This is a genomic window from Cupriavidus malaysiensis, from assembly GCF_001854325.1.
GTDB lineage: Bacteria > Pseudomonadota > Gammaproteobacteria > Burkholderiales > Burkholderiaceae > Cupriavidus > Cupriavidus malaysiensis.
This window is the reverse complement of the sequence record NZ_CP017754.1, coordinates 114,213-171,883: the sequence shown is the minus strand read 5'-3', so window position 1 is coordinate 171,883 and position 57,671 is coordinate 114,213. Positions and strand designations below refer to the sequence as shown.

General features: G+C 68.1%; 48 protein-coding genes (2 of these 48 cut by a window edge). 41 read left to right on the top strand and 7 right to left on the bottom strand.

Annotation, left to right across the window (positions count from 1 at the left end):
• The 3 genes from pbpC to BKK80_RS00780 all read left to right on the top strand — a co-directional run.
• On the top strand, positions 1-863 hold the 3' portion of the coding sequence (gene pbpC / locus BKK80_RS00790; RefSeq protein ID WP_071068422.1) for a penicillin-binding protein 1C. 1,474 nt of this gene lie to the left of the window's left edge; 863 of the gene's 2,337 nt are visible here — the last part of the coding sequence; its start codon lies beyond the left edge, outside the window; it ends in the stop codon at positions 861-863.
• A 151-nt stretch (positions 864-1,014) separates the two neighbouring features.
• Entirely contained in the window at positions 1,015-1,995 is a 981-nt protein-coding gene (locus BKK80_RS00785; protein WP_071037735.1) for a delta(1)-pyrroline-2-carboxylate reductase family protein, read from the top strand.
• Positions 1,996-2,207: 212 nt separating this feature from the next.
• Positions 2,208-2,930: an OmpW/AlkL family protein gene (locus BKK80_RS00780; RefSeq protein ID WP_071068421.1), complete on the top strand. Its 723-nt coding sequence runs from the start codon at positions 2,208-2,210 to the stop codon at positions 2,928-2,930.
• Positions 2,931-3,013: 83 nt separating this feature from the next.
• Here the strand turns inward: BKK80_RS00780 and BKK80_RS00775 are convergent, their stop codons facing one another.
• On the bottom strand, positions 3,014-3,214 hold the full coding sequence (locus BKK80_RS00775) for a heavy-metal-associated domain-containing protein (RefSeq protein ID WP_071010434.1): 201 nt from the start codon (positions 3,212-3,214) through the stop codon (positions 3,014-3,016).
• 187 nt (positions 3,215-3,401) lie between these two features.
• Between BKK80_RS00775 and BKK80_RS00770 the strand changes: the two genes are divergently transcribed.
• From BKK80_RS00770 to BKK80_RS00760, 3 genes are all read left to right on the top strand, one after another.
• Entirely contained in the window at positions 3,402-5,873 is a 2,472-nt protein-coding gene (locus BKK80_RS00770; RefSeq protein ID WP_071068420.1) for a heavy metal translocating P-type ATPase, read from the top strand.
• Positions 5,870-6,298: a Cu(I)-responsive transcriptional regulator gene (gene cueR, locus BKK80_RS00765; RefSeq protein ID WP_071010432.1), complete on the top strand. Its 429-nt coding sequence runs from the start codon at positions 5,870-5,872 to the stop codon at positions 6,296-6,298. The genes BKK80_RS00770 and cueR overlap by 4 nt, the downstream gene beginning before the upstream one ends.
• A gap of 112 nt (positions 6,299-6,410) precedes the next feature.
• Positions 6,411-7,340, top strand: coding sequence for an alpha/beta hydrolase (locus BKK80_RS00760; protein WP_071068419.1), 930 nt, complete (start codon positions 6,411-6,413; stop codon positions 7,338-7,340).
• 94 nt (positions 7,341-7,434) lie between these two features.
• Here the strand turns inward: BKK80_RS00760 and BKK80_RS00755 are convergent, their stop codons facing one another.
• Positions 7,435-8,313 carry a LysR family transcriptional regulator gene (locus BKK80_RS00755; protein ID WP_071010430.1) on the bottom strand — a complete coding sequence of 293 codons (879 nt, stop codon included), beginning with the start codon at positions 8,311-8,313 and terminating at the stop codon, positions 7,435-7,437.
• A gap of 234 nt (positions 8,314-8,547) precedes the next feature.
• Here BKK80_RS00755 and BKK80_RS00750 point away from each other — a divergent pair, with 234 nt between their 5' ends.
• From BKK80_RS00750 to BKK80_RS00700, 11 genes are all read left to right on the top strand, one after another.
• Positions 8,548-10,161, top strand: coding sequence for a GMC family oxidoreductase (locus BKK80_RS00750; protein WP_071037738.1), 1,614 nt, complete (start codon positions 8,548-8,550; stop codon positions 10,159-10,161).
• 384 nt (positions 10,162-10,545) lie between these two features.
• Complete coding sequence (locus BKK80_RS00745) at positions 10,546-11,322, top strand: ABC transporter ATP-binding protein (RefSeq protein ID WP_071010427.1); 777 nt, start codon at positions 10,546-10,548, stop codon at positions 11,320-11,322.
• A gap of 29 nt (positions 11,323-11,351) precedes the next feature.
• Positions 11,352-12,095 carry an ABC transporter ATP-binding protein gene (locus BKK80_RS00740; protein ID WP_071010425.1) on the top strand — a complete coding sequence of 248 codons (744 nt, stop codon included), beginning with the start codon at positions 11,352-11,354 and terminating at the stop codon, positions 12,093-12,095.
• Between the two features lie 76 nt (positions 12,096-12,171).
• On the top strand, positions 12,172-13,380 hold the full coding sequence (locus BKK80_RS00735; protein ID WP_071010423.1) for an ABC transporter substrate-binding protein: 1,209 nt from the start codon (positions 12,172-12,174) through the stop codon (positions 13,378-13,380).
• A 214-nt stretch (positions 13,381-13,594) separates the two neighbouring features.
• Positions 13,595-14,479: a branched-chain amino acid ABC transporter permease gene (locus BKK80_RS00730; RefSeq protein ID WP_071010422.1), complete on the top strand. Its 885-nt coding sequence runs from the start codon at positions 13,595-13,597 to the stop codon at positions 14,477-14,479.
• Between the two features lie 74 nt (positions 14,480-14,553).
• Complete coding sequence (locus BKK80_RS00725; RefSeq protein WP_197523940.1) at positions 14,554-15,525, top strand: branched-chain amino acid ABC transporter permease; 972 nt, start codon at positions 14,554-14,556, stop codon at positions 15,523-15,525.
• Between the two features lie 475 nt (positions 15,526-16,000).
• Entirely contained in the window at positions 16,001-16,444 is a 444-nt protein-coding gene (locus tag BKK80_RS00720; protein WP_236903703.1) for a hypothetical protein, read from the top strand.
• Positions 16,445-16,738: 294 nt separating this feature from the next.
• Positions 16,739-17,893: an ABC transporter substrate-binding protein gene (locus tag BKK80_RS00715; protein ID WP_071010420.1), complete on the top strand. Its 1,155-nt coding sequence runs from the start codon at positions 16,739-16,741 to the stop codon at positions 17,891-17,893.
• Positions 17,894-18,349: 456 nt separating this feature from the next.
• Positions 18,350-19,402, top strand: coding sequence for a branched-chain amino acid ABC transporter permease (locus BKK80_RS00710; protein WP_071010419.1), 1,053 nt, complete (start codon positions 18,350-18,352; stop codon positions 19,400-19,402).
• Positions 19,403-19,405: 3 nt separating this feature from the next.
• Positions 19,406-21,235, top strand: a complete 1,830-nt coding sequence (locus BKK80_RS00705; RefSeq protein ID WP_071010417.1) for a branched-chain amino acid ABC transporter ATP-binding protein/permease — start codon at positions 19,406-19,408, stop codon at positions 21,233-21,235.
• Positions 21,236-21,248: 13 nt separating this feature from the next.
• Positions 21,249-21,992: an ABC transporter ATP-binding protein gene (locus BKK80_RS00700; RefSeq protein ID WP_071010415.1), complete on the top strand. Its 744-nt coding sequence runs from the start codon at positions 21,249-21,251 to the stop codon at positions 21,990-21,992.
• Between the two features lie 264 nt (positions 21,993-22,256).
• Here the strand turns inward: BKK80_RS00700 and BKK80_RS00695 are convergent, their stop codons facing one another.
• Positions 22,257-23,201 (bottom strand): LysR substrate-binding domain-containing protein, encoded by a 945-nt coding sequence (locus BKK80_RS00695; protein WP_071010414.1) that lies wholly within the window; start codon positions 23,199-23,201, stop codon positions 22,257-22,259.
• 124 nt (positions 23,202-23,325) lie between these two features.
• Here BKK80_RS00695 and BKK80_RS00690 point away from each other — a divergent pair, with 124 nt between their 5' ends.
• From BKK80_RS00690 to BKK80_RS00575, 24 genes are all read left to right on the top strand, one after another.
• On the top strand, positions 23,326-24,330 hold the full coding sequence (locus BKK80_RS00690) for a tripartite tricarboxylate transporter substrate binding protein BugE (RefSeq protein WP_071037742.1): 1,005 nt from the start codon (positions 23,326-23,328) through the stop codon (positions 24,328-24,330).
• Between the two features lie 2 nt (positions 24,331-24,332).
• The gene (locus BKK80_RS00685) at positions 24,333-25,208 is read left to right on the top strand and encodes an N-formylglutamate amidohydrolase (RefSeq protein ID WP_071037743.1); all 876 of its coding nucleotides are present in this window, start codon (positions 24,333-24,335) and stop codon (positions 25,206-25,208) included.
• A gap of 225 nt (positions 25,209-25,433) precedes the next feature.
• Positions 25,434-27,398, top strand: coding sequence for a tRNA uridine-5-carboxymethylaminomethyl(34) synthesis enzyme MnmG (gene mnmG, locus BKK80_RS00680; protein WP_071037744.1), 1,965 nt, complete (start codon positions 25,434-25,436; stop codon positions 27,396-27,398).
• Positions 27,399-28,109, top strand: coding sequence for a 16S rRNA (guanine(527)-N(7))-methyltransferase RsmG (gene rsmG / locus BKK80_RS00675; RefSeq protein ID WP_071010406.1), 711 nt, complete (start codon positions 27,399-27,401; stop codon positions 28,107-28,109). It abuts the gene before it with no gap.
• A 79-nt stretch (positions 28,110-28,188) separates the two neighbouring features.
• Complete coding sequence (locus tag BKK80_RS00670; RefSeq protein WP_071010405.1) at positions 28,189-28,962, top strand: ParA family protein; 774 nt, start codon at positions 28,189-28,191, stop codon at positions 28,960-28,962.
• Between the two features lie 65 nt (positions 28,963-29,027).
• Positions 29,028-29,930, top strand: coding sequence for a ParB/RepB/Spo0J family partition protein (locus tag BKK80_RS00665; protein ID WP_071010403.1), 903 nt, complete (start codon positions 29,028-29,030; stop codon positions 29,928-29,930).
• Positions 29,931-30,254: 324 nt separating this feature from the next.
• Entirely contained in the window at positions 30,255-30,728 is a 474-nt protein-coding gene (locus tag BKK80_RS00660) for an ATP synthase subunit I (RefSeq protein WP_071010401.1), read from the top strand.
• 238 nt (positions 30,729-30,966) lie between these two features.
• A complete protein-coding gene (atpB, locus tag BKK80_RS00655; protein WP_071010400.1) occupies positions 30,967-31,833 on the top strand; it encodes a F0F1 ATP synthase subunit A in 867 nt (288 codons plus the stop codon).
• A gap of 61 nt (positions 31,834-31,894) precedes the next feature.
• A complete protein-coding gene (gene atpE, locus BKK80_RS00650; RefSeq protein WP_013958389.1) occupies positions 31,895-32,161 on the top strand; it encodes a F0F1 ATP synthase subunit C in 267 nt (88 codons plus the stop codon).
• Positions 32,162-32,260: 99 nt separating this feature from the next.
• Positions 32,261-32,731: a F0F1 ATP synthase subunit B gene (locus tag BKK80_RS00645; RefSeq protein WP_071010398.1), complete on the top strand. Its 471-nt coding sequence runs from the start codon at positions 32,261-32,263 to the stop codon at positions 32,729-32,731.
• Positions 32,732-32,733: 2 nt separating this feature from the next.
• On the top strand, positions 32,734-33,276 hold the full coding sequence (locus BKK80_RS00640) for a F0F1 ATP synthase subunit delta (protein ID WP_071010396.1): 543 nt from the start codon (positions 32,734-32,736) through the stop codon (positions 33,274-33,276).
• 50 nt (positions 33,277-33,326) lie between these two features.
• Complete coding sequence (gene atpA / locus BKK80_RS00635) at positions 33,327-34,868, top strand: F0F1 ATP synthase subunit alpha (protein ID WP_071010392.1); 1,542 nt, start codon at positions 33,327-33,329, stop codon at positions 34,866-34,868.
• 75 nt (positions 34,869-34,943) lie between these two features.
• Positions 34,944-35,819, top strand: coding sequence for a F0F1 ATP synthase subunit gamma (gene atpG / locus BKK80_RS00630; protein ID WP_071010390.1), 876 nt, complete (start codon positions 34,944-34,946; stop codon positions 35,817-35,819).
• Between the two features lie 44 nt (positions 35,820-35,863).
• Positions 35,864-37,267, top strand: a complete 1,404-nt coding sequence (gene atpD, locus BKK80_RS00625) for a F0F1 ATP synthase subunit beta (protein ID WP_071010388.1) — start codon at positions 35,864-35,866, stop codon at positions 37,265-37,267.
• A gap of 105 nt (positions 37,268-37,372) precedes the next feature.
• Positions 37,373-37,792, top strand: a complete 420-nt coding sequence (locus BKK80_RS00620) for a F0F1 ATP synthase subunit epsilon (protein WP_071010386.1) — start codon at positions 37,373-37,375, stop codon at positions 37,790-37,792.
• Between the two features lie 784 nt (positions 37,793-38,576).
• Entirely contained in the window at positions 38,577-39,002 is a 426-nt protein-coding gene (locus BKK80_RS00615) for a CoA-binding protein (protein WP_071068418.1), read from the top strand.
• Between the two features lie 73 nt (positions 39,003-39,075).
• On the top strand, positions 39,076-40,032 hold the full coding sequence (locus BKK80_RS00610; RefSeq protein ID WP_071037746.1) for an alpha/beta hydrolase: 957 nt from the start codon (positions 39,076-39,078) through the stop codon (positions 40,030-40,032).
• A 76-nt stretch (positions 40,033-40,108) separates the two neighbouring features.
• Complete coding sequence (hemE, locus tag BKK80_RS00605; RefSeq protein ID WP_071010382.1) at positions 40,109-41,200, top strand: uroporphyrinogen decarboxylase; 1,092 nt, start codon at positions 40,109-40,111, stop codon at positions 41,198-41,200.
• Positions 41,201-41,803: 603 nt separating this feature from the next.
• The gene (locus BKK80_RS00600) at positions 41,804-44,089 is read left to right on the top strand and encodes a primosomal protein N' (RefSeq protein WP_071038519.1); all 2,286 of its coding nucleotides are present in this window, start codon (positions 41,804-41,806) and stop codon (positions 44,087-44,089) included.
• Between the two features lie 173 nt (positions 44,090-44,262).
• Positions 44,263-48,276 (top strand): trifunctional transcriptional regulator/proline dehydrogenase/L-glutamate gamma-semialdehyde dehydrogenase, encoded by a 4,014-nt coding sequence (gene putA / locus BKK80_RS00595; RefSeq protein WP_071068417.1) that lies wholly within the window; start codon positions 44,263-44,265, stop codon positions 48,274-48,276.
• Between the two features lie 166 nt (positions 48,277-48,442).
• On the top strand, positions 48,443-49,591 hold the full coding sequence (locus tag BKK80_RS00590) for a branched-chain amino acid ABC transporter substrate-binding protein (protein ID WP_071010378.1): 1,149 nt from the start codon (positions 48,443-48,445) through the stop codon (positions 49,589-49,591).
• Between the two features lie 140 nt (positions 49,592-49,731).
• The gene (locus tag BKK80_RS00585; protein WP_071068416.1) at positions 49,732-51,684 is read left to right on the top strand and encodes a tetratricopeptide repeat protein; all 1,953 of its coding nucleotides are present in this window, start codon (positions 49,732-49,734) and stop codon (positions 51,682-51,684) included.
• A gap of 145 nt (positions 51,685-51,829) precedes the next feature.
• On the top strand, positions 51,830-53,065 hold the full coding sequence (locus BKK80_RS00580) for a cation:proton antiporter (protein WP_083384175.1): 1,236 nt from the start codon (positions 51,830-51,832) through the stop codon (positions 53,063-53,065).
• Positions 53,065-54,180, top strand: coding sequence for a YbdK family carboxylate-amine ligase (locus BKK80_RS00575; protein WP_071010373.1), 1,116 nt, complete (start codon positions 53,065-53,067; stop codon positions 54,178-54,180). Before BKK80_RS00580 ends, BKK80_RS00575 begins: the two co-directional genes overlap by 1 nt.
• 190 nt (positions 54,181-54,370) lie before the next feature.
• On the opposite strand, the gene BKK80_RS00570 is transcribed toward BKK80_RS00575, so the two are convergent.
• The 4 genes from BKK80_RS00570 to gcvP all read right to left on the bottom strand — a co-directional run.
• Positions 54,371-54,694 (bottom strand): EthD family reductase, encoded by a 324-nt coding sequence (locus tag BKK80_RS00570; protein WP_071010371.1) that lies wholly within the window; start codon positions 54,692-54,694, stop codon positions 54,371-54,373.
• 205 nt (positions 54,695-54,899) lie between these two features.
• A complete protein-coding gene (locus BKK80_RS00565; RefSeq protein WP_071010370.1) occupies positions 54,900-56,276 on the bottom strand; it encodes an L-serine ammonia-lyase in 1,377 nt (458 codons plus the stop codon).
• A 77-nt stretch (positions 56,277-56,353) separates the two neighbouring features.
• The gene (locus BKK80_RS00560; RefSeq protein ID WP_071010368.1) at positions 56,354-56,890 is read right to left on the bottom strand and encodes a DUF421 domain-containing protein; all 537 of its coding nucleotides are present in this window, start codon (positions 56,888-56,890) and stop codon (positions 56,354-56,356) included.
• A gap of 63 nt (positions 56,891-56,953) precedes the next feature.
• A protein-coding gene (gcvP, locus tag BKK80_RS00555) for an aminomethyl-transferring glycine dehydrogenase (protein ID WP_071068415.1) crosses the window boundary here: on the bottom strand, positions 56,954-57,671 show its end. 2,210 nt of this gene lie beyond the right edge of the window; 718 of the gene's 2,928 nt are visible here — the last part of the coding sequence; its start codon lies off the right edge, out of view; the stop codon is at positions 56,954-56,956.

The window sequence follows — 57,671 nt, the reverse complement described above, 5'->3', positions numbered from 1 at the left end:
GCTACGGACCGGTGCGGATGCGCCTGGAGGCCGCTCCCGGCAAGCTGCGCCAGGTGATGTCGCCGGCGGCCAGCTACGTGGTCGCCGACGTGCTGTCCGACCGCCATGCGCGCGCGCGTACCTTCGGTCTCGACAGCCCGCTGACCACGCGCTACTGGAGCGCGGTCAAGACCGGCACCAGCAAGGACATGCGCGACAACTGGTGCATCGGCTGGTCCGAGCGCTACACGGTGGGCGTATGGGTGGGCAATGCGAGCGGCGCGAGCATGCACGAGGTATCGGGCGTGTCGGGTGCCGCGCCGGTCTGGCACGAGGTGATGGACACCCTGCACCGCAGCCTGCCGAGCGCGCCGCCAGCGCCCCCGGCCGGCGTGCAGCGGGTGGCGCTGCGTTTCGACGGCGACCTCGAGCCGGCGCGCGAGGAGGTGTTCCTGGCAGGCACGGCGCTGACATGGGTACGCGTCGCCGGCGCGGCTGGTGAAGCCGTCGATGGGGGCGCAGGCGGGCCGAAGCAGCGGGGCCGGCCGGCGGCGAGCGCGCGCGTCGGGGTCGATGCCGGCGTGGCGGCCATCGCCAGCCCCGCCGACGGCACCATCTTCGCGCTGGATCCCGATATCCCGCCGGCCGCGCAGCGCGTGTGGCTGCGCGCGGAAGCAGCCGGCGGCGCGCCCGCGCGCGGGGTCGGCTGGCGCCTGGACGGCCAGCTGCTGGCGCGTGGCGCCGAGGTGGCCTGGCTGCCTTGGCCGGGGCGCCATCAGTTCGAGCTGGTCTCGGCCGACGGGCGCGTGCTCGACCGCGTCGGCGTCGAGGTGCGCGGGGCCGTGGCGCGCACGCCGGCGCCTGCCGGGCGGCCGGGCGGCTGAACGTGCTTCGGCGGCGGCCTGCCTGCTGGCAGCCTGCGTGCGGCATCGCCGATAATCGCGGCTCGACCCCGCGCGGCGCCGGCATCACCCTGGCGACCGCCGTTTTCCCTGTTTTCCCTGTCTTCCTTTTCCTGCCATCGCGAGGCCCGTCATGTCATTCGCCGTTCTCGATGCCGCCAGCACCGCGGCGCGCCTGCCATATCCCGCACTGGCGCGCGCCATCGCCGCCATGCTGGCCGAACTGCGCGCCGGCACGGCCAAGGCGCCGCCCCGCATCGCCTTGCCGGTGGGCGACGCCGAGGCGGGCGCCGGCACGCTGCTGGTGATGCCCGCCTGCAATGCGGAGCTGGTGATGACCAAGAACATCACCGTCCATCCGGACAACCCGCGCCGCGGCCTGCCCAATATCCTGGGCGAGGTGGTGGTGGCGCGGGCCGGCACCGGCGAGCGGATCGCCCTGCTGGACGGCCCGACCGTCACGGGCCGCCGCACCGCGGCCGTGTCGCTGCTGGCAGCCCAGTCCTTCGCCGCGCGCCCGGATGGCGAACTGCTGATCGTCGGCGCGGGCGTGCAGGCCTTGACGCACCTCGAGGCCTTCGTGGCCGGCCTGCCGGTGCGGCGCGTATGGGTGCACTCGCGCACACGGGACAAGGCGCAGGCGCTGGTGGCGCACGCGCGCACACTGGGTGTCGAGGCCGAGGTGGCGGACGCGGTGGCGACGGTGCTGCCGCGCGTGTCGATGGTGGTCACGGTGACGTCCAGCCTCAGCCCGGTGCTGCCGGATCTCGATGGCGGCCTGTGGCGCGATGATCATTTCGTGGCCGCGGTGGGGGCCTTCCGGCCCGAGATGTGCGAGCTGCCCGCGCGCCTCTGCCTGGCGGCGCAGCAGGCCGGGCGGCTGCTGGCCGATACCCTGTTCGGCATCGAGGAAGAAGCCGGCGACCTGCTGCAGGCCGGCGTCGACTGGGCGCGCGTGCAGCCGTTCGAAAGCGCGGTCCTCGAGGCCGAGGCGATCCGTGCGCGCGCCGGCAGTCCGCTGGTCTTCAAGAGCGTCGGCTATGCGCTGTGGGACCTCGCGGCCTGCGTGCTCGCCAGCCAGCAGGACGCGGCGGATTCGACCGTGGCAAATTAGTCACAGTTTGGGATCCATCTGTACGGATAGCCGGGGAGTTCTTGATGGTTAACCCTCGGTTTAGGTGAGTTCTTCTATGATTCCTAGCAGCGTTTGAAACAGTCATACGATTTCTGACGAGATAATGCACGCTCGCGGTAACGCGGAAATTCAGCAGGATTCAGCAGAAATTCAGAACAAGAAATCGGAAATCGGAAGACGGAGTGCGAGGAATGAGTTTTCAGTACAAGAAGGTGCTGATCGCGGGCGCTGCCATGCTGCTGGCCGGTGCTGCGCAGGCACAATCCGCGGGTAGCAATATCGTCAGCCTGGGCTGGTTCCGGGTCATGCCGACGGGATCGGCGGATCCGCTCACACTGGACAGCGTCAACGGCGTGCCGTTCGGCCAGCCCCAGCCTGGCACCGGCGCCAAGGTGGAGTCGGCCGATACGCTGGGCCTCGCCTTCACGCATTTCTTTACCGACAACATCGCGGGCGAGATCGTCGCCGGCATCCCGCCCAAGCATGACATCACCGGCCAGGGCTCGTTCGCCCAGTACGGCAAGCTCGGCTCGGTGCGGCAGTGGAGCCCGGCGGTGCTGGTGCAGTACCACTTCTTCGATGCCACCACCAAGCTCCGCCCCTATGTCGGCATCGGCGTGAACTACACGTGGTTCACCGCTGCCCAGGTGACCAACCAGTCCTTCGTGACCGGCACCTACGGCCCCGGGGCTTCCATTAGCGCGAGCGCCAAGTCGTCGTGGAACCCGGTCTTCAACATCGGCGCCAACTACGCCATCACCGACAAGTGGTTCGTGGGTCTCTCCGTGTCCTACTTGCCGCTGTCGACCACCGCCACCTTCACCACCCAGCGCGGTCCGGTGACCATCGTGTCGCATACCAAGATCAAGCTGGATCCGGTCGTGACCTACCTGAACGTCGGCTATCGCTTCTGACTTCCGTCTTCGGACGCGGCCCGACGCCACGCAACGGAAAAAGCGCCCCGCGGGGCGCTTTTTTTCTTGCCTGCGATGTGGGATCAGGCCACCGACTTGACCGGATAGCCGGCCGTCTCGATGGCCTGGCGCAGCGCCAGCACATCGGCCTGGCTTTCCACGCGGACGGCCTGGGCGGCCACGTCGGCCGACACCTGCGCGGCCGGATCGACGGCCTGCACCGCGCGCGTGATGGCGCCGACGCAATGGCCGCAGGACATGCCTTCTACCTGGAACTGGATCATCTGATTTCTCCTGGAGGGATGAAAGGGTGACTGGATGATGGGATCGCGATGATGCTAGTCTGGACCTTCCCATCGTGGGAAGCGCAAGCGTTGCATGCGTCGCATGGCGTGCCCGCCAGCCTTGACCTTCCCATCATGGTAACGTCCATGCTACGTCCATCGCCCATTGCGGAACCGACGGTCCATCATGTCCAGCGCTTCTTCCTCCCTGTCCCCCTCTGAATGGCGCCTGCCGATCGAAGGCATGACCTGCGCCTCCTGCGTGCGCCGTGTCGAGAACGCGCTGGCGAAGGTGCCCGGCGTGCACGACGTGGCCATCAACCTGGCGACCGAGCAGGCCACCTTGCACGCCGACGACGGCAGCGTGCTGCCGGCGGCCGCGCGCGCGGTCGAGCAGGCCGGTTATGCGGTGCCGCACGAGGAGATCGAGCTAGACGTCAGCGAGATGAGCTGTGCTTCCTGCGTGGGCCGGGTGGAGCGCGCATTGCGCGCCGTGCCCGGCGTGCTGGAGGCCCAGGTCAACCTGGCCACCGAGCGCGCCAGCGTGACGGTGCTGCGCGGCACCGCCGATGCGGACACGCTGGTGCAGGCGGTGGCGCGGGCCGGCTATGGCGCCGTGCCGCACGGCGGCCGGCCGGCCGCGGGCGAGGCGCGTCCGGCCTTCTGGGACGGTCCCTGGCCGGTGGCGCTGTCGGCCGCGCTGTCGCTGCCGCTGGTGGCGCCGATGGTGCTCGAATGGTTCGGTGTGCACTGGATGCTGCCCGGCGCGGTGCAATGGCTGCTGGCCACGCCGGTGCAGTTCGTGTTCGGCTGGCGCTTCTACAAGGCCGGCGCCAAGGCGGTGCGGGCCGGTACCGGCAATATGGACCTGCTGGTCGCGCTGGGCACCTCGGCGGCCTATGGCTTGTCGCTGTGGCAGATGCTGGCCGCGCCGGCCGATGCCATGCCGCACCTGTACTTCGAGAGCGCCGCCGTGGTCATCACGCTGGTGCGGCTGGGCAAGTGGCTGGAGGCGCGCGCCAAGCGCCAGACCGCCGACGCCATCCGTGCGCTGGCGGCGCTGCGGCCCGATACGGCGCGCGTGCGCCGTGATGGGGTCGAGAGTACCTTGCCGCTCGCCGCCGTGCGCGTCGGCGACGAGGTGGTGGTGCGTCCGGGCGAGCGCATCCCGGTCGATGCGGTGGTGATCGAAGGCCGCAGCCATGCCGATGAGTCGATGCTGACCGGCGAAAGCCTGCCGGTGCCGAAGCAGCCCGGCGATCGCCTGACCGGCGGCGCCATCAACCAGGAGGGCTTGCTGGTGGCGCGCACCGAGGCGATCGGTGCCGAGACCGTGCTGGCGCGCATCATCCGCATGGTCGAGCACGCCCAGGCCGCCAAGGCGCCGATCCAGCGCCTGGTCGACCAGGTCAGCGCGGTGTTCGTGCCGGTGGTGCTGGGGCTGGCGCTGCTGACGCTGCTGGGCTGGGGCCTCGTCGGCAGTGACTGGCAGGCGGGCCTGATCAACGCCGTGGCGGTGATGGTGATCGCCTGCCCGTGTGCGCTGGGACTGGCGACGCCGGCGGCGATCATGGCCGGCACCGGGGCCGGCGCACGCGCCGGCATCCTGATCAAGGACGCCGAGGCGCTCGAAGTGGCGCACCGCGTCAAGGTGGTGGCCTTCGACAAGACCGGCACGCTGACGGTGGGCCGGCCGCGTGTGGTGGCGTTGCGCGCGGCCGCAGGGCAGGACGCGCAGGCCGAGACGGCGCTGCTGGCGCGGCTGGCCGCGCTGCAGGCCGGCAGCGAGCATCCGCTGGCCCATGCGGTGCTGGCCGCGGCGCAGGCACGCGGGTTGGCCGTGGTGCTGGCCGACGAACTGCGCGCGCTGCCGGGGCAGGGCGTGGCCGGCAGCGTGGATGGTGTGGCGCTGCGGCTCGGCAGCGAAGGCCTGCGTGCAGCGATGGGCGCGCCGGCCGGCGCGCTGGAGGCCGATGCCGAGGCGCTGCGCGCGGCGGGGCGCACCGTCTCGTGGCTGCTGCAGGCCGAGCCGCCGCGTGTGCTCGGCCTGGTGGGCTTCGGCGACGAGATCAAGCCCGGCGCGCCGGCGGCGATCGCGCGGCTGCGCGCGGCCGGCATCCGCACGGTGATGCTGACCGGCGACAACCGCGGCGCGGCCGCGCAGGTGGGCCGCGCGCTGGGGCTGGACGAGGTGCAGGCGGAGGTGCTGCCGCAGGACAAGGCGGAGCGCGTGGCCGCGCTCGGGCGCGACGGCATCGTGGTGGCGATGGTCGGCGACGGCATCAACGATGCGCCGGCGCTGGCGGCCGCCAGCGTGGGCATCGCCATGTCCACCGGTACCGATGTCGCCATGCAGGCGGCCGGCATCACGCTGATGCGCGGCGACCCGTCGCTGGTGGCCGACGCGCTGTCGATCTCGCACCGTACCGTGGGCAAGATCCGGCAGAACCTGTTCTGGGCGTTCATCTACAACGTGGTCGGCATCCCGCTGGCGATGGCCGGCCTGCTCAACCCCATGCTGGCCGGCGCGGCCATGGCCTTCTCCAGCGTCAGCGTGGTCAGCAACGCGCTGCTGCTGCGGCGCTGGCGCCCGGCGCCGCCCGCCGCCACGCGGCCCGCTTCCGCCGGCCAGTCCGTTCCCGCGCAGGAGGCAGCATGAACATCGGCGAAGCGGCGCAGGCCTCGGGGGTCTCCGCCAAGATGATCCGGCACTACGAAGCGATCGGCCTGCTCGATGCCGCGCCGCGCAGCGACGGCGGCTACCGCCGCTACGACGAACGCGCGGTCCATACCTTGCGTTTCGTCCGGCGTGCCCGTAACCTCGGTTTCTCGCTGGACGAGATCCGCGGCCTGCTGTCGCTGTGGCACGACCGCGCGCGGGCCAGCGCAGACGTCAAGGCGCTGACGCTCAGGCATGTGGCGGAACTCGACCAGCGCATCGCCGAACTGCAGTCGATGCGGGACACGCTGGACCGGCTGGCGCAGGCCTGCAGCGGCGACGACCGCCCGGACTGCCCGATCCTGGCCGACATGGCCTGCGGCATGGAGCGTGACGGGGCCGGGCAGGCGGGGTGCTGCGGCTGAGACCGCTCGCCGGCGCTATCCAGGTGGTACGCCGACGCAGGTTGGGCGTGTGGTGGACGTGCGGTGGACGTGCGGTGGACGCGTGGCTGACTCTTGGGGGGAGAGGAGAGGGATGGAGCAATCGACTACCGACGCGGGCACCGTGCCGCCGCAAGGCGCCGCCGCCGACGAAGCCGCGGCGGCCTGCGTGGCGCTGCGCAGCCACCAGCGCATGCGTGACGGCACCGAACTGCTGCTGCGCACCTGGGAACCCGATGCAAGCCGCTTTCCCGCCGCCCTCGGCAGCGTGCTGCTGGTGCACGGCCTGGCCGAGCACAGCGGCCGCTACCAGCACGTGGCGCAGGTCTTGTGCGGGCTCGGCCTGCGCGTGCGTGCCTACGACCAGCGAGGCCACGGCGCCAGCGGTGGCGCGCGCATGGTGGCCGACCGTCCCGATGTCTTCGTCGACGACCTGGCCGAGATCTACGACGCGGCCACGGCGCAGTGGCACGAGCTGCCCTTCCTGTTCGGCCACAGCATGGGCGGCCTGGTCGCGGCACGGTTCGCCACCCAGCGCGTGCGCCCGCTCCGAGCGCTGGTGCTGTCCTCGCCGGCGCTGGCGCTGCGGCTGGGCGGCGCCGCGCTGACGCTGCAGCGGGTGCTGCTGACGCTGGCGCCGCGCCTGCGCATTCCCAATCCGATCGATGCACGCACGCTTTCGCACGATGCGGCGGTGGTGGCCGCCTACCGTGCCGATCCGCTGGTGCAGACCACCATCACCGCCGGCATGCTGGAGGTCTTCCTGCGCGGCATGCCGCGCGCGCAGGCCGAGGCGCCGCGGCTGGAAGCACCGATGCTGATGCTGGTCGGCGGTGACGACCGCGTGGTCGATGCCGAGGGCAGCCGCCGCTTCTTCGACCATGCGCCGCCCGAACTGCGCCGCATGGCCTGGTTCGACCATGGCTTCCATGAAGTGCTGAACGAGGCCGAGCCCTTGCGCGGCGAAGTGATGGCGGCGCTCACCGGCTGGCTGCGCGAGCGGCTGCAGCCGCCGCCGGCCTGATCGTCACCTGAGCGCCACCTGAGCGCCACCTGAGCGCCACCTGAGCGCCACCTGAGCGTCGTCGGAACGCCGCCGGGCTGCCCGATGGCCCGGCTCAGGGCTGGAACACCGCGGCGGTGAGGTCGAACAGCGCGGCAATGGCCGGCTCGTTGCGCCGCGCGGCCAGGGTCACCAGCGTCAGCTCGGTCTGCACCGACATTTCTTCCAGCACCACCAGGCCGTGCGCGTGCGATTCGCGCAGTGCGATCGCGTCGCGCACCAGCGACAGGCCCACGCCCGAGCGCACCAGGTCCAGCATCGACGCCTCCTGGTCCACCTGGGCCACCTTGACCGGCACCGCGCCGACGCTGTCGAAGCGCGCGCTCAGCAGCCGGCTGTGCGCCGACTCGGGCGGCGTCCAGATCCACGGCAGCGCGGCAAGCTGCGCCCAGGAGCGCCGGGCGGTGCGTTCGCGCCAGCCCTTGGGCGCCACCACGTAGTAGCGGAAGGGCGTCAGCGCCAGCGCATGGAACAGCTTCTCGGGCGGACGCCCGAGGTAGAAGCCCGCATCGAGCGCGCCCGCGCGTACCTGCTGCAGCACCCAGCCCGACATGCCGTGGCGCAGTTCGGTGCGGATCTGCGGATGGCGCTCGACCAGGGCGCGCAGCGTGACGCCGAGGCGCGTGAATTCGGGATCGAGGATGGTGCCGATGGCGAGCTGGCCGCGCACGGCGTGGTGCATTGCGCCGACCGTATGCTGCAGGTCGCCCGCGGCCTCCAGGATGCGTTCGGCCAGCGGCAGCAGCACGGCGCCGTCGGCGCTCAGCACGAGGCCGGCAGCGGTGCGCTGGAACAGGCGGAGCTGCCAGTCCGCCTGCAGGTGCTTGAGCTGCAGGCTCACGGCGGGCTGGGTCAGGTGCAGCCGCTGCGCGGCGCGGGTCAGGTTGCCTTCGCGCGCGACAGCGACGAAGGCGCGCAGTTGTACGAGGTCCACGGCAGGCGGAGAGCAGCCGATAGTGCGCTGCAATATTTTGCGATCCTTATATTGGGCTTGACGATAAATCATTGGACGGGTGTGCGCAAATGCGAGACGCTTGCCGTCGCCCGCCGGGATGCCAGCCGTCTGCGCGCGACGGCACGCTGCCAGGGAACCGCGGCAGCGCGCCAGGGTCATGAGGAAATGCAAACTCGCTCCGGTGCCGTACCGACAGGACGTGACAAGGGAAACATGGAGACCTACGACTACATCATCGTCGGCGCCGGCTCGGCCGGCTGCGTGCTGGCCAACCGCCTGAGCCAGGACAGCAATGTCAACGTGCTGCTGCTGGAGGCCGGCGGCAAGGACGACTATCACTGGATCCATATTCCGGTGGGCTATCTCTACTGCATCGGCAATCCGCGCACCGACTGGCTGTACCGCACCGCGGCCGAGGCCGGGCTGGACGGGCGTTCGCTCGGCTATCCGCGCGGGCGCGTGCTGGGCGGCTCGTCCTCGATCAACGGCATGATCTATATGCGTGGGCAGCGCGAGGACTACGACGCGTGGGCGCGCCTGAGCGGCGACGAAGGCTGGAGCTGGGACCAGGTGCTGCCGTTGTTCAAGCGCAGCGAAGACCACCATCGCGGTGCCAGCGAATTCCACGGCGCCGGCGGTGAATGGCGTGTCGAAGGGCAGCGGCTGCGCTGGGAAGTGCTGGAGCGCTTCATGGACGCGGCCGAGCAGGCCGGCATTCCGCGCACCGACGATTTCAACCGGGGCGACAACTTCGGCGTCGGCTATTTCGAGGTCAACCAGCGCCGCGGTATCCGCTGGAACACTTCGAAGGCCTTCCTGCGTGGTGCCTCGGATCGGCCCAACCTGACCATCATCACCGGTGCCCAGGTCAGTGAGCTGACCTTCGACGGGCAGCGCTGCACCGGGGTGCGCTTCACCGGCGCCGGCCGGCAGCACGAGGCCCGCGCCGCGCGCGAGGTGATCCTGGCGGCGGGCGCGGTCAATACACCGCAGCTGCTGGAACTGTCGGGCATCGGCCAGCCGGAACGCCTGCGCGCGCTCGGCATCGCCGTGCGCCAGGCGCTGCCGGGCGTCGGCGAGAACCTGCAGGACCACTTGCAGCTGCGCACGGTGGTCAAGGTGGACGGCGTGCGCACGCTCAATACACAGGTCGCGCACTGGTGGGGCAAGCTCGGCATCGGCCTGCAGTACGTCGTCAACCAGAGCGGCCCGATGAGCATGGCGCCGTCGCAGCTGGGCGCCTTTGCGCGCTCCGATCCCGGCCAGGCGCGCCCCAATCTCGAATATCACGTGCAGCCGCTCTCGCTCGACAAGTTCGGCGAGCCGCTGCACAGCTTCAACGCCTTCACCGCCAGCGTGTGCAACCTGCGCCCGAGCTCGCGCGGCAGCGTGCATATCGAGGCCGCTGACTTCCGCCGGCCGCCGGTCATCGCCCCGCGCTACCTGTCGACGGAAGAGGACCGCAAGGTGGCGGCCGATTCGCTGCGCCTGACGCGGCGCATCGTGGCCTCGCCCGCGCTGGCGCCGTTCCGTCCGCAGGAGTGGCTGCCGGGTCCCGGCGCGGAGAGCGACGAGGCGCTGGCCGAGGCGGCCGGCAAGATCGGCACCACTATCTTCCATCCGGTCGGTACCTGCCGCATGGGCCGTGCCGACGATGAGCAGGCCGTGGTCGATCCGCGCCTGCGGGTGCGCGGCGTGGCCGGCTTGCGCGTGGTGGACGCCTCGGTGATGCCGCTGATCACCTCGGGAAACACCAATTCGCCCACCATCATGATCGCCGAACGGGCCAGTGACATGATCCGCGAAGACTGGCGCCGCACGGCTTGAGCGAGGGCGGTGCGCGGCCTGCGCGCGAGCGGCGATCCCGTCCTTCGGAGGGGCCGCACCGACGTCATGAACATGACACGTGGTTCATGTTTCATGATTAGTGCAAACCCGGATGTTTTGCGACGCAGCAGGCGCACACAATAGACGCCTCAATCCGTGCAGCAGCCTGCACACGCGCTCTCCGGCCGATCACGGAAGACGCGGGCAGCGGGCAGCGCTGCATGGCGGCAAGAAGAATAAAAGACGTGCGGCGCGCGGACCAGGCGTGCCGCGAACGGTCGAAGCGCGGACACGACATCTCCGGGAGAGATGCGCGCGACGGTTCCAACCATTTGTCAGTGCCGGGCACGAGCCGGCATCCAGCAAGAGGGCGGGCAGGAGACTATGAATCAACAGGAAACCATCCTGGAAACACGGAACCTCACCAAGGAGTTCAAGGGGTTCACCGCCGTCAGCGATGTCAGCCTGCGCGTGCGGCGCGGCGCCATCCACGCGCTGATCGGCCCCAACGGGGCAGGCAAGACGACCTGCTTCAATCTGCTGACCAAGTTCCTGGAGCCGACCTCCGGCACCATCCTCTTCAACGGCATCGACATCACGCGCGAGAGGCCCGCGCAGATCGCGCGCCGCGGCGTGATCCGTTCCTTCCAGATCTCGGCGGTGTTCCCGCACCTGACCGCGCTGGAGAACGTGCGCATCGGCCTGCAGCGTCAGCTCGGCACCGCGATGCACTTCTGGCGCAGCGAGCGTTCGCTGGAAGTGCTGAACGACCGCGCCATGGAACTGCTCGAGCAGGTCGGCCTGACCGAGTTCGCCGACACCGTCACGGTGAACATGCCCTACGGCCGCAAGCGCGCGCTGGAGATTGCCACTACGCTGGCGATGGAGCCCGAGCTGATGCTGCTCGACGAGCCCACCCAGGGCATGGGTCACGAGGACGTCGACCGCGTCACGCAATTGATCAAGAAAGTGTCGGCGGGGCGCACCATCCTGATGGTCGAACACAATATGAACGTGGTCTCGTCGATCGCCGACAAGATCACGGTGCTGCAGCGCGGGGCCATTCTCGCCGAGGGCCCGTACGCGGAGGTGTCGAAGGACCCGCGCGTGATGGAAGCCTATATGGGCACCGCCGACGCCGAGCTGCAGGGCGCCCACTGAGCACGCCGACAGGGCGAAAGGACAGCGACATGAGCACCGAAGTGGGTACACAAGCGGGCGCGGCCGGTACGCCTGCGCTGGAAATCCGCGACCTGCACGCATGGTATGGCGAATCTCACATCCTGCACGGCGTGGACCTGACCGTGAACCGCGGCGAGGTGGTCACGCTGCTCGGGCGCAACGGCGCCGGGCGCACTACCACGCTGCGCGCCATCATGGGCCTGACCGGTGCGCGCAAGGGCTCGATCCGGGTCAACGGGCGCGAGACCATCCAGCTGCCGACGCACAAGATCGCGCATTGCGGCATCGGCTACTGCCCCGAGGAGCGCGGCATCTTCTCCAGCCTGTCGTGCGAGGAGAACCTGCTGCTGCCGCCGCACCTGAAAGGGCAGGGCGCGGGCATGAGCGAGGCCGAGATCTACGAGATGTTCCCCAACCTGAAGGAGCGCCGCCAGAGCCAGGGCACGCGCCTGTCGGGCGGGGAGCAGCAGATGCTGGCGGTCGGGCGCATCCTGCGCACCGGCGCCAACCTGCTGCTGCTCGACGAGATCTCGGAAGGGCTGGCGCCGGTGATCGTGCAGGCGCTGGCGCGCATGATCCTGACCCTGAAGAAGAAGGGCTACACGGTCGTGATGGTGGAGCAGAACTTCCGCTTCGCGGCGCCATTGGCGGACCGCTTCTACGTGATGGAGCACGGCGCCATCGTCGAACGCTTCGGCGCCGCCGAACTGCAGCAGAAGATGCCGGTGCTGCATGAACTGCTTGGGGTCTGACCCGCGAGCGGGTCGCAGCATGGTGCAAGAGCAGCAACCGGCGGCGTAGGGGCCGCCGCAACTCAGGAGACAAGCAATGAAGATGACTCGGCTGGCGGCCGCGATGGCTGCCTTGGCAATGGGCACGGTATCGGGTATGGCTGCGGCGCAGGTGTCGGGTGACACGGTCAAGATCGGCTACATCACCGACATGTCGGGCCTGTATGCCGACATCGACGGCCCGGGCGGCCTCGAGGCGATCAAGATGGCGATCGAGGATGCCGGCGGCAAGGTGCTCGGCAAGCCGATCGAGCTGGTCTCGGCCGACCACCAGAACAAGGCCGACATCGCCGCCTCGAAGGCGCGCGAATGGATGGACCAGCAGGGCCTGGACGTGCTGATCGGCGGCACCAATTCGGCCACCGGCCTGGCCATGAACAAGGTCGCGGCGGAGAAGAAGCGGGTCTACTTCAATATCGGCGCCGGCACCGCGCGCCTGACCAACGAGGAATGCACGCCCTACACGGTCCACTACGCCTATGACACGGTGGCGCTGGCCAAGGGCACCGGCAGCGCGGTGGTCAAGCAGGGCGGCAAGTCGTGGTTCTTCCTGACCGCCGACTACGCCTTCGGCCACTCGCTGGAGAACGATACGGCAGCGGTGGTCAAGGCCAATGGCGGCACCGTGGTGGGTTCGGTGCGCCATCCGCTGTCGGCTTCCGACTTCTCGTCCTTCCTGCTGCAGGCGCAGGCGTCGAAGGCGCAGATCCTGGGCCTGGCCAACGCCGGCGGCGACACCATCAACGCGATCAAGGCGGCCAAGGAATTCGGCATCACCAAGACGATGAAGATCGCCGGCCTGCTGATGTTCATCAACGATATCCACAGCCTCGGGCTGAAGAACACCGAAGGCCTGCTGATGACCGACAGCTGGTACTGGGACATGAACGACGAGACGCGCAAGTTCGCCAATCGTTTCTTCGGCAAGATGAAGAAGATGCCGAGCAGCCTGCAGGCGGCCGACTACTCGGCCGCGCGCACCTACCTGAAGGCGGTGGAAGCGGCCAAGACGGACGATCCGGACAAGGTCATGGCCGAGCTGAAGAAGATGAAGATCAACGACTTCTACACCAAGGGCTACATCCGCCAGGACGGTCGCGGCATCCACGACATGTACCTGATGCAGGTGAAGTCGCCGGCCGAGTCGAAGAAGCCCTGGGACTACCTGAAGGTGGTGGCGACCATCCCGGGCGACCAGGCCTTCACCACGGTGGCCGAGTCGAAGTGCGCACTGATGAAGAAGTAAGGCGCGGACCGCGCCGGGCCTGACGGTCCGGCCGGTCGCGGGCCCGGTCCGCGCAAGCGGGCGGGGCGGGGGAAGCGGGCCGGTCCGGCCGGTGCCGCGCACGGGCCGCGGCATGGCGGCGGCGCGCGCGACGGCCAGCGCGCTTCCCCGATCCCTTCTCCTGCCGCGCGGGAGCAGGGTGGCAATCACTCGGCAATGGAAACGGCTATCCGCCATGGACATCTTCGGAATACCTCTGCCCGCCATGCTGTCCCAGCTGCTGCTGGGGCTGGTCAACGGGGCCTTCTACGCGATGCTGAGCCTGGGCCTGGCGGTGATCTTCGGGCTGCTCAACGTCATCAATTTCGCGCACGGCGCGCTCTTCATGCTCGGTGCGGTACTGACCTGGATGGGCATGGAGTACGCCGGGCTCAGCTACTGGTGGATGCTGGTGCTGGCGCCGCTGGCGGTGGCGCTGATCGGCGTGGTGATCGAGCGCACCATGCTGCGCTGGATCTACAAGCTCGACCATATCTACGGCCTGCTGCTGACGCTGGGCATCACGCTGGTGGTCGAGGGCGTGTTCCGCTCCATCTTCGGCGTGTCGGGCCTGCCCTACTCGCCGCCGGATGCGCTGCAGGGCGCCACCGACCTGGGCTTCATGATCCTGCCCAACTACCGTGCCTGGGTGGTGGTGGCGTCAATCGCGGTGTGCCTGGCGACCTGGTACGTCATCGAGAAGACCAAGCTCGGCGCCTACCTGCGCGCGGGTACCGAGAATCCCAAGATGGTCGAGGCCTTCGGCATCAACGTGCCGTTGATGGTCACGCTGACCTACGGTTTCGGCGTGGCCCTGGCCGCCTTTGCCGGCGTGCTGGCGGCGCCCGTGATCCAGGTCTCGCCGCTGATGGGCCAGCACCTGATCATCGTGGTCTTCGCGGTGGTGGTGATCGGCGGCATGGGTTCGATCATGGGCTCGATCATCACCGGTCTGGGGCTCGGCGTGATCGAGGGGCTGACCAAGGTGTTCTATCCCGAGGCCTCGTCGACGGTAGTGTTCTTCATCATGGTCATCGTGCTGCTGCTGCGGCCGGCCGGCCTGTTCGGGAGAGAAAAGTGACTGGCGGACGAGCGCAGGGGACTGGCGTGGCGGCCGCGGTGGCCGGGGCGGATCGGGCAAGAGAGGGGCGTGGCGTGCAGAAGAAGATTTGGTATGGATTGCTGCTGGCGGGACTGATCGTCGCGCCGCTCGCCGGTGCCTATCCGGTGTTCGTGCTCAAGGTGCTGTGCTTCGCCTTGTTCGCCTGTGCCTTCAACCTGCTGATCGGCTACACGGGGCTGCTGTCGTTCGGCCACGCCGCCTTCTTCGGGGGGGCGGCCTACACGGCCGGCTATGCCATGAAGGCCTGGGGCGTGACGCCGGAAGTCGGGCTGGTGCTGGGCACCGTGGTCGGCGCGGCCATCGGCTACGTGGTGGGGGCGCTGGCGATCCGGCGCCAGGGCATCTACTTCTCGATGATCACGCTGGCGCTGGCGCAGATGCTGTACTTCTTCTGCCTGCAGGCGCCGTTTACCGGCGGCGAGGATGGGCTGCAGGGGGTGCCGCGCGGCAAGCTGTTCGGCGTGCTGCCGCTGGACAGCGACGTCACGCTCTACTATGTGGCGCTGGTGATCTTCGTGGCCGCCTTCGCCTTGATCGTGCGCACGGTGCATTCGCCCTTCGGCCAGATACTGAAGGCGATCAAGGAGAACGAGCCGCGCGCGGTCTCGCTCGGCTACGACACCGATCGCTTCAAGCTGCAGGCCTTCGTGCTGTCCGCGGCGCTGTCGGGGCTGGCCGGGGCGATCAAGGCCCTGGTGCTGGGCTTCGCCACGCTGACCGACGTGCACTGGTCGATGTCGGGCTCGGTGATCCTGATGACGCTGGTGGGCGGCCTCGGCACCCTGTCGGGTCCGCTGGCGGGTGCCTTCGTGGTCGTCGCGCTGGAGAACAAGCTGGGCGACATCGGCACCTTCCTGGCCTCGATGACGGGCATCGGCTGGTTCAATTCGCTGGGCGAGTCGGTGACGACGGTGACCGGCGTGATCTTCGTGATCTGTGTGCTGACCTTCCGCCGTGGCATCATGGGCGAGTTGCTGGCCCGCTTCGGGCGCCGGACGGGTTGATCGGGCGCCACGCCGGGACGATGAAAAAGTGACCCGTCGATGGCATGCCCGATTTTGGGGCTAGGGTTTCTGCTAGCTTGTCTCGAACGCACCGCTTCGTTACATTCCATATACGGTTTTCGCAGGTTAAATGGAGGCGGAAGCGAGGAGACGACAGGCGCGCACCCGGTGTCGGGTTGCAGTGCCAATAAAATAAAGGGCGTTGCCGGGTGATCCTCGGCAGCGCCTTTTTCCATTCCACCTCCAGTAATGCGCCGTAGCCGGCATGTGGCCACACCTGCGAATGCACCAGACGAGTGCATTTGCTGCATTTGCGAGTGCATTCGACGGCATGTGCGGCCATGCGACAATGCTCGCTCCGCCGTGGGGCCGGATGGCGCAGTACGCCGCGTTCCGCCTCGGCCCCCGACTATTCCTTCCTCCCGGTCCCTCCGTGTCCCTCTCTCCCCCGCCGGACCCGTTTCTGCCACCCGGGTTGTCCGTACGGCCCGCCGTCGCCGCCGATCTTCCGCTGTTGTCGTCCTGGCTGGACCGGGCGCGCCCCTTGCCGGTGCCGGCGCAGCGGGGCCGCCAGTTGCTGCTGGCGTCGCAGCTCAGCCGTCCGGAGCAGGGTGGTTGCCTGTTGTGCGAGGCGGGTGAGCGCCTGGTCGGCTGCCTGTCCTTCAACGTGGTGCCTTGCCTGGCCCAGGGCGGCCTGGCCGCCCTGGCGCTCGAGTGGTGGCATGACGGCGCCGACGCCGCCCCGGCGCTGGCGGCGAGCTGCGCGATGCTGGCCGACTGGTGCCGCGCGCACGGGATCCGGCAACTGCTGCTGGCGCCGGCGCTGGTCGACGCCGCCGCGCCGCCACAGGGATTCGCCGTGGACGCCTCCGGCCTGTGGTGCCGCATGCTGGTGCCCTCTTACAAGCGCCTGGGCTGAAGCCGGCGACTGGCGCCGCCACGTCAAGTTGCGGGCGTGACGCTTGGGGTAAATCCGGTCTGTCGGCGTAAAGTCCCTGTGCTAGACTCCATGCGCATTCCCGACCGCTCGGTCGGTGAATAGCGCGCTGCGCATCCGGGGTAAGACGCGCAGGACGGGAAAATCGGGACGGAAACAATCGTTCCCTGCTGTAGCCGGCTGCCAGCGATGCGGCCGGTTCGAGAAGAAAGAAGGCGTCCGCCCGGCCGGAGCCGGACGGGCGCCTTTCCGTTTGCAGCAAACGAAGGAGACACGATGAAATTCAAGCGCGCCAGCTTGCTGGCCATGGCTGCGGCCGCACTGTTCGCCGGCGCGGCGAGCGCCCAGGTCAAGATCGGTGTCACGGTGTCGGCCACCGGGCCGGCTGCCTCGCTCGGCATTCCCGAGAAGAACACCATCTCGCTGCTGCCCAAGGAGATCGCCGGCAAGAAGGTCGAGTACATCGTGCTGGACGATGCTTCCGACACCACCACCGCGGTCAAGAACACGCGCAAGCTGATCAGCGAGGACAAGGTCGACGCCGTGATCGGCTCGACGGTCACGCCCAACGCGCTGGCGATGGTGGACATCGTGGCCGAGAACGATACGCCGATGATCACGCTGGCGGCCTCGGCGCGCATCATCGAGCCGATGGATGCCAAGCGCAAGTGGGCGTTCAAGACGCCGCAGAACGATTCGCACATGGCGACGGCCATCGCCGAGCACATGACCAACCACAACGTGAAGACGGTGGCTTTCATCGGCTTCGCGGACGCCTACGGCGACAGCTGGGCCGACGAGTTCGGCAAGGTGGCCGGCATGCGCAAGATCAAGGTGGTGGCCAACGAGCGCTTCGCCCGTACCGATACCTCGGTGACGGGGCAGGTGCTGAAGATGATGGCGGCCAACCCCGACGCGGTGCTGATCGCCGGCTCCGGCACGCCCGCGGCCCTGCCTGCCAAGACGCTCAAGGAACGCGGCTGGAAGGGCAAGATCTACCAGACCCACGGTGTCGCCAACGCCGACTTCCTGCGTGTCTGCGGCAAGGATTGCGAAGGCACCTTCCTGCCTGCCGGCCCGCTGCTGGTGGCCGAGCAACTGCCCGACAGCAACGCGGTGAAGAAGCCCGCGATGACCTACAAGACGGCTTACGAGAAGGCCTTCGGCGGACAGGTGTCGACTTTCGGCGGACACGCCTGGGATGCCGGCCTGCTGCTGCAACGGGCCATTCCCATCGCGCTGAAGAGCGGCGCGCAGCCGGGCACGGTCGAGTTCCGCAAGGCGTTGCGCGATGCCATGGAGCAGACCAAGGAGCTGGCCATCTCGCACGGCATCATGAACATGAGCCCGACCGACCACCTTGGCCTCGACCAGCGTGCGCGCGTGATGGTGCAGATCGTCAACGGAGCGTGGAAGCTGCAGGCCAACTAGCGACGACGGCCGGCCGCCGGACCCGGGCTGGCGGACAGGAGGCGCATGGACAGACCATGCGCCTTTTTTTTCCGCATGGTCGCGCCGGCGCGGCACGCCGCAGGGCGGGGAAGCCCTGCTTGACACCATCGCCTGCCTGCACAATGCTTAACGTGTTAATTAAATCATCGGCAAGATCGGCGATGATGGTGTTGCGCCGCGCTCGAGCATGCTGCCCGGTGTGATGGGTGCGGCCGGGACAGGGTACAGGATGCCGGCAGGCACGCTTTTGCCGCGCTGCGCCATGCTAGGGTTGCTCTGGATTTCCGCTATACGTAAGTCGTTTACTATTGTGTAATCCCTTGCGCACACGTCGCACACGCAAGGGCGGCCCATCACGGGTCAGGCCCTCCCGGGCCGTCCCGACCTGTCCGCCCCCTCCGAAGCAGGCAGGCATTTCAACGATACGGGGAGACAATGGACCTCTCGATTGCCGCCATCCTGGCGCAGGACGGGATCACCTCGGGCGCGATCTACGCGCTGCTGGCGCTGGCGCTGGTGCTGGTGTTCTCGGTGACCCGCGTCATCTTCATCCCGCAAGGGGAATTCGTTGCCTACGGGGCGCTGACACTGGCCGCGATCCAGGCCGGCCAGGCGCCGCAGACGAGCTGGCTGGTGCTCGTCATGGGTGTGCTGACCTTCCTCTACGAGTGCGCCACCGTCCTGCGCAGCGCCGAACTGCGGCGCACCGCCGGCCGCCGCCTTGCCGTGCTGGCCGGCAAGTACCTGCTGTTCCCGCTGGCCGTGCACCTGCTGGCGCAGCGCTTGGGCGCCACGCCGATGCCGATGGCGGCGCAGATCGCGCTGACCTTGCTGATCGTGATCCCGATCGGCCCGATGCTGTATCGCCTGGCCTACCAGCCGCTGGCCGAAGCCAGCACGCTGGTGCTGCTGATCGTCTCGGTCGGCGTGCACTTCGCCATGGTCGGCCTGGGCCTGGTGATGTTCGGCGCCGAGGGGTCGCGCACCACGGCATTCTCCGATGCCAACTGGAACCTGGGCGGCCTGGCGGTATCGGGCCAGAGCTTGTGGGTGGTGGGCATGTCGGCGGTACTGATCGCAGCCCTGTACTTCTATTTCGAGCGCACCATTCCCGGCAAGGCGCTGCGCGCCACCGCGGTGAACCGGCTGGGCGCGCGCCTGGTTGGCATCGGCACCACGCAGGCCGGCCGGCTCTCGTTCACGCTGGCGGCGGCCATGGGCGCGCTGTGCGGCATCCTGATCGCGCCGCTGACCACGGTCTACTACGAGTCGGGCTTCCTGATCGGGCTCAAGGGCTTCGTGGGTGCGATCGTGGGCGGCCTGGCAAGCTATCCGGTGGCCGCCGCCGGTGCGCTGCTGGTGGGGCTGCTGGAGTCGTACTCCTCGTTCTGGGCGAGCGCCTTCAAGGAGGTCATCGTCTTCACCCTGATCATTCCGGTGCTGCTGTGGCGCTCGCTCAACAGCAAACCTGTCGAGGAAGAGGAATAAGCGATGACGATGCTGACCGACAAGCAGCAGGCCGTGGCGGGCAGCCGCGGCGGGCTGACCCGCAACCGTGTGCTGACGCTCCTCTTCGCGCTGTGCCTGCTGCTGCTGCCGGCGCTGCCGACGCCGGAGTACTGGATCACGCTGGGCAACTACATCGGGCTCTACAGCATCGTGGCCATCGGCCTGGTGCTGCTGACAGGGGTCGGCGGCATGACCTCGTTCGGCCAGGCCGCCTTCGTCGGCCTGGGGGCCTACGGCACGGCCTACCTGAGTACGCAGGTGGGCCTGTCGCCGTGGCTGGGCCTGCTGGCCGGCCTGCTGGTCACCATGGCCTGTGCCTATGTGATCGGGCTGATCACCATGCGCATGTCCGGCCACTACCTGCCGCTGGCGACCATTGCCTGGGGCCTGTCGCTGTTCTTCCTGTTCGGCAACCTGGACTTTCTCGGCAAGTACGACGGCCTCAACGGCATTCCCGTGCTGAGCCTGTTCGGCATCGAGCTGGGCTCGGGCCGCGCGATGTTCTACCTGATCTGGGCGGTGGTGCTGCTGGCCGTGCTGGCCGTGCAGAACCTGCTCAACTCGCGTCCTGGCCGCGCCATCCGCGCGCTCAAGGGCGGCGGCGTGATGGCCGAGGCGATGGGGGTCAACACCGCGTGGATGAAGGTGGTGATCTTCGTGGTGGCGGCGATGCTGGCCTGCGTCTCCGGCTTCCTCTACGCGCACCTGCAGCGCGCGGTGAACCCCACGCCGTTCGGGCTGAACTACGGCATCGAGTACCTGTTCATGGCGGTGGTCGGCGGCGTCGGCCACGTCTGGGGCGCGGTGCTCGGCGCCGGCGTCCTGACCATCCTGAAGGATGTGCTGCAGGGCGTGCTGCCCAAGCTGCTGGGCGCTAACGGCAACTTCGAGATCATCGTCTTCGGCGTGCTGCTGGTCCTGCTGCTGCAGCATGCGCGCGAAGGCATCTGGCCTTTCCTGAAGAAGCTGTTCCCGGCCGCGCCGCCGGTGGTCGCGCCCGAGCACGCGCCGGCCCTGGCGGTACGGCCGAAGCCGGCGGCCGGCGAGCTGCTGCTCGACGTGCGCGCCGCGCGCAAGGAGTTTGGCGGGCTGGTGGCCGTCAACGATGTCAGCTTCCAGGTGCGGGCCGGCGAGATCATCGGCCTGATCGGCCCGAACGGCGCCGGCAAGTCGACCACCTTCAACCTGGTGACGGGCGTGCTGCCGGTCACGCGCGGCGAGGTGCGCTACCGTGGCGAGGTGATATCGAGCCTGCCCTCGCGCGAGATCGTCAAGCGCGGTATCGGCCGCACCTTCCAGCACGTGCACCTGCTGCCGACCATGACGGTGCTGGAGAACGTGGCCATCGGCGCTCACCTGCGCGGCGATTTCCGTGCGCAGGGGGGCGTGTCGGCGGCGGTGCTGCGGCTCAACCGCGCCGAGGAGGAGAAGCTGCTGTTCGAGGCCGCGCGCCAGCTCGAGCGCGTGGGCCTGGCCGACTGCATGTACATGGAGGCGGGCAGCCTCGCGCTCGGCCAGCAGCGCATCCTGGAGATCGCGCGCGCGCTGTGCTGCGATCCGGCGCTGCTGCTGCTCGACGAGCCGGCCGCGGGCCTGCGCTACAAGGAGAAGCAGGCGCTGGCGGCCTTGCTGAAGAAGCTCAAGGGCGAGGGCATGAGCGTGCTGCTGGTCGAGCACGACATGGACTTCGTGATGAACCTGACGGACCGGCTGGTGGTGATGGAATTCGGCACGCGCATTGCCGAAGGCGTGCCGGAGGCGGTGCAGAAGGATCCGGCAGTGCTGGAAGCCTACCTGGGCGGCGTGGAATGACGGGGGAGCGGAAATGAGCCTGATCCTGGAAGTGAAGGACCTGCATGTGCGCTACGGCAAGGTCGAGGCGGTGCACGGCGCCAACCTGAAGGTGGAAGCGGGCCGCATCGTCACCGTGATCGGTCCGAACGGCGCCGGCAAGTCGACCATGCTGAACGCCATCATGGGGGCGCTGCCGTCGACCGGTTCGGCCACCGGCGAGGTGCGCTACCTGGGCCACGACATGGCCGGCATCCCGGTCGAGGGGCGCGTCTCGCGCGGCATGTGCCTGGTGCCGGAGAAGCGCGAGTTGTTCGCCACCATGAGCGTGGAGGACAACCTGCTGCTGGGCGCCTACCGGCGCAAGCGCGCGGGCGAGAAGAACTTCCTCGACCAGAAGGAGGTGGTCTACGAACTGTTCCCGCGCCTGAAGGAGCGCGCGAAGCAGGAAGCCGGCACGCTGTCCGGCGGCGAGCGGCAGATGCTGGCGGTAGGACGCGCCTTGATGGCCAAGCCCAGCTTGCTGATGCTGGACGAACCCAGCCTCGGGCTGGCGCCGCTGATCGTCAAGGAGATCTTCCATATCATCAGCGATCTGCGCCGCACTGGCGTGGCCACGCTGCTGATCGAGCAGAATGCGCGTGCCGCGCTGCAGGTGGCCGACTACGCCTACGTGATCGAGACCGGCGACATGTCGATGGAAGGACCGGCAGCGGAACTGGCCGCCAATCCGCGTGTGATCGAAACCTACCTGGGGCTGGCCAAGAAGGCGGCATAGCACTCCGGGGAGTGCTTGCACCGCGCCTTGAATGCGCTTGATGAATAACGGCACGCATTGCGTGCCGTTATTCATTTGTCGGGCGGATAGCTTTGCCCTGGTGAGGCGTCTCTTGGGCGCGATGGGATCGCACAATACCGGATAGCGGCATCCGTGGCGCTGTGCATATGCCTCCCACCCGGGAAGCCACGGAGTTCAGCGGTTGAGCGTTGCAATCAACGGCAGTTTATTTGCATGAAGAATTGCACAGTTGTTTTTTGCAATTCATTCATCTGTCACGTGCATAAACTGTCCGGCATCGAGAACATCGGGATCCCGTCCCGCAATCTCCAGCAGCCAGGCGCGGAAATGCTCCAGCGCCGGATGGCTGCGCCCGCGCGGCGCGCACAGGTAATAGCCGCGTTGCAGGCGGATCGGCAGGTCGAATGGCACGGCCACGCTGCCGGATGCGATCTCGTCGCGCACCAGACAGCGCTGCAGCACGGCCAGCCCCATATCGGCCTTGACCGCCTGCACCAGGATCGACACCTGGTCGAAGCCGGTGGACAGGCGAGGCGCAGCGTCGGGTACGCCTGCCGCCCGCAGCCAGTTCTGCCAGTTTGCCGGCGCTGTGGTGTGGTGCAGCAGCGGCTCGTCCTGCAGTTCCGCGGGATGGCGCCAGCGGCCTTCGGCGCTGCGCAGGGCGGCTCGGCTGGGGTGGCAGATCGGCACCATCTCGCTGCCGATCACGTAGTCGGCCTGCCATTGCGGCCACTGTCCGGCGGTGCCGGCGAGGATGGCGGCGTCAGGGGCCGGGCCGGAGAAGTCCTCCTTGCGGCGATAGGGCACGAAGTCCAGCACGATGTCGGGGTGGCGCCGGTGGAAATCGGGCAGCCGCGGCACCAGCCAGACGCTGGCCAGGGTCGGCACGGCGGACAGGGTCAGGGCGTGGCGCCGGTCGCCGGCGAGGAGGGCGGTGCTGGCGCTCTCGATTGCCGCCAGCGGTCCCGCGACCGCTTCGAGCAATTGCCGGCCGCTTGCCGTCAGCACGATGCGATGGGCGTTGCGCTGCAGCAGGGGCTGGCCGAAATGGTCCTCCAGGCGCGCGATGGCACGGCTGATGGCGCCCTGTGTCACGCACAGCTGCTCTGCCGCGCGGGTAAAGCTGCCCAGCTTCGCCGCCGCGGCGAAGGCGTGCAGTTCCGACATCGAGGGCGAGCGAATCCGCATGGGGCAGGGGAGGGGGGCGAGGATGCCCGTTGGTAATGCAAGCGTGCAATATAGTCGTTTGTGCCAGGCCGGTAAACTGCCGACACTGGCCGGCTCAATCAGGGAAAAGCCAAGGAGATATCCCATGAACCGAGCCTGTGCGCCACGCCGGCGATTCGTCCTGTCCTGCTTTGCCGTTGCGGCTGTCGCGGCCGCCGCACTGCCCGCGGCTTCCGCGCTGGCGCAGGACAAGTATCCGAGCCGCCCCATCAAGTTGGTGGTACCGTTCGCCGCTGGCGGGTCGACGGACCTGATCGCACGCCTGGTCTCGGAGTATGCCGGCCGTGAGCTGGGCCAGTCGGTGGTGGTGGAGAACAAGGGGGGCGCGGGAGGCTCGCTCGGCATGGAGCAGGTCGCCCGGTCGGCGCCGGACGGCTACACCATCGGCATGGCGACGGTCAGCACCCATGGCTCGAATCCGGCGGTATTCCCCAAGCTGAGCTACGACCCGATCAAGGACTTCGCGCCGATCACCAATGTCGTGGCCATCCCCAGCGTGTTCGCCGTGCATCCGAGCGTGCCTGCCAAGACCATGCAGGAGTTCATCGCACTGGCCAAGGCCAACCCGGGCAAGTACAGCTTCGCTTCCCCGGGGGCGGGTTCGCTCGGGCACGTCAACATCGAGAACTTCATGATGCTGGCGAAGATCGACCTGCTGCACGTGCCGTACAAGGGAGCGGGCCTGGCCCTGAACGATGCGGTGGCGGGGCAGGTGAGCGCCATCACCGACAATCTGTCGTCGACGCTGCCACACGTGAAATCCGGCCGCCTGCGCGCGCTGGCGGTACTGGGCGCGGCGCGCTCACCGCTGCTGCCGAACGTGCCGACCTATGCGGAGCTGGGCTTCAAGGATATGGGCGACGGCGGCTGGTTCGGCATCGTGGCACCGGCCGGTACGCCCCCCGCGATCGTCGCCAGGCTGAACGCGGCCATCCACAAGGGGATGCAGAATCCGGACTTCAAGCGCCGTGTGGAGGAGTCGGGCGGCACGCTGATCCCGAACTCGCCGGAGCAGTTCAGGGCGCAGATGCAGCAGGCGATGGCGCGCTATGCGCGTGTGGCCAAGGCCGCCAATATCAAGCTGGACTGAGCATGACGGCATCGTTCGACAAGCCGGCGGCGCCGGCACCGTTTCTCCTGTGGCAGGCGGAAGAGGGGGAGGGCGTGCCGCTGGTGTGCGATTCACCGCACAGCGGGACCTTCTACCCGGCCGATTTCGGTTCGGTGCTGCCGCCGCAGCGACTGCGCGGCGGCGAGGATACCCACGTCGAGGCCTTGTGGGAGCATGTGCCGCGCGTCGGCGGCACGCTGCTCGCGGCGACGTTCCCGCGCGTCTACATCGACCCCAACCGGACGCTGGAGGATCTCGATCCGGAACTGCTTGAAGGGGCGTGGCCGGAGCCGCTTGCGCCGGGAGAGAAGACACGCCTGGGCTATGGCCTGGTGTGGAGCCGGATGGACTCGTCCACGCCGATCTATGCGCGCAAGCTCGGCGTGGATGAGGTCCGGCAACGGATCGACCGTTACTACCGGCCCTACCATGCCGCACTGGGGGAGGCCGTCGAGGCGGCCCATCGACGCTTCGGAGCGGTCTGGCACCTGAACCTGCATTCGATGCCGAACAATGCCTACGAGCGCTTGAAGATCCAGAGCCCGCATCCGCTGGCGGACTTCGTGCTGGGCGATCGCGACGGCAGCACCTGCGAGCCTGGCATCGTGGACCTGGTCGAGACGGTGCTGCGCGGCATGGGATACACGGTGGCGCGCAATGATCCCTACAAGGGCGTGCAGTTGATCGCGCGCATCGGCCGGCCGGCAGAGCGCCGCAACAGTCTGCAGATCGAGATCCGCCGCCCGCTCTACATGGACGAGGTGAGCCGCGAGCGCAACGGCGGCTTCGCCAAGCTGCAGCGTGACCTGGGCCTGCTGACCGAGGAGATCGCGCACTACCTGCGCAGGCAGCTCTGAGCGGGGCAAGCCGTTGTTCCACGTGAAACACTGGCCGGGCATTCCATGCCCGGCTTTTTTGTGTCCGGATTCGATGTTTCACGTGGAACACAGTCGAGGTGCCGACCGCTTCGCATTGACGATGTTTCACGTGAAACACTCGCCGGCTGAAAAGGCCGCGTAGTCGAATGCCGCTATAATTCGACATCCCGTTTTCCCTCGCGACCTCCTGGAGGAGGTGTCCCCATGCTTTACCCGAAAGAGTTCGACGTTATCGTCGTCGGCGGTGGCCATGCCGGCACCGAGGCGGCGCTTGCCGCAGCCCGTATGGGCTGCCAGACCCTGCTGCTGACCCATAACATCGAGACCTTGGGGCAGATGAGCTGCAATCCGTCCATTGGCGGCATCGGCAAGGGGCATCTGGTCAAGGAAGTCGATGCCATGGGTGGGGCGATGGCCGCCGCCACCGACGAGGCCGGCATCCAGTTCCGCATTCTCAACTCCAGCAAGGGACCGGCCGTGCGCGCCACGCGTGCCCAGGCTGACCGCGTGCTGTATCGCAAGGCGATCCGCACCCGGCTGGAGAACCAGCCGAACCTGATGCTGTTCCAGCAGGCGGTCGACGACCTGATGGTGGAGGGTGACCGCGTGGTCGGGGCGATGACCCAGGTCGGCATCGCTTTCCGCGCCCGCGCCGTGGTGCTGACTGCGGGTACCTTCCTGGACGGCAAGATCCACGTCGGCCTGGATAATTACACTGGCGGACGCGCCGGCGATCCCGCCGCGGTATCGCTGTCGGCACGCCTCAAGGAGCTGAAGCTGCCGCAGGGCCGCCTGAAGACCGGCACACCGCCCCGGATCGACGGCCGCACCATCGATTTCACGGTCATGGAAGAGCAGCCGGGCGATCTTGATCCCGTGCCGGTGTTCTCCTTCCTGGGCCGCCCTGAACAGCATCCGCAACAGCTGCCGTGCTGGATCACCCATACCAACGGACTGACCCACGACATCATCCGTGGCGGCCTCGACCGCTCGCCGATGTACACGGGCGTCATCGAAGGAGTGGGGCCGCGCTATTGCCCCTCCATCGAGGACAAGATCCATCGCTTCGCCAGCAAGGAGAGCCACCAGATCTTCCTCGAGCCGGAAGGGCTGACCACGAACGAGTTCTATCCGAATGGCATCTCGACCAGCCTGCCATTCGACGTGCAGCTGGAACTGGTGCACTCGATCCGTGGCCTGGAAAGCGCACATATCCTGCGCCCCGGCTATGCCATCGAGTACGACTACTTCGACCCGCGCGCGCTGAAGGCTTCGCTGGAGAGCAAGGCGATCGAAGGCCTGTTCTTCGCCGGCCAGATCAATGGCACCACCGGCTACGAAGAAGCCGCGGCTCAGGGCCTGCTGGCAGGCATCAATGCCGGCTGCTTCGCGCGCGAGCGGGATCCGTGGACGCCGCGGCGCGATCAGGCCTACCTCGGCGTGCTGGTGGACGATCTGATCACGCGCGGCGTGACCGAGCCCTACCGCATGTTCACCAGCCGTGCCGAGTTCCGCCTGAGCCTGCGCGAGGACAACGCCGATATGCGCCTGACCGAAGCCGGCCGGGAGCTTGGTGTGGTTGACGACGTGCGTTGGGATGCGTTCAACCGCAAGCGCGACGCTGTTTCACGTGAAACAGAAAGGCTCAAGAGCACCTGGGTCAACCCGGCGCTGCTACCGCCCGAGGACGCTGTGCCGCTGCTGGGCAAGGCCATCGAGCGTGAATACAGCCTGGCCGATCTGCTGCGCCGTCCCGGTGTCAGCTATGAAGCGCTGATGGCGCTGCAGGGCGGGCGCCATGCAGCCGAGGCTCCGCTCGATGCCGAGCCGATGATCGCGGACCAGATCCGTGAGCAGATCGAGATCGGCATCAAGTACCACGGTTACATCGCCCGCCAGGCGGCCGAGGTGGACAAGCTCGGTGCCAATGAGGCAACCCGGCTGCCACCGGACTTCGACTACACCGAAGTCCGCGGCCTGGGCTTCGAAGTCAGCCAGAAACTCAACCAGCATCGCCCGGAAACGCTGGGCCAGGCTTCGCGTATCTCTGGCGTCACACCTGCTGCGATCTCGCTGCTGCTGGTTCACCTGAAGAAGAAGGGCATGGGACGCAAGGCCGGCCAGCCCGCCCAGGCCGGCACGGGCCAGCCTCCGCAAGAGGCGGCCTGAGTGACGGCGCCGAAATCCTTCGCCGGCGCGGACGACACCGCGCTGCGCCGCCGGCTCGAAGCCGGCCTGTCCGCCATCGGCCTGGCGCTTGCGCCAGGACAAGTGGATACCTTGCTCGCCTATCTGGCGCTGCTGCGCAAGTGGAACGGGGTCTACAACCTGACCGCCATCCGCCATCCCGACGAGATGCTGAGCCATCACCTGCTGGATTCGCTGGCAGCGGTGCCGGCGCTGGCCGAGGCCGCGCGCGCAGCCGCCGTGACGCCTCCGGCACGGGGCAGGGTGCTGGACGTCGGTTCGGGCGGTGGCATGCCGGGCCTGCCGCTGGCTATCTCCTGTCCGGACCTGTCGGTGCTGATGGTCGATATCGTGCAGAAGAAGACCGCCTTCCTGACCCAGTGCCGGGCGCAGCTCGGCCTGTCGAATGCCGGTGCGCACTGGGGGCCGGTGGAAAAACTGGACGATGCCCAGGGCTTCGCCGTGATCACTTCGCGTGCTTTTGCCGAGCTGGTCGATTTCGTCACCCTGTCGGGCCACCTGCTGGCGCCGGGCGGCAAGCTGGTCGCGATGAAGGGCGTCTACCCGCACGCTGAACTGGAACGGATGGAGGCGGCCGGCCTGATGGCCGACTGGCAACTGGACGCCGTGCCGCGCCTGGCTGTTCCCGAACTGGACGCCGAACGGCACCTGGTGGTGCTGTCGCGCCGCTGAACCCATGCCGGAGAGGGCACGGCCACCTGGCGCCGCCCGTTCCGGCCTATCGAATGACAAGCAGGAGCCTCTGAAGCATATGGCCAAGGTATTCGTGATCGCAAACCAGAAGGGCGGGGTGGGCAAGACCACCACCACGGTGAACCTCGCCGCCGGCCTGGCCGCCCAGGATCAGCGCGTGCTGCTGGTCGACCTCGATCCGCAGGGCAACGCCTCGATGGGCTCGGGCATCGACAAGCAGTCGCTGGAGCACAGCGTCTACCAGGTGCTGGTCGGCCTGGCCACGATTCCACAGGCGCGCCAGCGTTCGGAGTCCGGCAAGTACGATGTGCTGCCCGCCAACCGCGAGCTGGCGGGTGCCGAGGTGGAGCTGGTCGAGCTGGAACAGCGCGAACGCCGGCTCAAGCAGGCCATCGCCGAGGTCGATGCCGATTATGACTTCGTGCTGATCGACTGCCCGCCCTCGCTGTCGCTGCTGACCCTCAATGGACTTTGCGCAGCGCATGGCGTGATCGTGCCGATGCAATGCGAGTACTTCGCGCTCGAGGGCCTGTCGGATCTGGTCAATACCATCAAGCAGGTCCACGCCAACCTGAACCGCGACCTCAAGGTGATCGGTCTGCTGCGCGTCATGTTCGATCCCCGTGTCACGCTGCAGCAGCAGGTATCGGCGCAGCTGGAGGCGCACTTCGGCGACAAGGTGTTCAAGACCGTGATCCCGCGCAATGTGCGCCTTGCCGAGGCACCGTCGTACGGCATGCCGGGCGTTGCTTTCGATGCCTCGTCCAAGGGCGCGAAAGCCTATCTCGACTTCGGCGCGGAGATGATCGCCCGCGTCAAGCAGCTTGGCTGAGTACATTTGCATACATTGATGGCTGGACAGGCGTGGCGTCCGCCGCGCGCAGCAAGGAAGCGAGCATGAGTACCGTAAAGAAGAAGGGACTGGGCCGTGGCCTCGAGGCGTTGCTGGGCGGCCCTGCCGAAATCGTCGAGACGGCCAGGCAGGAGGGCGCGCCGCAGGTGCTGCGGCTGGACCAGCTGCAGCCCGGCAAGTACCAGCCGCGCACACGCATGGACGAGGGCGCGCTGCAGGAGCTGGCGGCGAGCATCCGCGCCCAGGGCCTGATGCAGCCGATCCTGGTGCGCCGCGTGGCCGAGCCCGATCGCTACGAGATCATCGCCGGTGAGCGGCGCTTCCGCGCCTCCAAGCTGGCGGGCCTGGACAAGGTACCGGTGCTGGTGAAGGAGGTGGCCGACGAAGTCGCGGCCGCGATGGCGCTGATCGAGAACATCCAGCGCGAAGACCTGAACCCGCTGGAGGAGGCGCAGGGCATCATGCGCCTGATCCGCGAATTCCGCTTCACCCACGAGCAGGCCGCCGAAGCGGTGGGCCGCTCGCGCAGCGCGGTCTCCAACCTGCTGCGCCTGCTCAATCTCGCCCAGCCGGTGCAGACCATGCTGATGGCCGGGGATCTCGACATGGGCCACGCGCGCGCGCTGCTGGCCGTGGACGGCGCCACCCAGATCACACTGGCGAATCAGGTCGTCAACAAGCGGCTGTCGGTGCGCGAGACCGAGAAGCTGGTTGCCGCCGCACTGAAACCGGTCGAGCTGACATCGCTGAAGCACCGTGCCGGTGCAGGCGGGCGCGATGTGGCCCGTCTCGAAGAAGAACTCTCGGATGCGCTCGGCCTGCCGGTGCAGATCAAGCTCAATACACGTGGCAAGGGCCAGTTGACCGTGCGCTTCACCAGCAACGACGCGCTGGATGAAGTGCTGGTGCGCCTGCGTGGCGCGGTCGGCGACCAGCGCGTCGCCTGAGTCCGGTCCGTCCTGAAGGGACGGCGCCATGCAGCGGCCGCATCGCAATCGGTGCGATTACCCCGCACATCGTTGTCGCGCCGCCGTTTCCGCCCCATGCTGAAGGCAAAGGCGTGGCGCGGCTGCCGCGCCGATCTCGCAAGGCAAATGTAAGCAGATTGACTCGAATCGGGGAATCCCCTTAAAATCGTGCGGTTTGAATTCTGGTCGGACCGAAAAGTTCCGGCCTGGAACGAGGCAGGCAGGGTAGTGGCTCGAGACCGTCAGCAGCAACACCGGCAAGGCCCGGATACCGATCACGCGACAGGTCCGCAAGCGGACGCGGTGCATCGGGAAGACAAGGCCCGCAGGGCAGACTGGACGGACGAGGCGGAGACAGAGGACGACATCGTCGAACCGCTGTCGCATGCCGACGCGGTGAACCTCTTCGGCGAGCGCGCGCTACGCGCATCGCGCATGACACCTGGCAAGGTGGTACTGGTCCAGGTGGTGGTGACCCTGTTGTCGGCAGCGGCGTGGGGCTGGTTCGGCCGGCCCGGTGCGGCATCGGCCTGGTCGGCCTGGTTCGGCGGCATGGTGTGCTTCGTGCCGAGCGGCTTCTTCGCGCTGCGCCTGTGGATGATGCGCGCGCGTCCGTCGATCAGTGGTCTGGTCGTTGGCGAAGCGATCAAGGTGTTCGGCACCGCCGCACTGTTCGTGCTGGTGGTAGTGCTGTACCACGATCTGCGCTGGGTGCCGATGCTTGTCACGTTCCTGCTTGCACTCAAGTCCTATTGGGTGGCGCTGGCCATACGCTAGTGCGCTGCCCGGGGCGACCGGGGCCGGAAGCGGCGCCTTGCTCCGAAATGGGGCGCGCAGGTGGATTTTCAAGGGTTGCAGTGCGCGCGTCATCACGGTGACGCGGGGCACGGATAGGTTAACAGGGTCTTGCACGCGGTGACCGGCCACTGGGCCGAAGGCGGAGCAAGAAACATACCGGGCGCAGGCAGAGCGCCGCGCCGGTGCGGCAGATTTCTCAATATACCGTTCGTTCGACATGTCTGAAGCCATCCCGGGCGCGGAACACGCGCTGACACCCTCCGGCTATATCGCCGAACACTTGCAGAACCTGAACTCCATCGGCGGCAAGCAAGCCTCCGTGGTCGACTTCAGCGTTCTCAACTATGACACGATCTTCTGGTCGGTGCTGTGCGGCCTGATCGCCGTCGGCTTCCTGATGATCGCCGCGCGCCGCGTTACCGCCGGCGTGCCGGGCCGCTTCCAGGCCTTCGTCGAGATGATCGTCGAGATGGTCGACGACCAGGCCAAGGGCATCATCCACGGCGACCGTTCCTGGATCGCCCCGCTGGCCCTGATGGTGTTCTGCTGGATCACCATCATGAACGCGGTCGACCTGATCCCGGTCGACTGGGTCACCGGCCTCAACAGCTTCCTCGGCATCTTCCACCTGCACCTGCCGCACCACCGCGCGGTCGCCACGGCCGACCTGAACGGCACGCTGGGCATGTCGTTCTCGGTGCTGATCCTGATGATCTACTACAGCTTCAAGATCAAGGGCGCGGGCGGCTTCATGCACGAGCTGTTCTCGGCCCCGTTCGGCGCCAAGTGGTACCTGGCCCCGTTCAACCTGGTCCTCAACATCATCGAGTTCCTGGCCAAGGCCGTCTCGCTCGGCATGCGGTTGTTCGGCAACATGTACGCCGGCGAACTGGTGTTCCTGCTGATCGCACTGCTGGGTTCGATGTGGACCTTCGGCGCCGACCTGAGCGCGCTGGGCTTCGTCGGCCATGTGCTGGCGGGTGCCGTGTGGGCGATCTTCCACATCCTGATCGTGCTGCTGCAAGCCTTCATTTTCATGATGCTGACGCTGGTGTACATCGGCCAGGCACACGATCACCACTGATTTCCGGTTTTTGGTTTTTTGGTTTTTTGGTTCTAAGTCTCTCTAAATTAAAGGAGTCATCATGCAAGCATTTCTCGCCAACATCCAGGGTCTGACCGCTATCGGCATCGGCATCATCATCGGTCTGGGCGCAATCGGCGCCTGCCTGGGTATCGCCCTGATGGGTGGCAAGTACATCGAAGCCTGCGCACGTCAGCCCGAGCTGATGAACCCGCTGCAGACCAAGATGTTCCTGCTGGCTGGCCTGATCGACGCGGCATTCCTGATCGGTGTGGGTGTGGCCATGCTGTTCGCCTTCGCCAACCCGCTGCTGGCTGTCATCAAGTAATTCTTTTCGGTCTGCATGATGCTGACGGGCGGCGCGGGCCACCAGCCTGGCCGCCTTTTGCGCATTTATCTGTAGTTTGATTACCGAAAGGAACACACCATGAATCTGAACGCAACGTTTCTTGCGCAGATGGTCGTGTTCTTCATCCTGTGGTGGGTTGTTGCCAAATTCATTTGGCCGCCGCTGGTGAAGGCGCTCGACGAACGCGCAAAGAAGATCGCCGATGGCCTCGCCGCCGCCGAGAAGGGCAAGGCTGAGCTCGAACTCGCCAACAAGCGCGTGGACCAGGCCATGTCCGAAGCCCGCACGGAAGGCGCGCAGCGCGTTGCCGACGCCGAGAAGCGCGCCCAGCTGGTCGCCGACGAGATCAAGCAGAACGCTCAGGCCGAAGCCGCGCGCATCATCGCCCAGGCCAAGACCGACGCCGAGCAGCAGGTCACCAAGGCGCGCGAGCAATTGCGCGACCAGGTCTCCGTGCTGGCCGTCAAGGGTGCCGAGCAGATCCTCAAGCGTGAAGTGAATGCGCAGGTCCACGCCGATCTGCTCAACCAACTCAAGGCTGAGCTCTAATCATGGCAGAAACCGCAACCATTGCCCGTCCCTACGCTGAGGCGCTGTTCCGCGCCGCCAGCGAATCGAGCGCAGGCAATCTGGGTGCATGGTCCGAGCTGATGTCGGAGATGGGGCAGGTTGCCGCCAACCCCGACATGCAGGCGCTCGCCACCGATCCGAACGTGCCCGGCGAGAAGCTGGCCGAGACGTTCCTCTCGGTGCTGAAGTCTCCGGTCAACGACGAAGCCAAGCGCTTCGTCCAGCTGCTGGTGGAAAACAACCGCCTGATCGTGCTGCCGGAGATCGCCGAGCAATTCCATGTGCTCAAGAACGCCCGCGAAGGTTCGGCCGATGTCGAGATCACCAGTGCCTTCCCGATGGAAGGTGCCCAGTTGAACGACCTGGTCGCCGCGCTCGAGCGCAAGTTCGGCCGCAAGCTGCAACCCAAGGTGGCGGTCGACCCGTCCCTGATCGGCGGCGTATGCGTCAAGGTCGGCGACGAAGTGCTCGACACCTCGGTGCGCGCGCGCCTGGCTTCCATGCAAGCCGCGCTGACCGCATGATGCGCCATTGAGCGCACCGGCCGACGGATTGAAGAATTAGGAGCATTGTGATGCAACTGAACCCCTCAGAAATCAGCGAGCTGATCAAGTCCCGCATCTCGGGCCTTGGCGCCGACGCTGAAGTGCGCAACACCGGCACGGTGATTTCCGTGACCGATGGTATCTGCCGCGTGCACGGCCTGTCCGGCGTGATGCAGGGCGAGATGCTGGAATTCCCGGGCAACACCTTCGGCCTCGCGCTGAACCTCGAGCGCGACTCGGTCGGCGCCGTGGTGCTGGGTGAGTACGAACACATTTCCGAAGGCGACACGGTCAAGTGCACCGGCCGCATTCTGGAAGTGCCCGTGGGCAAGGAACTGCTGGGCCGCGTGGTCAACACGCTGGGCCAGCCGATCGACGGCAAGGGCCCGATCAACGCCAAGGAAACCGACGTGATCGAGAAGGTCGCGCCGGGCGTGATCGCGCGCCAGTCGGTGAGCCAGCCGGTGCAGACCGGCCTGAAGTCGATCGACGCCATGGTGCCGATCGGCCGCGGCCAGCGCGAGCTGATCATCGGTGACCGCCAGACCGGCAAGACCGCTGTCGCCGTCGACTCGATCATCAACCAGAAGGGCAAGGGCGTCTTCTGCGTGTACGTGGCAATCGGCCAGAAGGCTTCGACGATCGCCAACGTGGTGCGCAAGCTGGAAGAGCACGGCGCGATGGAATACACCATCGTCGTCGCCGCCGCCGCTTCGGACTCGGCCGCCATGCAGTACCTGGCCGCCTACGCCGGCTGCACGATGGGCGAATACTTCCGCGACCGCGGCGAAGATGCGCTGATCGTCTATGACGACCTGACCAAGCAGGCCTGGGCCTACCGTCAGGTGTCGCTGCTGCTGCGCCGCCCGCCGGGCCGCGAAGCCTACCCTGGCGACGTGTTCTACCTGCACTCGCGCCTGCTGGAGCGTGCCGCCCGCGTGAACGCCGACTACGTCGAGAAGTTCACCAATGGCGCCGTCAAGGGCAAGACCGGTTCGCTGACCGCGCTGCCCGTGATCGAAACGCAGGCCGGCGACGTGTCCGCATTCGTGCCGACCAACGTGATCTCGATCACCGACGGCCAGATCTTCCTGGAAACCGACCTGTTCAACGCCGGTATCCGCCCTGCTATCAACGCCGGTATCTCGGTGTCGCGCGTCGGCGGTGCCGCCCAGACCAAGGTCGTCAAGAAGCTGTCCGGCGGTATCCGTACCGACCTGGCCCAGTACCGTGAACTGGCTGCGTTCGCGCAGTTCGCCTCGGACCTGGACGACGCTACCCGCAAGCAGCTCGAGCGCGGCCGCCGCGTGACCGAACTGCTGAAGCAGCCGCAGTACCAGCCGCTGCAGGTGTGGCAGCTGGCCGCGTCGCTGTACGCTGCCAACAACGGCTTCCTCGACAACGTGGAAGTGAAGGACCTGCTGCCGTTCGAGAAGGGCCTGCACGACCACCTGAAGTCGAAGTACGCCGACCTCGTCAACCGCATCGAGGACACCAAGGATCTCTCGAAGGAAGACGAAGCCGCTCTGCGTGCCGCGATCGAGGATTTCAAGAAGTCCGCCGCGTTCTAACCACGTGATTCCGCAGCGCTGCGCCGGACGCCGCCGCAAGGTGGCGCCCGGCGCAGCGTGAATGGAGAGGAAGATATGGCCGGAACGAAAGAGATTCGAACCAAGATCAAGAGCGTGCAGAACACGCGCAAGATCACCAAGGCGATGGAGATGGTCGCCGCATCCAAGATGCGCAAGGCGCAGGAGCGGATGCGCAATGCCCGTCCCTACGCCGAGAAGGTGCGCAATATCGCGGCGCACCTGGCGGCAGCCAATCCCGAGTTCAAGCACCCCTTCATGGAAGCGCGCGAGGTCAAGCGTGCCGGCATGATCGTGGTGACCACCGACAAGGGCCTGTGCGGCGGCCTGAACACCAACGTGCTGCGCGCGGTCACGAACGAGCTTCGCGACCTGCAGGGTCGCAGCGTGCAGGTGCAGGCGACCGCCATCGGTACCAAGGGCATGCAGTTCCTCGGCCGTATCGGCGCCAAGGTGGTTTCGCACGTGGTGCATCTCGGTGACACCCCGCATCTGGAAAAGCTGATCGGCGCGATCAAGGTCCAGCTCGATGCCTTCACCAATGGCGAGATCGACGCCGTGTACCTGGCGTACACGAAGTTCGTGAACACCATGAAGCAGGAGCCGGTGGTCGAGCAGTTGCTGCCGCTGGCAGCGGACAAGCTGTCCCAGACCGAGGAAGAAAAGCGCGCGTACTCGTGGGACTACATCTACGAGCCCGACGCCCAGACCGTGGTGGAAGAACTGCTGGTCCGCTACGTGGAAGCGCTGGTGTACCAGGCCGTGGCCGAGAACATGGCGTCCGAGCAGTCGGCGCGCATGGTGGCCATGAAGGCGGCATCCGACAATGCCAAGAACGTGATCGGCGAGTTGCAGCTGGACTACAACAAGACCCGCCAGGCCGCGATCACCAAGGAACTGTCGGAAATCGTCAGCGGCGCAGCCGCCGTCTGATGCGCGTCTGAGGCGTCAAGAATTCAAGCTATCGGAGATACGAAATGAGTATCGGAAATATTGTGCAGTGCATTGGCGCCGTGGTGGACATCGAGTTCCCCCGCGACGCGCTGCCCAAGGTGTACGACGCGCTCGTGCTGGAAGACAGCGCCGAGGCCTCGTTCGCCGAGAAGGGCCTGACCTTCGAAGTGCAGCAACAGCTGGGTGACGGCGTGGTCCGCACCATCGCGCTGGGTTCGTCCGACGGCCTGCGCCGCGGCATGGCCGTGCGCGGCACCGGCGCCCCGATTTCGGTGCCGGTCGGTCACGGTACCCTGGGCCGCATCATGGACGTGCTGGGCCGCCCCATCGACGAGGCCGGTCCGATCGCTTCGGACGAGAAGCGCGCGATCCACCAGAAGGCACCGAAGTTCGACGAGCTGTCGCCCTCGGTTGACCTGCTCGAAACCGGCATCAAGGTGATCGACCTGGTCTGCCCGTTCGCCAAGGGCGGCAAGGTGGGCCTGTTCGGTGGCGCCGGCGTGGGCAAGACCGTCAACATGATGGAGCTCATCAACAACATCGCCAAGCAGCACAGCGGTCTGTCGGTGTTCGCCGGCGTGGGCGAGCGTACCCGTGAAGGGAACGACTTCTACCACGAAATGAAGGACTCGAACGTGCTCGACAAGGTGGCCATGGTGTTCGGCCAGATGAACGAGCCGCCGGGCAACCGTCTGCGCGTGGCACTTTCCGGCCTGACCATGGCCGAGAAGTTCCGCGACGAAGGCCGTGACATCCTGTTCTTCGTCGACAACATCTACCGCTACACGCTGGCCGGTACCGAAGTGTCGGCACTGCTGGGCCGTATGCCTTCCGCCGTGGGCTACCAGCCGACGCTGGCCGAGGAAATGGGCAAGCTGCAGGAGCGCATCACCTCGACCAAGACCGGTTCGATCACCTCGATCCAGGCCGTGTACGTGCCTGCGGATGACTTGACCGACCCGTCGCCGGCCACCACCTTCCTGCACTTGGACTCGACCGTCGTGCTGTCGCGTGACATCGCCGCGCTGGGTATCTACCCCGCCGTCGATCCGCTCGACTCGACCTCGCGCCAGCTCGACCCGCAAGTCGTCGGCACCGAGCACTACGAAGTCGCCCGCCGCGTGCAGCAGACCCTGCAGCGCTACAAGGAACTGCGCGACATCATCGCGATTCTGGGCATGGACGAACTGGCTCCGGAAGACAAGCTCGCCGTGGCGCGCGCTCGTAAGATCCAGCGTTTCCTGTCGCAGCCCTTCCACGTCGCGGAAGTGTTCACGGGTTCGCCGGGCAAGTACGTGCCGCTGAAGGAAACCATCCGCGGCTTCAAGATGCTGGTGGACGGCGAGTGCGACCACCTGCCCGAGCAGGCCTTCTACATGGTCGGCTCGATCGACGAAGCCTTCGAGAAGGCCAAGAAGCTCCAGTAAGCACCGTCTTCGTCCTGATGCGCGCCGGCAGCGGTGGCGCGCCAGGACGGAAACCAGGCTTCCCGGCGACGGGAAGCCGATGCTTACCGGGACAAAGGAATTCACATGGCAACCATTCTTGTAGACGTCGTCAGCGCGGAAGCGTCGATCTTCTCCGGTCAGGCGAAGTTCGTGGCGCTGCCGGGCGAGGCGGGTGAACTGGGCATCCTGCCCGGCCACACGCCGCTGATCACGCGCATCCAGCCGGGCGCCGTGCGTATCGAGAAGGAAGACGGCAGCGAAGAGTTCGTGTTCGTTGCCGGCGGTATTCTCGAAGTCCAGCCCAAGCACGTCACCGTGCTGGCCGATACCGCTATCCGCGGTGCCGACCTGGACGAAGCCAAGGCGCAAGAGGCCAAGCGCGCGGCCGAGGAAGCGCTGCAGAACAAGAGCAGCGACCTGGATCTGGCGCGTGCGCAGAGCGAACTGGCGGTCGCCGCCGCCCAGCTCGCGGCAATCTCGCGCCTGCGCCGCAAGCGTCGCTAAGGCGTCGCTGGAGTCTTGCGCGCCGGGACTGTTGTTTTCTTGCGCGACAGAGAAAAAGGCAGCCGGAAGGCTGCCTTTCTTCTTACGGGCACGCTATGCTTTCGTCCTGAACCAGCAAAAAAAACGCGCGGGCCGGGGAGGCACCGCGCGGACGGGAAAATCCCTTCGAGGGGTCAATTCGAAGGAACGGGTTCGGTTCAGGAATCACATCATCAGAGCGTACCGGCCAAGGCCGCGTCGCCGATCGGGTCATCCTGCAAGCCTGGACAGCCTCATCTGTTCGGGCGATCCAGGCACTTCAGACATTCTGCTGGGCTTTCTTCCAGCTGGCTTTCCTATCCACTCCCCCTAAGGGGCGCGTGCGCCAGCGCATTCGAAACGCTTACTGTGAAACCATTGTGGGGGAAACTTCCTAGGATGGCAGTAACAAAGTGTATCGTTTTGCAAGAAGTTGAAAGCCGCATCTGACCGTAATTCCCGCTTATCTGCGCCGTTTGTGCCGTATCTGGCGCGTGGCGGCTCGATCGGCGCCACACCTGTTACGTGCATCAATCGGCATCCAGCGTTGCAGAAATGCGGTGCATGCTGCGCTTTTGCAATGCGTTGCAAAGCAGGTCGCACCAGAAGCGGGATATTGTGGCGTATCCTCCTCCCATATCATGTGGCGTACGATCGCCTTGCTGCGCCGGCGGTGGGCGAGCCAGCCGGCTCCAGGCGTTCGGCGCACAATGTGGGCTGGCCAACCAAACAACGGGACAGGCGCGCAGGCGCCGGAGATCGAGCGATGACGGTAATGGAGTGCGCGGTGCAGGCCATGCTGGCCATGAAGACGGTGGCCGTGGCAGGTCTTTCCGACCGGCCGGAGCGGGCCAGCCACGAGGTGGCTGCCTTCCTGCAGCGCCAGGGCTTTCGCATCGTGCCGGTCAATCCGCGCCACGCGGGCGAGCGCATCCTGGGCGAACCTTGCCATGCGAGCCTGGCCGAGGCGGTCGCGGCTGTGCGCGCCGAGGGGCGCGAGATCGGCTGGGTGGACATCTTCCGCCGGCCGGATGATGCGCTGGCGGTCGTCGACGAGGCCATCGCGCTGGGACTGCGGGGAGTCTGGCTGCAGCTCGGCATCGTCAACGAGCTGGCCATGGCGCGGGCCCGGGCGGCCGGCCTGCTGGCGGTGCAGGACCGTTGCAGCAAGATCGAATGGATGCGCCGCTGAGCATAGTACCGCCCCCGTCACCGCTACACTCTGCCCATCGCGTACCCAAGTCAGCGTCCTCGCACTTCCGCCCATGGCCATCGATCCGCAGCTCCTCTCCTATTTCCAGCGCCTCGCCGAACGTTACGCCGGCCAGCCCGTGCCGCGGGATGCCGCGGACCGGCGGGCCCGTTTCGCCGACATCGCGCTGATGTCGCACGCGCCAGACGCGGAAATGCTGCGCACCGAAGAGATCGAGATCCCCCTGCCCGGACGCACGCTGGCGGCACGGCTGTTCCGGCCCCAGGGAAAGGTCTCCCCGCGGCTGCTGGTGTACTTCCATGGCGGCGGCTGGGTGGTCGGCTCGCGCGACACGCACCATTCCGTGGCCGCCTTCCTGGCGGCCGATACCGGGTGCGCCGTGGCCAGCGTCGAGTACCGCCTGGCTCCCGAGTTTCCCTTTCCCGCTCCTTGCGACGACGCCAGCGATTCCCTGCTGTGGCTGGCCGAGCAACGCGTCCGCCTGGGCTTCGATCCCGCCTTCCTCGCGGTCGCTGGCGATAGCGCGGGCGCTCACCTGGCCGCGCAGGCCGCCAGCCAGGCCAGCCTGTTTGCCCACCCCGGCCTGGTCGATGCCCAGCTGCTGATCTATCCGGCCGCGGTGCCCGCCTTCAGCAGCGAAAGCTACCGCGCCTTCGGCGCCGGCCCGGGGCTGACGCGCGATGAAATGGCCTGGTACTGGCAGCAGTTCATCGGCGACGAGGCGCTCGCACGCGGCGCCGGGCAGGAAGACACGCGCATTCACCTGATGGGCGCCGCACCGCGGCACATGCCCCCCGCTACCGTGGTGGTGGTGGCCGCGCACGACGTGCTGCGCGACGACGGCCTCGCCTATGCCGACTACCTTGTACGCCATGGCGCGCCGGTGATCACCATCGAGGCCTCCGGTATGACGCACGGCTTCGCACGCCTGCAGCCTGAGGCCGCGCGGGCACGCGAATGGATGCGCCGCGCGGCCCAGTCCTTCACCAGCCTGCTCGACGAGGCCTGAGTTCGCTCGCCGCCGTCGCCGAAGCGCCGGTGGCCGGCCGCCTATCCCTTAGAATGGCGGTCTTACGAGGGAGACCATGACCGCCTTGCAGAACGATACCTTGCTGCGCGCGCTGCGCCGGCAGCCGACCGAGTACACGCCGCTGTGGCTGATGCGCCAGGCCGGCCGCTACTTGCCCGAGTACAACGCCACGCGCGCGCGCGCCGGCAGCTTTCTCGGCCTGGCCAAGAATCCGGCCTATGCGACCGAGGTCACCCTGCAGCCGCTCGACCGCTATCCGCTGGACGCGGCCATCCTCTTCTCCGACATCCTGACCGTGCCGGATGCCATGGGCCTGGGCCTGTCCTTCGCCCAGGGCGAGGGTCCCCGCTTTGCCCGCCCACTGCGCACCGAAGCGGACGTCCAGCAACTCGCCGTGCCCGACATGGCTTCGCTGCAGTACGTCTTCGATGCCGTGGCCGAGATCCGCCGCGCCCTGGTGCAGGACGGACGCCAGCGCGTGCCGCTGATCGGCTTCTCCGGCAGTCCTTGGACGCTGGCCTGTTATATGGTGGAGGGCGGCGGCTCGGACGACTTCCGCACCGTGAAGTCGATGCTGTATGCGCGGCCCGACCTGATGCATCGCATCCTCGACATCAACGCCCAGGCCGTGACCGCCTACCTGAATGCGCAGATCGAGGCGGGTGCCCAGGCGGTGATGCTGTTCGACACCTGGGGCGGTGTCCTGGCCGACGGGATCTACCAGGCTTTCTCGCTGGAGTATATGCGGCGGGTGCTGGCCGGGATCCGCCGCAGCCATGATGGCGAGAGCGTGCCAGCCATCGTCTTCACCAAAGGAGGCGGGCTGTGGCTGGAAGCGCTCGCCGACAGCGGCGCCGATGCCGTCGGGCTGGACTGGACCGTCAACCTCGCCGAGGCGCGCCGGCGCAGCGGCGGGCGCGTGGCGCTGCAGGGCAATCTGGATCCGACCGTGCTGTTCGCACCTGAAGCGGCGATCCGCGAACAGGCCCGGCGCGTGCTGGACGACTATGCGGCAGCGGGGGGCAGCGACGGCCACGTGTTCAACCTGGGACACGGGATCTCGCAGTTCACGCCGCCCGAGCACGTGACCATCCTGGTTGACGAGGTGCACCGGCACAGCCGGCGCCTGCGTGCGGCGCAGGCGTGACATCCCGGAAGGCCGCCTGCCGCAAGGCGGCGGCGGGATCATGCGCTGCAGCGAGCGGCTGTATCGCCTGGCCGGCGGCGTAAACGGCGCGGCGCACGCGCTGTCAAGTAAACTTTTTTGTGCCATTTCGCCAATCCGGTGCAGCTTCTTGCTTGTCAAGGCTTGACTTATGCACACCGATGGGTTTGCCGCAGTGCAAGAGCGGGTTATTCCCTAACTCATCTGAGGGGTGTCTGCAAGTGCTTGATTTCAAAAGGATTGGATCTGCGCCTAAGCCACACCCCGAGCCGGTGGATGCCTTGATTGACGGGCCTTGGCGGGTTCTGGCGCCCAGTTTTCAACAAAGTTATCCACAGGCAGCCGGGGGGCAGTGGAAAAGCCGTCATCGATCATCGACTTAGAGGCACATTTGATGTTTTACTTTAAGTTGATGCTGCGTCGCACCCAAAATTTGCCCGCGGCGGCGGCGCACAAGGGCGGCGCGGCGCGACGCCCACCCCTGGTGCGCCGCCCGCCGCATGCGCGGGGAACGCACCCGTGAATCCCGCCACCGAGGACACCGCCAGCGCTTGCGCGGCCGACGTCGTAACGGCCGCGGCGGGGCTGGCTGCGGTGTTTCCCGCCGCAGAGCCCGGCATCGTGCGCGTCGCCCTGGATACGCCGGCGGCCGACAGCTTCGACTACCTCGGCAGCGGCGCTGCCACCCCCGGCGCGATCGTCAGCGTGCCCTTCGGCCGCCGCGAGCTGGTCGGCGTGGTGTTGGGCCGTGCCGACAGCAGCGAGGTGCCGGCAGAGCGGCTGCGCCCGGTGAGGGCGCAGGTGGACTGGCTGCCTCCGCTCGATGCGAACTGGATGGCGCTGGCCGTCTTTGCGGCTCGCTACTACCATCGCTGCCTCGGTGAAGTGATGCTGCCGGCCCTTCCTCCCGCTTTGCGCGAGAGCGCCGGCTGGGCGGGGCTCGCGCAGCGGGCGCAGGGCAGGTTCTATCGCTTGCTGCCCGGGGCCGGCCAGGCCCTGCTCGACAGCGTGCCGGCGCGTGCGCGCAGCGTGATGGCATTGGCGCAGGCGCTGACGGCCGCGGCCGACGATGCCGGCGAGGATGGCGGGCCGGGCCTGTCCGCCAGCGAGGCGCGCGCCTTGTGCAGCGCCGCGCCGGCCCGCCTCGCGCAATGGGAAGAGGCTGGATGGATCGAGGCCGAGACCCGTGCCCGCCCGCTGCTGGCAACCGAGCCCGGGCGGGCGCCCTCGGAGCCGCCGCCGCTCCATGCGGAGCAGCGGCAGGCGGTCGAGGCGATCGGCGCGGCGCAGGGCTTTTCCCCGTTCCTCCTGCACGGCGTCACCGGCAGCGGCAAGACCGAGGTCTACCTGCACGCCATCGCGCAGGCGCTGGCCGCCGGCCCGCACGCCCAGGTGCTGATGCTGGTACCCGAGATCAACCTGACGCCGCAGCTGCAGGCGCGCGTGGCCGCGCGCTTTCCGGGCGAGCCGCTGGCGGTGCTGCACAGCGGCCTGGCCGAGCAGGAGCGCAGCCTGCAATGGCTGGCCGCGCATCGCGGCGAGGCGCGTATCGTGCTGGGCACGCGCATGGCCATCATGGCCTCCCTGCCGCGCCTGGCGCTGATCCTGGTCGATGAGGAGCACGATACCTCCTACAAGCAGCAGGACGGCCTGCGCTACTCGGCGCGGGACCTCGCGGTCTGGCGCGCCAAGCAGCTCGGCATTCCGGTGGTGCTGGGTTCGGCCACGCCTTCGATGGAATCCTGGTGGCGCGCCGAGCAAGGTGCCTACCGCAAGCTGGTGCTGCGCGAGCGCGCCCAGGCCGACGCCGTGCTGCCAGCGGTGCGGCTGGTCGACCTGAACCACGAGCGCCAGCGCCAGCGGCCGCTCTACGAGGGGTTGTCGGTGCCGCTGCTGGACGCGGTGCAGGCGCGCCTCGAGCGCGGCGAGCAGAGCCTGCTCTTCCTCAACCGGCGCGGCTATGCGCCGGTGCTGGCCTGCGATGCCTGCGGCTGGCTGTCCGGCTGTCCGCGCTGTTCCGCCTACCTGGTGCTGCACCGGCCCGAGCGGCGGCTGCGCTGTCACCATTGCGGGCTGGAGGCGCCGGTGCCGCACCATTGTCCCGACTGCGGCAATATGGACATCGCTCCGCTGGGGCGCGGCACGCAGCGGGTCGAAGAGGCCCTGGCGGCGCGTTTTCCACAGGCCCGCATCGCCCGCATCGATGCCGACTCGACACGCCGCAAGGGCAGCGCCCAGGCCATGTTCGACGATGTCCACGCCGGCGAGGTCGACATCCTGGTCGGCACGCAGATGGTGGCCAAGGGGCATGACTTCCAGCGCGTCACGCTGGTCGGCATCGTCCACCCGGACGCCGCCATGTTCAGCCACGACTTCCGCGCCGCCGAGCACCTGTTCGCCTCGCTGATGCAGGTGGCCGGGCGCGCCGGACGGGCCGGCCTGGCGGGCGAGGTACTGATCCAGACGCGCTACCCCGACGCTCCGGCTTTGCAGGCGCTGGCCCGCCATGACTATGATGGATTCGCTGGCGCCCAATTGCGCGAACGCCGCCAGGCGGGCCTGCCGCCCTTCGCCTACCAGGCCTTGCTGACGGCCGAGCACGGCCAGCTGGACCGGGCGCTGGCCTTCCTGCAGGCCGCGCGCCGGCAGGCGGAGCAGGGCGTGCCGGCGCCCGAGGTGCAACTGCACGATCCGGTGCCGATGTCGATGGTGCGGGTCGCCAACCGCGAACGTGCCCAGATGCTGGTGGAAAGCCACTCGCGCGCGGCGCTGCAAAGGTTTATCAGCGCATGGGTGCTGACTTTCGATGGCATCGGCGAGGCCGCGAAGGGCGTGCGCTGGCAGTTGGAGGTGGATCCGCTGCGGATCTGAGCGGCCCCGGCTGCACGCCAGCGGGATATTCGAGGTGCAACCGCGTTTACCCCTACGAAAACGCTGGTTGCACCTGGTTGCACCGCGGCTTGCGGGCGGCGTAAGATGGCGCCAACCCAACGATTGCCGCAGCGACCACGGCCGGTCGCGGCCCAGCCAGGAGAACCGCACGCATGGCTACCACCACCCTGGGCGTCAAGCTCGACGACGCCTCGCGCGAGCGCCTCAAGCGCGCCGCCCAGCGCATCGACCGCACGCCGCACTGGCTGATCAAGCAGGCCATCTTCAGCTACCTCGAGCAGATCGAGAACGGCCTGCTGCCGCACGGTGCCGCCGATGCGGCGGAGTCGGGCGCGGCCGACGGCGCGGACGCCGCGGCCGCCGAGAGCGCGCCCCAGCCCTTCCTCGAATTCGCGCAGAGCGTGCAGCCGCAATCGGTGCTGCGCGCAGCCATCACCTCCGCCTATCGCCGGCCCGAGCCAGAGTCGGTGCCGGTGCTGCTGGAACAGGCTCGCCTGCCAGCGGTGCAGTCGGAGGCGGCCGTGGCCATGGCGGCGGCGCTGGCGCGGCGCCTGCGCGAGCGCAAGGCCGGCGGGAGCCCGGGCTGGAGCAAGCAGGGGCTGGTGCAGGGACTGGTGCAGGAGTTCTCGCTGTCCTCGCAGGAAGGGGTGGCGCTGATGTGCCTGGCCGAGGCCCTGCTGCGCATTCCCGACAAGGCGACGCGCGATGCGCTGATCCGCGACAAGGTCAGCGGCGCCAACTGGCAGTCGCACCTGGGCCAGAGCCGCTCCCTGTTCGTCAACGCGGCGACCTGGGGCCTGCTGCTGACCGGCAAGCTGGTCACCACCCACACCGAGACCGGGCTCACCCATGCCCTCACGCGCCTGATCGGCAAGGGCGGCGAGCCGCTGATCCGCAAGGGCGTGGACATGGCCATGCGGCTGATGGGCGAGCAGTTCGTCACCGGCGAGACCATTTCCGAGGCGCTGGCCAACGCGCGCCGCTACGAAGCCGACGGCTTCCGCTACTCCTATGACATGCTGGGCGAGGCGGCCATGACCGAGGCCGACGCGCAGCACTACCTCGCCGCCTACGAACAGGCCATCCATGCCATCGGCCAGGCCTCGGGCGGGCGCGGCATCTATGAGGGGCCGGGCATCTCGATCAAGCTGTCGGCACTGCATCCGCGCTACAGCCGGGCCCAGCACGAGCGCGTGATGAACGAGCTGTACGACCGCCTCAAGTCGCTGACCCAGCTGGCACGCCACTACGATATCGGCCTCAACGTCGACGCCGAGGAGGCCGACCGCCTGGAGCTGTCGCTCGACCTGCTGGAGCGCCTGTGCTTCGAGCCGGAGCTGGCCGGCTGGAACGGGATCGGCTTCGTGGTGCAGGCATACCAGAAGCGCTGTCCCTTCGTCATCGACTACCTGATCGACCTGGCGCGCCGCAGCCGCCACCGCCTGATGATCCGCCTGGTCAAGGGCGCCTACTGGGACAGCGAGATCAAGCGGGCGCAGGTCGACGGCCTGGAGGGTTACCCGGTCTACACGCGCAAGGTCTACACCGATGTGTCCTACCTGGCCTGCGCGCGCAAGCTGCTGGCCGCACCCGACGCCATCTTCCCGCAGTTCGCCACCCACAACGCGCATACGCTGGCGGCCATCTACCAGATCGCCGGACACAACTACTATCCAGGCCAGTACGAATTCCAGTGCCTGCACGGCATGGGCGAGCCGCTCTATGAGCAGGTGGTCGGCCCGGTCGCACAGGGCAAGTTGAACCGCCCCTGCCGCATCTATGCCCCGGTGGGCACGCACGAGACGCTGCTGGCCTACCTGGTGCGGCGCCTGCTGGAGAACGGCGCCAACACCTCCTTCGTCAACCGCATCGGCGACGACTCGGTGCCGATCGAAGCCCTGGTCGCCGATCCGGTGGCCGTGGTCGAGCGCCTGCACCGCGAGGAAAACGTGCTCGGCCGCCCGCATCCGCGCATCCCGCTGCCGCGCGAACTGTACGGCGCGGTGCGCGCCAATTCCGCCGGCATCGACCTGTCGAACGAGCAGCGCCTGGCGTCGCTGTCGTCGGCCCTGCTGGCGGCCTCGGGCGATCGTCCGCTGGCCGAGCCGATGCTGGGCGCGGCGGCGGAGCCGGGTGCAGCGGGCGAACCCGTGCCGGTACTCAATCCGGCGGACCGGCGCGACGTGGTCGGCCACGTGGTCGAGGCTGGCGAGGCCGAGGTGCAGGCCGCGCTCGCGGCCGCCGCCAATGCCGCGCCGATCTGGCAGGCGACCCCGCCGGCGACCCGCGCGGCCGCGCTGGAACGCGCCGCCGACCTGATGGAAGCGCAGATGCAGTCACTGATGAACGTGATCATGCGCGAGGCCGGCAAGACCTTCTCCAATGCCATCGCCGAGGTGCGCGAGGCGGTGGACTTCCTGCGCTACTACGCGGCCCAGGTGCGCGCGGACTTCTCCAACGATTCGCACCGCCCGCTCGGGCCGGTGGTCTGCATCAGCCCGTGGAACTTCCCGCTGGCCATCTTCACCGGCCAGGTGGCGGCCGCGCTGGCAGCCGGCAATCCGGTGCTGGCCAAGCCCGCCGAGCAGACGCCGCTGATCGCGGCCCAGGCGGTGCGCCTGCTGCGCGAGGCCGGCGTGCCGGCCGGCGCGGTGCAGCTGCTGCCGGGCCGCGGCGAGACCGTGGGTGCGGCGCTGGTGGCCGATGCCCGCGTGCGCGGCGTGATGTTCACCGGCTCCACCGAAGTGGCGCGCCTGCTGCAGCGCAGCCTGGCCGGCCGCCTCGATGCCGGCGGACGCCCGATTCCGCTGATCGCGGAGACCGGCGGCCAGAACGCGATGGTGGTCGACTCCTCGGCGCTGGCCGAGCAGGTGGTGGCCGACGTGATGCAGTCCGCTTTCGACTCCGCCGGGCAGCGCTGTTCGGCGTTGCGCGTGCTGTGCCTGCAGGAAGACGTGGCCGAGCGGGTCCTCAAGATGCTGAAGGGGGCCATGGCGGACCTCGTGCTGGGCAATCCCGACCGGCTTTCCACCGACGTCGGGCCGGTCATCGACGAGGAGGCGCGCGCCGGCATCGTTGCCCATATCGAGGCCATGCGCGCCAAGGGCCGCCGCGTGCACCAGGCCGAGCCGAACGTGGCGCTGACCGAGGCGTGCCGGCACGGCACCTTCGTGCCGCCGACGCTGATCGAGCTCGACAGCATCGGCGAACTGCAGCGCGAAGTATTCGGCCCGGTGCTGCACGTGGTGCGCTATGCGCGCGAAGATTTCGATGCGCTGATCGACCAGATCAACGGCACCGGCTACGGCCTGACCATGGGCGTGCATACCCGCATCGACGAGACCATCGCCCACGTCGTGGCGCGCATCCATGCCGGCAACCTCTACGTCAACCGCAATATGGTCGGCGCCGTGGTCGGCGTGCAGCCGTTCGGCGGCGAGGGCCTGTCGGGCACCGGGCCCAAGGCCGGCGGTCCGCTCTACCTGCCCCGGCTGCTGGCGCTGCGCCCGGCCGGCGCCGCGGCACTGGCGGTGGCGCGCGCCGATGCGCGCGCCGGCACCAGCGGCAACGACGCGGCGGGCGATCTCGCGCCGCGCACGGCGGGCGGCCGGGCGGCACTCGCCTTGCTGGCCGAGCTGGGTGCGTGGGCAGGCGAGCCGCATCCGGCGCTGGCCGAGGCCTGCCGCAGCTACGCGGCCGCTTCGCCCGCGGGCCTGGAGGTGACGCTGCCGGGCCCCACCGGCGAGCGCAATACCTATACCGTGCTGCCGCGCGAAGGCGTGCTGTGCCTGGCGCAGGAGGAGGGCGACCTGCTGCTCGAACTGGCGGCGGCACTGGCGGTCGGCGCGCCGGCGTTGTGGCCCGACGACAAGGCCAGCCGCGCGCTGCGGGAGCGCCTGCCCCAGGCAGTACAATCGCGCGTCCGCCTGGTGGCCGACTGGACGGCGCCGGACTGTGGCTACGACGCCGTGCTGCACCACGGCGACTCCGACCGGCTGCGCACGGTCTGCCAGCAGGTGGCGGCACGGACGGGCCCCATCGTCGGCGTACAAGGACTGGCCCACGGTGAACCGGATGTGGCCCTGGAGCGTTTGGTGATCGAGCGCTCGCTGTCGGTCAACACGGCCGCGGCGGGTGGCAATGCCAGCCTGATGACCATCGGCTGAAAGGACTGGAAGGGCTGAAGCGGCTGCGGCCGTCAACGGACATCGGACCGCGCGGGCAGGCGGCGATCCTGCCTGCCTGCGCAAGAAAGCGAGGCGCCGCAAAGGCGTTCCGCGCATACTGCCGGAAGCGGCATCAATCGGGACCCAAAGGGACCAAGGAGAACTGATGAACTCGACATTGCACAAGACGGCGCTGGCCGTCGCCCTGGCCGCCGCAGGCATGGCCTCCACCACCGCCTTCGCGCAGGCGCAGGAGATCAAGCTGGGCTTCGCCGCGCCGATGACCGGCGGCCAGGCGCAGTATGGCAAGGACATGCAGAACGGCGTGGTGCTCGCCATCGAGGACATGAACGCCACCAAGCCGAAGATCGGCGGCAAGCCGGTCAAGTTCGTGCTGGTCTCCGAGGATGACCAGGCCGACCCCAAGACCGGTTCGGTGGTGGCGCAGAAGCTGGTGGATTCCGGCATCCAGGGCATGCTCGGCCATTTCAACTCGGGCACCACGATCCCGGCCTCCATGGTCTACAACCGCGCCGGCATCCCCCAGATCGCCATGGCGACGGCGCCGGAGTATACGCGCCAGGGCTTCAAGACGACCTTCCGCATGATGACCTCCGACACCCAGCAGGGTTCGGTGATCGGGGCCTTCGTGGTCAAGAAGCTGGGCGCCAAGAACATCGCCATCGTCGACGACCGCACCGCCTATGGCCAGGGCCTGGCGGACGAGTTCGAGAAGGCGGCCAAGGCGGCCGGCGGCAAGGTGGTGCGGCGCGAGTACACCAACGACAAGGCGGTGGACTTCAAGGCCGTGCTGACCAACATCAAGCGTGCCAATCCGGACATCATCTTCTACGGCGGCGCCGAGACGCAGTCCGCGCCGATGGCCAAGCAGATGAAGGAACTGGGCATCAAGTCGCCGATGGTATCGGGCGAGATGTCCAAGACCGACAACTTCCTGAAGCTGGCCGGCACGGCCGCCGAGGGCACGGTGGTGTCGCTGGCCGGCCTGCCGCTGGACGAGATGCCGGGCGGCAAGGCATATGAGCAGAAGTACGAGAAGCGCTTCGGCAGCAAGGTGCAGACCTATTCGCCGTATGCCTACGACGGCGCCACCGCGATGATGACGGCCATGATCAAGGCCGGCTCGGCCGACCCGGCGCGCTACCTGCCGGTACTGGCGGCGACCAATATGCAGGGCGTCACCACCAAGACCCTGGCGTACGACGCGCGCGGCGACCTGAAGGACGGCGGCATCACCGTCTACAAGGTCGTGGGCGGCAAGTGGACCGTGCTGCAGACGGTCGGCGGCAAGTAAGCCAGCGCACGTCTCAAGGGCATAAAACGCCACTCCAGCAGGGGGTGGCGTTTTTTTTCGCCGCTATTGCTCGCGATGCTGGTGCTGCCGTTGGCGCATAATCCGCACTCGCACATTCAGATTGAGCAGAAGGAGTTGTCGTGTCCGTGCAGGAAGTGAGCTACGCGCATGCCGTCGAACTGGCCAACGCGGAGCGCTATGACGAGGCGCTGCAGATCGCCGGCCAGCTAGCGCGCGCGCATCCGGAAGTGGTGGACTACGTGCTGCTGCTGGCGCGGCTGACCTTCGACCGTGGTGACAAGGCGCGCGCCTACGCCATCCTCGACGAGGCGCTGGTGGCGCTGTCGAGCCAGCCATTGCAGCCGGCCCACCGCCTGGCCTCGCGCGGCCTGCTGGTGCTGCGCTACGGCCTGTTGCTGATGAGCGAGGGCCGCTGCCGGGAAGCGCTGCCCTGGCTGCACGAGGCGGCCCGCCGCAACGGCCTCGCCACGGGCGACTGGACCGCGCTGCTGCATGCCGGCCTGGCCCACTTCCGCCTGGGCGAGTTCGCCGAGGCCGGCCGCTTCTGGTATGCGCTGCTGTATCGCGCACCCGATCTCGGCGTGGAGGAGATCCTGCCGCTGTGCGTCGAACACGTCAACGCGGCGGGCGAGCGCGCCGAGCCGATGCTGCGGGTTTGCCTCGGCCGCATCGCGCTGGACAACCCCGGCCTGCTCGGCATGGACGCCGCGGGCGGCGACGCGGTGGCGCTCGACCAGGCCGGCCAGGTGCTGGCGGCAGCGCCGGACCATCCGCAGGCCAGGCGCCTGCGCGCGCCGCTGCGGCATGGCGTCGGCGACATCGCCGGTGCCCTCGACGACCTCGACACCTATCTGCGCCAGCAGCCCGACCCGCAGGCGCAGGTACGCGCGCTGGCGTGGCGCCAGCAGGCCGCCGCCGCTGCGGGCAACGCCGCCGCGGTCAGCGAGCTGTGGCAGCGCTTCGCCTTCGATACCCAGGCCCAGGACGCGGCCGGCTACTACCGCGCGGCCGAGGCGCTGGCCGACCTGATCGCCGAAACGCCCGCGGCCGAGACCGCGCTGCGGCCCCAGCTGGTGCAGGCGCTGCGCCTGGGCCAGCAGCGCTTCGAGCACTATTTCGACGGTGGCGAGGGCAGCGCGGAAGGCCATGGCGGCGACGCCGACCCCCACCTGTACGCCTTGCTGTGCCGCCTGCTGGCGCGCAGCCTGCCGGCCGGCGCGGCTCACGTGGCCGAGCGCATCGAACTGCATCGCAAGGGCATTGCCGCCAGCGAGTTCATCGCGCAGTGGATCGACCTGCTCGACAGCTACGCCGAGGCGGGCGACCACCACAAGGCGGTGGAAGCGGCCGGCGAGGTGCTCAACCGCTACCCGGTCGAGCGCGATCCGGCCAACGTCGGCTGGGTGGTCAGCCGCCTGATGGCGGCCTGGCTGGCCATCGGCGGCGGCGAGGCCACCGAGTCGGCGCGCATCGCGCTGGCCCACATGGATACGCGCCTGGATGGCCTGCCGGTGGAGGCGCGCAGCGAGTCGGCGCATGCCATGGCTCATGCGCGCGCGCATCTGGCAGCCCTGCTGCAGGCTGCCGCCGTCGGCGCCCACGAACACGACCGTGCCGACCTGTGTGCGGAGATCGAAGCGCTGCAGCGCCGTGCGCTGCTGGTCGAGGATGCCTGGCTGTTCAACCGCTTCGGGCTGGTCTGGCGCGGCCTCGGCGACAGCGCGCGGGCGTTCCCGCTGTTCGAGCAGGCCATTGCGCTGGCCGGCGACGATGCACGCGACGCGGCCGGCCCGCGCGTGCAGCGCGCGCTGATCCTGACCGAGCAGCAGCGCCATGCCGAGGCCCTGGCCGACTTCGACGCGGCCTTCGCCGTGCGCGACGACTGGGATGCCGAGGCCTGCCTGGTCGCGGTGCAGGCCGCGCTGGGGATGGAGCGGCGCGAGACTGCGCTGGAGTACTTCGGCAAGGCGCGCGCACGCGGTGCGGCGCAAGGGCGCAGCCGCGGTCTCTACGCCAAGGTCGAGACCGCGCTGCGGGCGACGCGTCCCAAGTGGAAGCTGTGGGGAGTGTGAGCGGCCGCACAGTCGTCATTGCCCCGGCCTTTTCGGCTGGATGGCTGGTTTTTGGTCGAACTTGGCGGCTGTTGCCGCACTGATGGGGGCGGTGTCGGACAAACTCCGACACGGAATGTCACGGGCTTCCAGTACCATGGCAGCCATGACTGGACTGAGCCAACTGTTTCCCAGCCTGCCGCTAGCCCCCGGCGGGCTGTTCTGGGTAGGGCTGGCGCTGGTGGGCGCGGGCCTGGCCGGCGAGATCTGCCGCGCCTGGCTGCGCCTGCCACGCATCATCGGCTATGCGGCTGCCGGCCTGGCCGCCGGCACCCTGGGCCGCGGCATCCTCGACGAGAACATGCTGGCCCAGACCCATGTGCTGATCGACATGGCGCTGGCGCTGGCGCTGTTCGAGCTGGGCCACCGCCTTTCCATCACCTGGTTGCGGGCCAACCGCTGGCTGCTCTTCACCAGTGCCTTCGAGAGCCTGCTGACCTGGGGCCTGGTGGCGGCGGTGCTGCAGTGGATGGGCGTGGTGCCGGCGGTGGCGATCCTGGCGGGCGGCATCGCGGTGAGCACCTCGCCCACCATCGTGCTGCAACTCAAGAACGAACTGCGCGCCGAGGGCCAGGTGACCGAGCGCCTGCTGGCCCTGGCCGCGCTCAACAGCATCTATGCGGCCATCATCGTGCAGCTCGCCACCGGCTGGCTGCACTCCGAGTACGGCAACCTGGGCGCCGCGCTGCTGCACCCGCTCTACTTGCTGGTCGGCTCCTGCGCGCTGGCCTGGGGCGTCGGCAAGGCCGGCCACGCCATCTATGCGCGCATGTCGAGTGACGATCACTACAGCTTCCTGGTACTGGTAGGGCTGGTGCTGTTCGCGCTGGCGCTGACGCAGGTACTAAAATTGTCCATGCCGCTGACGCTGATGCTGGCCGGCGTGGTGTTCAAGCACCAGGACCGCCAGCCGCATGTGTGGCCGGCGCACTTCGGCAGTGCGGGCAGCCTGCTGATCATCGTCATGGTGGTCTCGCTGGGCCTGCCGCTGACGGCCCACGACTGGGCCGTCGGCGGTGCCGCGGCGGTGGTGCTGGTGGTGCTGCGCCACGCCGCCAAGCTGGCCGGGGTGGTGACGCTGGGCTCCTTCTCCGGGCTGAGCCTCAAGCAATGCATGGCGCTCGGGCTGGCGCTGGGGCCGATGTCCGGGCTGGCCTTCCTGCTGATGAGCGCCGTGGCGCGGCTCTATCCCGACACCGGCGAGCCGTTGGCCGCCATCATCCTGTGCACGCTGGCCATCGAGCAGCTGCTGGCGCCCGCGCTGGCCGCGCTGGGCCTGCGCTTCGCCGGCGAGGTGCGTGGCGGCAACAGTCATGGCCATGGCAATGGAGGGGCGCACTGATGTCACTGGAATCGTTCACGCACTCCGAGGCGCTGACTTTCGGCGTCGAGCTGGAACTGCAGCTCGTCAACCGGCACGACTATGACCTGGCGCCGTTTGCGCCCGACCTGCTGCGCGCGCTCAAGGGCGCCCGCCACGAGGGCGACATCAAGCCAGAGATCAGCCCGTCGATGATCGAGATCAGCACCGGCATCTGCCACAGCTACGCGCAGGCGCTGGATGAACTCGGCACCATGCGCGACCTGATGGTCGAGGCCTCGCACGCGCTCAACCTGGGCATCTGCGGCGGCGGCACCCACCCTTTCCAGCAGTGGTCCGAACGCACCATCTCCGACTCGCCGCGCTACCGCTACATCTCCGAGCTGTACGGCTATCTCGCCAAGCAGTTCACGGTATTCGGCCAGCATGTGCACATCGGCTGCCCGAGCGCCGACGAGTCGCTCTACCTGCTGCATGCGATCGGCCGCTACGTGCCGCACTTCATCGCGCTGGCGGCATCCTCGCCCTATGTGCAGGGCGTCGACACCGGCTTCGCCTCGGCGCGCCTGAACTCGGTCTCCGCGTTCCCGATGAGCGGGCGCGCGCCCTTCGTGCTGACCTGGGACGCCTTCACCGCCTACTTCAACAAGATGCACGCCACCGGCGTGATCGAGAGCATGAAGGACTTCTATTGGGACATCCGGCCCAAGCCGGAATTCGGCACCATCGAAGTCCGCGTGATGGACACGCCGCTGACGGTGCGGCAGGCCTGCGACATCGCCGCCTACATCCAGGCGCTGGCGCGCTACCTGCTGCTGGCGCGCCCTTTCATGCCGCAGGAGGACGACTACCTGGTCTACACCTTCAACCGTTTCCAGGCCTGCCGCTTCGGCCTGGAGGGCGAGTATGTGCATCCCAACGAGCTGACGCGGGTGCCGATCGCCGATCACATCCTGTCGATCTGCGATGCGCTGGTGCCGCATGCCGAGGCGCTCGGCTCGCTCGAGGCCCTGGCCAATATCCGCGCGCTGGCGGCAAGCCGCAGCGGCGACCAGCGCTGGCTGCGCCGGACCTATGCGGAATCGCGCAGCCTGCGCGACACGGTGCGGCAGAGCTGCGACAGCTGGGCCTCCTGAGTTTCCCGGGGCTGCTGCGTCCCTGACGCCTGCCGCGCCGGACCACGCGCCCGGTCGCGCAGAGGCGACCGGGCGAAGGACACGTTCAGATTGACGGTCGGCGCGAACTCGCCGCGCGCCAGCGTGGCGGCCAGTGCGGGGCCATTTCAGGCCGCACGGGAGGTGGCGCCGGCCGGCGGCGCGTCCCGGCTCAGCGCGGCAGCAGCACCTCGCTGAGCTGGATCAATGGCCTGGCGTCGGTGTAGTTGGGGATGTCGCCCTGCAGCTCGGCCGCGTGCGGCCCGAAGGCGGCGGCAAAGGCGTTGGCATCGTCGAACAGGAAGTGGCCCATGGCCACGTAGGCCGGTGCCGAGCCCGGGGCGGCGCCACCCAGGCCGCGTTCGATGGCGTAGCCGCGGTAGCCTGGCGCGCTGCGGAACAGCTCGTCGGCGCGCGCCATGTGGCGCGACTGGTAGTAGTCGAAATCGAACCTGCCGCCTTCCTGGTACGGATAGAGAATGCTGACTTTGATCATGGGGTGATCCCGTTCGTTGTCGCAAGAGAGGCCGCGCCGGGCGCGTGCTGCACCTGCCCGCCGCGGCGCGGCGAAGGCGGGCAGGACGCCAGCCTAGCAAAAAGTGCAGACTCGTGCTTTCCGTCCGCTTCGTCCGCTTCGCCCTGTCCGCCCGCCTGGCCTGCTTCCGCCGCGCCCGCCGCCCATCGCTCCGGCGCGCCGGTGCTCAGCACTCGACGATGTTCACGGCCAGGCCGCCGCGTGCCGTCTCCTTGTACTTGGTCTTCATGTCGGCGCCGGTCTCGCGCATGGTCTTGATCACCGAGTCGAGCGACACATAGTGCATGCCGTCGCCGCGCAGGGCCATGCGGGCGGCATTCACCGCCTTGACCGCGGCCATCGCGTTGCGCTCGATGCAGGGGATCTGCACCAGGCCGCCGACCGGATCGCAGGTCAGGCCGAGATTGTGCTCCATGCCGATCTCGGCGGCATTCTCCACCTGGGCCGGACTGCCCCCCAGCACCGCGGCGAGCGCGCCGGCCGCCATCGAACAGGCCACGCCGACCTCGCCCTGGCAGCCCACCTCGGCGCCGGAGATGGAGGCGTTGAGCTTGTAGAGCAGGCCGATGGCGCCGGCGGTGAGCAGGAAGTCCACCACGCCTTGTGCGCTGGCTCCCGGCACAAAGCGGTCGTAGTAGTGCAGCACGGCAGGGATGATTCCGGCGGCGCCATTGGTCGGCGCGGTCACCACGCGGCCGCCGGCGGCGTTCTCCTCGTTGACGGCGATGGCGTAGAGGTTGACCCAGTCCAGCGCGGAGAGGGGATCCGACAAGGCGCGCTCGGCGCGTTCGGTCAGGTGGCGGAACAGTTCAGGGGCGCGCCGGCGCACCTGGAAGGGGCCGGGCAGCAGGCCGTCGGTGCGGCAGCCGCGCGCGACGCAGGCCTGCATCACGTCCCAGATATGCAGCAGGCCGGCGCGAACCTCGGCTTCGCCATGCCAGACCAGTTCGTTCTCCAGCATCAGCTGCGCGATGGACTTGCCGCTGGCGGCGGCCATCTCCAGCATGGTGCGCCCGCTGCGGAACGGATGGGGCAGCTGGCGCTCGGCCTCCAGCACCTGCGTATTGGGCGCGCCGGCGGTGACCACGAAGCCGCCGCCGACCGACAGGTAGCGCGCCTCGCGCAGCGTGGCCCCGGCCGCGTCGAAGGCATGGAACTTCATGCCGTTGGGGTGTTCCGCCATGGCCTCGCGGCGGTAGAACGCGATGTGTTCCTTCTCGACGAAGGGCACCTCGTGCCGGCCCAGCAGCGCCAGGCGGCCGCCGGCGCGCAGCGCGGCCAGCCGTGCGGCGATGCCGTCGGGATCGACGGTGTCGGGGCTTTCGCCCATCAGGCCGAGGATGACGCCGCGGTCGGTGCCGTGTCCCTTGCCGGTGGCGCCGAGCGAGCCGTACAGCTCGACGCGCACCGTGGCCACGCGCGACAGCAGCCCGTCGCGCTCCAGGCCATGGACGAACAGGCCGGCCGCGCGCATGGGGCCGACCGTGTGCGAACTCGAGGGGCCGATGCCGACCTTGAACAGGTCGAAGACGCTGACAGCCACGATAGTCTCCTTCTCGATGGCCTGGCGGATCGCCGGATGGCGGTCAGCCGTGGTGGTGGGTGAGGGCCCTGTCCGCCTCAGACCGTGTCGTCGTCCGCCGCGCCCTGGTGCCACAGCGAGCCGGCGGCCTCGCGCGGCGTCGCCGGCGCTTCCCGGTGCACCAGCACGCTGATGCTGCCGTCGGTTTCCAGGATGGCCACGTGCACGTCGCCGAGGCGCTCGCAGCCGGCGCGGCGCAGCGCCTTGTGCAGGTCGTCGCGGGTGATGCGCTCGCGCTGCATGAGTTCATGGTAGACCCGCCCGTCGTGGACGAGTACCTCGGGCCGGCCCTCGGCCACCCGCTCGAAGCGGCGGCTGCGCGCCGTCAGCGTGGCCAGCAGCAGGTTGGCCGCAACCAGCGTGACGGCCAGGATCAGCCCCGCCGTGACCGAGTTGTCGCCGGCGTTCATGGCGTTCTGCACCGCGTTGGACAGCACCAGCAGGAGTACCAGGTCGAAGGGCGTGAGCTGCCCGATCTGGCGCTTGCCGGTCACGCGCAGCAGTACCAGCACGCTGCCGTAGACGATCAGCCCGCGCAGCACGAACTCCCACCAGGGAGCACTCAGGTTCCACATCGCGACTCCTGACTCCGGATTCCTGCGTGGGGCCGGGCCGGAGCCGGCTCCGGCCCCGGCCGTTCAGTCCTGCGCGTACTCGCCGATGGGTACGCAGCTGCAGAACAGGTTGCGGTCGCCGTACACGTTGTCGGCACGGCCGACCGGCGGCCAGTACTTCTGCGTGCGCAGCGACGCCAGCGGGTAGGCCGCTTCCTCGCGCGTGTACCGGTGGGGCCAGGCGTCGGCAGTCACCACCGCGGCGGTGTGCGGGGCGTGCTTGAGCGGGTTGTCCTCGCGGTCGAAGCTGCCGTCTTCCACGCGCGCGATCTCCTTGCGGATGGCGATCATCGCGTCGATGAAGCGGTCCAGCTCGTGCAGCGCTTCGCTTTCGGTCGGCTCGATCATCAGCGTGCCCGGCACCGGGAAGCTCATCGTCGGCGCGTGGAAGCCGTAGTCCATCAGGCGCTTGGCCACGTCCTCGTTGCTGATGCCGGTGATTTTCTGCAGCGGACGCAGGTCCAGGATGCACTCGTGCGCCACCAGGCCGTGCTGGCCCGTGTACAGCACCGGGTAGTGGGGCGACAGGCGCTTGGCGACGTAGTTGGCGGCGAGGATGGCATTCTCGGTGGCGGCGGTCAGGCCGGCCGAGCCCATCATGGCGACGTACATCCACGAGATCGGCAGGATGCTGGCCGAGCCGAATGGCGCGGCGGACACGCCGCCGATGCCGTTGTCGTCGCGGCGGTAGCCCACGCTGTCCTGGTTGGGCAGGAAGTCCGCCAGGTGCGCGCCGACCGCC

Excerpts from the sequence above, each read along its gene's own strand:
- BKK80_RS00730 (WP_071010422.1), top strand. The coding sequence starts at position 13,595 with ATGGACATCTTCGGAATACCTCTGCCCGCCATGCTGTCCCAGCTGCTG.
- atpA (WP_071010392.1), top strand. The coding sequence starts at position 33,327 with ATGCAACTGAACCCCTCAGAAATCAGCGAGCTGATCAAGTCCCGCATC.
- BKK80_RS00685 (WP_071037743.1), top strand. The coding sequence starts at position 24,333 with ATGACGGCATCGTTCGACAAGCCGGCGGCGCCGGCACCGTTTCTCCTG.
- atpD (WP_071010388.1), top strand. The coding sequence starts at position 35,864 with ATGAGTATCGGAAATATTGTGCAGTGCATTGGCGCCGTGGTGGACATC.
- BKK80_RS00785 (WP_071037735.1), top strand. The coding sequence starts at position 1,015 with ATGTCATTCGCCGTTCTCGATGCCGCCAGCACCGCGGCGCGCCTGCCA.
- BKK80_RS00715 (WP_071010420.1), top strand. The coding sequence starts at position 16,739 with ATGAAATTCAAGCGCGCCAGCTTGCTGGCCATGGCTGCGGCCGCACTG.
- BKK80_RS00745 (WP_071010427.1), top strand. The coding sequence starts at position 10,546 with ATGAATCAACAGGAAACCATCCTGGAAACACGGAACCTCACCAAGGAG.
- BKK80_RS00740 (WP_071010425.1), top strand. The coding sequence starts at position 11,352 with ATGAGCACCGAAGTGGGTACACAAGCGGGCGCGGCCGGTACGCCTGCG.
- BKK80_RS00580 (WP_083384175.1), top strand. The coding sequence starts at position 51,830 with ATGACTGGACTGAGCCAACTGTTTCCCAGCCTGCCGCTAGCCCCCGGC.
- atpG (WP_071010390.1), top strand. The coding sequence starts at position 34,944 with ATGGCCGGAACGAAAGAGATTCGAACCAAGATCAAGAGCGTGCAGAAC.
- BKK80_RS00615 (WP_071068418.1), top strand. The coding sequence starts at position 38,577 with ATGACGGTAATGGAGTGCGCGGTGCAGGCCATGCTGGCCATGAAGACG.
- BKK80_RS00665 (WP_071010403.1), top strand. The coding sequence starts at position 29,028 with ATGAGTACCGTAAAGAAGAAGGGACTGGGCCGTGGCCTCGAGGCGTTG.
- BKK80_RS00590 (WP_071010378.1), top strand. The coding sequence starts at position 48,443 with ATGAACTCGACATTGCACAAGACGGCGCTGGCCGTCGCCCTGGCCGCC.
- BKK80_RS00640 (WP_071010396.1), top strand. The coding sequence starts at position 32,734 with ATGGCAGAAACCGCAACCATTGCCCGTCCCTACGCTGAGGCGCTGTTC.
- BKK80_RS00645 (WP_071010398.1), top strand. The coding sequence starts at position 32,261 with ATGAATCTGAACGCAACGTTTCTTGCGCAGATGGTCGTGTTCTTCATC.
- mnmG (WP_071037744.1), top strand. The coding sequence starts at position 25,434 with ATGCTTTACCCGAAAGAGTTCGACGTTATCGTCGTCGGCGGTGGCCAT.
- BKK80_RS00695 (WP_071010414.1), bottom strand. The coding sequence starts at position 23,201 with ATGCGGATTCGCTCGCCCTCGATGTCGGAACTGCACGCCTTCGCCGCG.
- BKK80_RS00770 (WP_071068420.1), top strand. The coding sequence starts at position 3,402 with ATGTCCAGCGCTTCTTCCTCCCTGTCCCCCTCTGAATGGCGCCTGCCG.
- BKK80_RS00670 (WP_071010405.1), top strand. The coding sequence starts at position 28,189 with ATGGCCAAGGTATTCGTGATCGCAAACCAGAAGGGCGGGGTGGGCAAG.
- atpE (WP_013958389.1), top strand. The coding sequence starts at position 31,895 with ATGCAAGCATTTCTCGCCAACATCCAGGGTCTGACCGCTATCGGCATC.
- BKK80_RS00610 (WP_071037746.1), top strand. The coding sequence starts at position 39,076 with ATGGCCATCGATCCGCAGCTCCTCTCCTATTTCCAGCGCCTCGCCGAA.
- BKK80_RS00750 (WP_071037738.1), top strand. The coding sequence starts at position 8,548 with ATGGAGACCTACGACTACATCATCGTCGGCGCCGGCTCGGCCGGCTGC.
- BKK80_RS00575 (WP_071010373.1), top strand. The coding sequence starts at position 53,065 with ATGTCACTGGAATCGTTCACGCACTCCGAGGCGCTGACTTTCGGCGTC.
- BKK80_RS00705 (WP_071010417.1), top strand. The coding sequence starts at position 19,406 with ATGACGATGCTGACCGACAAGCAGCAGGCCGTGGCGGGCAGCCGCGGC.
- hemE (WP_071010382.1), top strand. The coding sequence starts at position 40,109 with ATGACCGCCTTGCAGAACGATACCTTGCTGCGCGCGCTGCGCCGGCAG.
- BKK80_RS00690 (WP_071037742.1), top strand. The coding sequence starts at position 23,326 with ATGAACCGAGCCTGTGCGCCACGCCGGCGATTCGTCCTGTCCTGCTTT.
- atpB (WP_071010400.1), top strand. The coding sequence starts at position 30,967 with ATGTCTGAAGCCATCCCGGGCGCGGAACACGCGCTGACACCCTCCGGC.
- BKK80_RS00700 (WP_071010415.1), top strand. The coding sequence starts at position 21,249 with ATGAGCCTGATCCTGGAAGTGAAGGACCTGCATGTGCGCTACGGCAAG.
- BKK80_RS00735 (WP_071010423.1), top strand. The coding sequence starts at position 12,172 with ATGAAGATGACTCGGCTGGCGGCCGCGATGGCTGCCTTGGCAATGGGC.
- BKK80_RS00775 (WP_071010434.1), bottom strand. The coding sequence starts at position 3,214 with ATGATCCAGTTCCAGGTAGAAGGCATGTCCTGCGGCCATTGCGTCGGC.
- putA (WP_071068417.1), top strand. The coding sequence starts at position 44,263 with ATGGCTACCACCACCCTGGGCGTCAAGCTCGACGACGCCTCGCGCGAG.
- BKK80_RS00620 (WP_071010386.1), top strand. The coding sequence starts at position 37,373 with ATGGCAACCATTCTTGTAGACGTCGTCAGCGCGGAAGCGTCGATCTTC.
- BKK80_RS00570 (WP_071010371.1), bottom strand. The coding sequence starts at position 54,694 with ATGATCAAAGTCAGCATTCTCTATCCGTACCAGGAAGGCGGCAGGTTC.
- BKK80_RS00710 (WP_071010419.1), top strand. The coding sequence starts at position 18,350 with ATGGACCTCTCGATTGCCGCCATCCTGGCGCAGGACGGGATCACCTCG.
- cueR (WP_071010432.1), top strand. The coding sequence starts at position 5,870 with ATGAACATCGGCGAAGCGGCGCAGGCCTCGGGGGTCTCCGCCAAGATG.
- BKK80_RS00760 (WP_071068419.1), top strand. The coding sequence starts at position 6,411 with ATGGAGCAATCGACTACCGACGCGGGCACCGTGCCGCCGCAAGGCGCC.
- BKK80_RS00560 (WP_071010368.1), bottom strand. The coding sequence starts at position 56,890 with ATGTGGAACCTGAGTGCTCCCTGGTGGGAGTTCGTGCTGCGCGGGCTG.
- BKK80_RS00780 (WP_071068421.1), top strand. The coding sequence starts at position 2,208 with ATGAGTTTTCAGTACAAGAAGGTGCTGATCGCGGGCGCTGCCATGCTG.